Consider the following 57,345-nt stretch of genomic DNA (forward strand, 5'->3'; position numbering starts at 1 on the left):
CTTGGTGAGCCGTTACCTCACCAACTAGCTAATGCGCCGCAGGCCCATCCCCGAGTAACAGATTGCTCCGTCTTTCCCGATCTCCCCAGGAGGGAAGACCGCCTATCTGGTATTAGCATCCGTTTCCGGAGGTTATCCCAGTCTCGAGGGCAGGTTGCCTACGTGTTACTCACCCGTCCGCCGCTAACCTCACCCCGAAGGACAAAATCCGCTCGACTTGCATGTATTAGGCACGCCGCCAGCGTTCGTCCTGAGCCAGGATCAAACTCTCCATAAAGGTAGTTCGATGACTCATTTATAATGCTGACTTGCTTCACTCGTTGTTCAGTTTTCAAAGAACAAATGTCGTTCACCTTTCAAGCGGCGACCTTCATAATATATCACAAGCGCCCACTCGATTGCAACAACTTTTTTCGGAAAGCTTCATCGACATGGCATCGATTCCGTTTTTTCCCGGCCCTCTCGAAGCGGCGAGATTTAATTTAACACAAGCTCAAAGGCAGCGTCAAGCCTTTAAACGACATTTTTCTCATCTTTCTCGGACAGCCGATAAAAAACCCGAAAACAGCTTGCTGCAGCTGCTTTCGGGTTTTATAAAGATGCGCTCATCTCGGCAGCTTGTAGCGAAGATCAAGCGATTCTCCGCCCGTTTCTTTGGAGAGAACCGCCACCTCCCGCAAGTAGCCCCGCTGCACGTTCCGCTGAAGCAGGAGCGACAGGTCGATCGGCAAATCCGAAAGCGACTCGTCGTCAGACAGCTCCGCGATGCTCCAAGGCTCTTCTCTGGACTCCAGTACTTGAAAGATCAGCTGGCAGCTGGAGCGCATCTTGCTCATGATGGCGAATTCGCAAGCGAGCAAAACGAGCTTGATGCGCTGCTCCAGCGTCTCCGGACTTGTCGCAAGCTCTTCAAAAAGCTTATAGATGCCCGGGTGGAACCGACGCATCTGGCGCCACACCGCAGGCTCGGGATGCTGGCCGGACTCGATCAGCTCCAGGTGAGCGTAATGGTTGAGCGTCCGCACGATGTGGTTATGGGCATCGAGCACCATTCCGTCCTCCAAGCTCTGCTTGGCGAAGAGATAGGACCGGAGGAACTGGCTGTACTCGACAAGCAGCCTTCGCTGCTGGATCTCTTCGGAAAACACCATGACATCGGATCGAAGACGGTCGACGATTCCTTCCGGATCATGGATGATCTCTCCTCTCAGAATCCATTCCATGACGTCCTTGTGGCGGCTGCTCGCAATCCAATGAAGGAGAAGATCGCGGGTCACCCTCCGGATCATGACCTGCTGGCCATCCATGCGGCGGTGCTGAATGGAGGCGAGTCCGCAGGCTACATCGCTGATCACAAGAAGAAGCAGGTCCAGACCGTCGAGCTGCCGCTGAAACGGATACGGATCCCGGACGGCGACAAGCCCGATGACGCCTTCTTCATACTGAAACAAGCTCGCAACCTGTTTGTTTAACATCTCCACACATATCCCCCATATAGCGTCAACGGGACGTTTCCGCTATAATATTATTCTGCGGATTCAATTCGACAAATAAAGTCTGTTTCCTGCCTTAACCGCAAGAAATCGGGACGAAGTCCCATTTCCGTGAAGGGAATGTTGAAACGATGCTTCTGAAGTCCAGCAAAATCAATGAGTTCCGCTTATGGGGCCTCGTCCTCATCCTTGTCGGCATGGGCGTCATGATATTAGGTACGGCCGGCATCGTATTCTGGGGCCAGACCGGCAAGGTAGTCGCCGCGATCTTCATGGTCATCGGCATGATCGCGCTGGTGATCAGCGTCGGCATCTACTTCTGGGCGGGCATGCTGTCCACGAGCGCGGTCATGCTGATCTGCCCGGAATGCGGGCGCCAGACCAAGATCCTGGGCCGTACGGATCGCTGCATGTACTGCAAAACGATCCTGACGCTGGATGCGGAGCGCGCTACGGAAGGCTACGAGGCTCCCGAGACGCATGCCGCGCCGGAGGACAAGCCGGCCCCGCCCGCAAGCCAAGCCTGACCGCAGCAAAAACCGCCGGACCTCTCGCAGGTCCGGCGGTTTTTGCATTCTTTTGGAATCAGGAAGGACGAGACAGACTCTCATGAATGACGCCCCAGATGCTGTCCGTCTGGAAAGAACGCGCCCAAGTAGCAACGCCGGCCAAGCCGTACTTGTGCACGAGCTCCACCCTCGCCTCGATCGACCGCTCATCCTCGATCCAGATCCGGTTTCGGACGCCTTCCTTTTCGGCATACTCGATGTAGTTCTGTCCAGCCGCCTCATCAAACACGGGTGTCAGCTTGCGGTCCCGCATGATCTCGCGGATGCGATCCATGCCGACGGCCTTGGACGACACGTCTACGCTCCCATCCTCGCCCTTGGACTCGCTCCAGATCCGGGTATACAGCGGCATGCTGAGCACGAGCTTCGCCGGATCGACGCCGTCTTCCTCCAGCAGGCGCTTTATGGAAGCCTCTACCCAAGGAAGCGATGCGACCGAGCCGGCCTTTGGACTGCTCGCCCAGTGCTCGTCATACGCCATCAGCATCATATAGTCGACGCTGTCGATCAGCGCCTCGCGATCGAGGAACAGCGACCACATCTCGCTGCTCGACTTCGGGGTGACATCGATCGAGACGATCAGCCCCGCTTCGTGCAGCATCGGAGACAGCTCCCGCACGAACTGCACGAAGTTCTGCTTGTCTGAGGTGCGCACGTTCTCGAAGTCGATATTGATCCCCTGCAGCTTGTACATCTCCGCATAAGCGAGCAGCTGCCGGATCATCGTGAACCGGGTCTCGGCGCTCGAGAGCACCTTGGTCGTCAGATCCGGATCAAAGGCGTTGCTGAACAGCGCCCACACCTGCATCCCCCTCTGGCGAGCCCAGGCTCCGTAGGACGCATCGGCCTTGCTGCGGATCTGGCCGCTGCCGTCGCTGACCTCGAACCAGGTCGGACTGACGACGTTGACGCCCTCCATCGCCGGATAGCCGGACGGATCGGGATGCTTGCTGTAGACGGCTTCCCAGGTGAGATTGACCTTCTGGCCCGGCTTCCATGGAAGCGCAGGCTCCTCCTCCTGGAGCGGCGCGATCACGCGGTCTCCGGTGAAGCGAAGCTCTTTTTTGCGGACATAGCCCGAGTGGCCCTCCGGCCCTTGCACCTTGTACCAGTCTTCCTGCTCTCCCCATACGATCAGCGGCTGGCCCGGCGCGGCCCGATCCACATAGGGACGATGGATGGACGGCTCCGACCGCACGAAAATGTCCTCGTCATCCTTCGCGGAAACGGCCATCCTGAGCCGGTCCCCGGCTCTTTCCAACGTCATGACGCCGCTCGCGGAGGAGATCTCCGCCTGGATGCCGTACAACGTCTTGAGCGGAGACAGCGGCATGTAGACGCGTCCGTTCCGTTCCACCGGTGCTACGGCAAGCTGGAACGGCTTGTCGCCGAGCTTGGCTTGCAGCTCGTCCTTTTTCATGAAGAGCACCTTCGTATCGCTCGTGAGGATGATCGACTGCGTCTTCTCCTCGTACCAGACGGGCAGATCGCTGCCCAGCACCGACCTGATCGCCTCGAGCGGAAGCAGCGTCTGGCCTTGCTCGATCAGCGCGCCTTCCTTCAAGTACGTCCCTCCGTAGAACAGCGGATGGGCATGGCCGTATTCCGGCTTCATATCGTCACGGCTCGGCGTGAGCTTGCTGTAGGCCGCCCACGCGCCCGCTATCATTCCAATTATCAGGCAAAAGCCAAGCAGCCGCCGGAAGCCGCTTCTGCGGCGCTTGCCTCCGTAGGCTTGTCCCCTCTTCATGCTTCACGCTCCTTTGCTGTCATCCCCTAGACGAGTCTTGCCGACGGAAAGTTGTCTCTCTACTCTATGAGTCTATCGGCAAAAAAATGCAAAAAAAAGCCGGGAAGCGGCGCTTCTCCAGGCTCGATTACGAGTGCGGCACGGCAGCCCGACAGGACGTGCATACGCCGTAGATCTCCATGCGATGACCTTCGACGCGGAATCCGGTCTCCCGCGAAGCGGCGCGCTCGACTTCCATCAGCGGCGGATAGTCGAAGTCGACGATCTCGCCGCAGACCTTGCAGATGGCATGATAATGATCCGACAGATTCGCATCGAAACGGCTTGAGTCGTCTCCGTAAGTCAGCTCCCGCACGAGGCCCGCCTCCACGAACAGCCGGAGGTTGTTGTAGATCGTCGCGACGCTCATGCTCGGGAAATCGGGTGACAAAGCTTTATAGATCTCATCCGCGGTAGGATGAGTCATCGAGTTCATCAGAAACCCAAGTATCGCGTGACGCTGCGGGGTCATGCGGACGCCGCTGGATTTAAGCTGCTCTAGGGCTTGTTCTACGCTGGCTCCCATTCCCGATCACGCCTTCCTTATAGTCTTAATTACTTTGTAGTAGTTCTATTGTACGCGCGGATTTCCCGTTTTGTCAACGAAACCGGCGCTCACGCAGCTGGAACTATTCGGGCATGGACGGGTAGGCGTAGATGGAGATGTCGCTGTTCGCATCCACGCGAATCCGATGGAGGCCGAGTCCGATGATGCCTTCGACCCGCTTCTTCGTCACCTGGAGCGGCAGCTCCGAGCGGATCTCGCCGAACGTGACCGCGCCGTCCATGACAAAGGAGGATGACGTCGGCAGCGACAGCATGACCTCGCCGATCGAGCTGTCGATGTCCCAGCCCCCGCCGACGGACGAGCTGCGGATGCGGATCTCGCCGTTCAGCGTGTCGGCCTGAAGGCTGCCCGCCACTTCCTCGACCCGGATAAATCCGTTTTTCGTCTCGAGGATGGTCGACTCCCCCTCGATGTCGCCCACTTCAAGATTGCCGTTGCTCGTGTAGGCATTGATCGAGCCGCTGATGCGCGAAGCCTGGATGCTGCCGTCGCGGGCGGATAGGGCGGCATCGCCGAAGATCCGTTCCGCTGCGATATTGCCGCTGGTCGTGTCGGCCTCGACCTTGCCTCGAAGATCGCGCAGCTCGATGGAGCCGTTCCGGTTTTTGATCGTCCATCCTCCCTCGGCGGTCAGGCCGGACATCGACACGTTGCCGTTGCCGGCATGGAGCAGCACCTTGACCGCCTGAGGTCCGGGAGTCGGCGAAGCCGACGGGCTTGGCGGCAAGGACGCTTCGGGCGTCGCCGCGGCGGACGGAGGCTCGCTCGGCCCGGCTGCCGTCATGCCGGAAACCGGCTCCAGGGACGCGCTGCCGCCGGCCGAAGGCAATGGAGCAGCAGCGGCGATGGACGGGCCAGGGGATGAAAGCCCTGTCGGCAAGGACGGCAGCGGCAGCAGAGGGAGCGGTTCCGGCTCGTCGATACGGAACGAAGCCTCAAGATCGGCCGGCAACGTCACGATCAGGTTGTAGCGGGGCAGCCGGGAGCCGTTCGCTCCGTAAGGCATGCCTTGGGCGACGATTTCCAGCTTGTCTTCCGAGCTGACTTTCAGCTTCGACTTCTGGCGGACGTAATCCGCTTCCTGGGAATCCTCCGTATCCACCCATAGCTCGGCCTCAACGGTCACCAGACGGCTGTCCGGACTCGAGCGGACCGTCACATCGCCGTTCGGATTGTCGAGGATGACGCTCGTCACCTGCTCCTCGAGCGTCAGGACGATCGGCTCCTCCTCGTAGCGGAAGCCTTTTTCCTCCGACAGGTTTTCCAGGCTCGTCCGGCCGGCATACTGGTCGAGCCAGCGGAACGGCAGGCCCCCGTACTGGGTGACGGCATAGGCCGATCCGATTAGCAGCACCGCGGCCGCGGCCGCTCCAGCGCCGACGGACAGCCGGCGGCCGGGACGATGCTTTTCGAGCAGCTGGAACGCCAGCATCTCGATGCCGGCAAGCACGAACAGCATCGGCCACCAGTCGGAGAGCAGGCCGATGTCGTTGCGCTCGCGGACCTGATCCCACAGAAGGATCGCTCCGCAAGCCGCAAGCAGCAGGATGGAGCTGAGCCTTCCGAAACGGAACTGCTCCGGCCGCCTTCGCAGCGACAGCCAGGCCGCCAGAGCGAGCAGCACCGCTCCGGAGGCCATGTCGCCGATCCAGTCGAGCCGCGGCTGGACCGCCTCGGTCGGGCGAATCAGAAACAACAGCAGCAAGCCGCCCGCCACCAGCACGAGGCTATGCCGCAAGGAAAACGGACCAGCGTCGCTTCTCTTGCCCGCGGGCGCAAGCTTGATTCGGGAATGGATTTCGAGTGAATCGAAGACGCTATAGAAATACAAAGCCGGCAGGGCGTAGCCGAGATAGAGCAGCAGCAGCGCGCGGCTCCCGCTCGTCGAATCCGAAAAGCGGATCAGCGCCGCCAAATCAAGCAGCACGACGAGCAGCAGCAGCAGGCCGCGGCCGTACCAGCCCAAATACAGATGGCCGCCGCCCGGAAGCAAGGCGGCATAGAGGCCGGTCAGCCAACGATTTTTTCGGTTGCGGGCTTCGGCGCTCATTCGGCACTCACGGCATGCACGCCCTCCAGGCATTTGATTTTTTCCAACAGCGGAATCAGCTTATCCTGCTTCGGAAACGTAATATGCAGCAGGAGCATGACCCGCGGCCGCTCCAGCTCCCGGTCTCCGTACTCCTGCAGCGACAGCTTGCGCATGACGATGCCCTGCTCCGCGAGCAAGGCGCTCACGGCCTGCAGCAGCGCTTCCTTTTCGTCGGCCAGCACCTTCAGATGATGCTCGCGCTTGCCGCCGCTAAACTTTTTTTCGAGCTTGTTGAGCACGACGAGCACGAGCAGCACGAGCACGGTCGTCGCGACCGCCGGCAGCAGGAAGCCCGCGCCGACCGACAAGCCGATGGCGGATACGACCCAGAGCGAAGCCGCAGTCGTCAAGCCGGTGATCGACTTGCCCGTAAACAGGATTGTCCCGGCTCCCAGGAACCCGATCCCGGTAATGACCTGCGCGGCCAGGCGCGCGGGATCGAGCCGAACGTTCGTCTCGTTGACGAACTGAGCGAAGCCGTATATGGACAACAGCATCAAGAGGCAGGAGCCGAGACAGACGAGGATGTTGGTGCGGAAGCCGGCGGCGTGGTTGGACTGCTCCCGTTCGAACCCGACGAGGCCGCCGAGCAGCACCGCGATGAACAGCCTCAGCAGCAGCTCCCATTCGTTGATATACCACGGACTGTCCGAAGCGATCGAGTGTAGCGCGTTGTTCATGCCATTCCTCCCATGAATGCCGAATGTCCGTGCGCCGCGGGCATAACCGCCGACGCTTCTCATTGTATGCGCGGGCTCCAATTGTTTGCCGGGCATGGGGCATGTTGTATTTTACCCTGATTAGTGCGGATTGCCGCTTCTTTTTTAAATGAACAAAGCCGCCCTCCCGAATCGAGAGGACGGCTGCTGCCGGATATCCGGATGGATGCCGACGAATTCAGGCGTTGAGGACGTCGACGAGCAGCTTGTTGACGAGTCCGGGATTCGCCTTGCCTCGCGACTCCTTCATCACTTGGCCGACGAGGAAGCCGATCGCCTTTTCCTTGCCGGCTCGGTAATCCTCGACCGATTGCGGATTGGCGGCGACGATCTTCTCGACGATCGCCTTGATCGCGCCTTCGTCGCTGATCTGCACGAGTCCTTGCTCCTCGACGATCTGCTGCGGGCGCTTGCCGCTTTCGAGCATTTCCTTGAAGACGGTCTTGGCGATCTTGCCGCTGATCGTGCCCTTCTCCAGCAAGCCGATCATCTCGCCGAGGCCCTGGCCGGTGATGCGGACAGCCTCGATCTCCTTCCCGGTCTGGTTCAGGTAGCCGAGCAGGTCGCCCATGATCCAGTTGGAGACGGCCTTGGCGTCCTTGGTGTAGGACAAGCTCTCCTCGAAGAAGTCGGCCAGCTTTTTGGAAGCGGTGATGACGCCGGCATCGTAGGCGGGCAGGCCGTACTCCGCCGTATAGCGGGCTTGGCGAGCGTCCGGCAGCTCCGGGATGGAGGCGCGCACGCGCTCCTTCCACTCGCTGTCGATGTGCAGCCGCACGAGATCGGGGTCCGGGAAGTAGCGGTAGTCATGCGACTCTTCCTTGCCTCGCATCGAGAAGGTCTTGCCCTGGCTGTCGTCCCAGCGGCGCGTCTCCTGCACGACCGTACCGCCGGCGTCGAGGATATCGGCCTGGCGGAGCTGCTCGTACTCAAGGCCGCGCTGCACGCCGCGGAACGAGTTCATGTTTTTAAGCTCGGCGCGAATGCCGAACTTCTCCTGGCCCCAAGGGCGCAGGCTGATGTTGGCGTCGCAGCGGAGGCTGCCTTCCTCCATCTTGACGTCGGATACGTCGCAGTACTGCATGATGGCGCGGAGCTTCTCCAGGTAAGCCTTGGCTTCCTCCGGCGTGCGCAAATCCGGCTCGGACACGATCTCCACAAGCGGCGTGCCGACGCGGTTAAAGTCGACGAGCGAGGCATAGCCGCCCTCGACATGGGTCAGCTTGCCCGCGTCCTCCTCCAGATGAAGGCGGGTGATGCCGATGCGCTTCGTCTTGCCGTCGACCTCGATGTCGATCCAGCCGTTCTCGCCGATCGGCTGGTCGAACTGGGAAATCTGATACGCCTTGGGCGAATCGGGATAGAAATAGTTCTTGCGGTCGAACTTGCTGACGTCGGCGATCGTGCAGTTCAGCGCCATCGCGGCCTTCATCGCGTAGTCGACCGCCTGGCGGTTGAGCACCGGCAGCACGCCGGGATGCCCCAGGCAGATCGGACAGGTATGGGTATTCGGCGGGGCGCCGAAGGAAGTCGAGCAGCCGCAGAAGATCTTGCTGGCGGTATGAAGCTCGACATGCACTTCAAGCCCGATGACCGTCTCGTACGATTGGTAGTGAGTCATGGCTTAGCTCCTCCTGCTTGCTTGATGCTTGATGCGGCGCCCTACAGCTGCGGGCGCGCCTTGTGGTGGTCCGTATGCTGCTCATAGGCATGGGCGGCGCGCAGCACGGTCGATTCGTCGAACGGCTTGCCGATGAGCTGCAGGCCGACCGGGAGGCCGTCCGCGAAGCCGCATGGCACGCTGATGGCCGGAACGCCGGCGAGGCTGACCGGAATCGTCACGATGTCGTTGAGGTACATCGTCAACGGATCGCCGATCTGCTCGCCGATGCGGAACGCCGTCGTCGGCGCGGTCGGTCCGACGAGCAGGTCGTATTTTTCGAACGCCTGGTCGAAGTCGCGCTTGATGAGCGTGCGGACCTTTTGCGCCTTGAGGTAATAGGCGTCGTAATAGCCGGAGCTCAGCGCGTACGTGCCGAGCATGATGCGGCGCTTGACCTCCTGGCCGAAGCCTTGGCTGCGCGACTTGCGGTACAAGTCGATCAGGTTGTCCGGATCGTCCGCGCGCACGCCGTAGCGCACGCCGTCGAAGCGGGCCAGGTTGGAGGAAGCCTCGGAGGAGGCGAGCAGATAATAGGTCGCGACCGCATATTCGGTATGCGGCAGGGAAACTTCCTCCCAGGTCGCGCCGAGATCCTCAAGCACGCGCAGCGCGGCCAGCACCGCTTCCTTGACCTTCGGATCGATGCCCTCGCCCATGTACTCCTTCGGCACGCCGATGCGCATGCCCTTGATATCCCCGCTGAGCGAGCCGACATAGTCGGGGATGGAGACGTCGGCCGACGTAGAGTCCATGCGGTCGTGGCCGGCGATCGTCTGCAGCACATAAGCCGCGTCCTCGACGTTTTTGGTGATCGGCCCGATCGCGTCGAGCGAGGAGGCGAACGCCACCAGGCCGAAGCGGGAGACGAGGCCGTACGTCGGCTTGAGGCCGACGACGCCGCAGTAGGAGGCCGGCTGCCGGATCGAGCCGCCGGTGTCGGAGCCGAGCGCGAAGTAGACCTGGCCCGCCGCCACCGCCGCTGCGGAGCCGCCGCTCGAGCCGCCCGGCACATAGTCCGTATTCCACGGGTTGCGCACGGGACGGAAGCTGGAGTTCTCGTTGGAGCCGCCCATCGCGAACTCGTCCATGTTGAGCTTGCCGATCGTCACCGCTCCGGCATCCTGAAGCTTGCCGGAGACGGTCGCATCGTAGATCGGATCATAATTGGAAAGAAACTGGCTCGCGCATGTCGTGCGCAGCCCCTTGGTGACGATGTTGTCCTTGATGCCCGCAGGCAGCGCATGCAGCAGTCCCTTGGCCGCGCCGGCCTGATCGAGCTCGGCCGCGCGGACGCGCGCCGCCTCCTCGTTCAGCGTCAGGAACGCGCCGATCCGCTCGTCGGTCTCGGCGATCCGCGCATAGGCCGCCTCGGTCAGCTCGGCCGCGGACAGCTTGCCGGCGGCGAGCTCGTTATGTAGATCCTGTAGTCTTTGATCGAATAAAGCCAACCGATGTTCCTCCCTTCGCCGCTAGCGGCTATTCCAGTACGGCAGGCACCTTGAACTGCCCGTCCTCGTCGTCCGGCGCGTTGCGCAGCGCAGTCTCGTTGGAGACGGACTCGCGCACCACGTCCTCGCGCATCACGTTCGTGACCGGAAGCACATGGCTCGTCGGCTCGATGCCTTCCGTATCCAGCTCGTCCAGTTTTTCTGCGTACTTCAAAATGGCGCTGAGCTGGCTGGCGAACTGTTCCTTCTCTTCCCCGCTCAGCTCCAGCCGCGCCAGATTCGCGACATGCTCGACCGTCTTCGCGTCGATGCTCATCGTTCTTTTCCCCCTTGCCTAGCAAGATGACTGATGCCTGACACCATTCCCCGTATTATACCTTGAGTCCGACAACATTCTCAATGCGCAGCGCTAAACGAATGCGGCAACGCGCACGAAAAAACCGCCGGACCGAAGGTCCGGCGGCCGATGCCGCGTGGAAGGCGCTATCCGCTTTTCCGCACGAAGCTTGCCGGTCTGAATTCGACCAGCAGCAAGCCTGCAAAAGTTCATGAACCCGCTCGCTTGCCCGGATTGGGCTCGAAGCGATCTCCGATCACTTCAGCCCAGCCAGGTCGAGCTTGCCGCCTGGCGGGACGACCTGGCCTTTGAGCCCCAGCTCGCCGAGCCGCGCGACGAACGCATCCGCATCCTGGCGGATCGGCGGGAACGTGTCGTAATGGATCGGCACGACAAGCTTGGCTCCGTACCACTCGGCGGCTTGCAGCGCATCCTCCTGTCCCATCGTATAATGGCCTCCGATCGGGATGAACGCGACATCCGGCTGGTAGCGGCGGCCGATGAGCGCCATGTCGGAGAACAAGCAGGTGTCCCCCGCATGCAGGAACGTAAGGCCGCCGGCCTCGACGACGAATCCGGCCGGCATGCCGCCGTATACGATGCGCTGCTCGTCCTCGATCACGATGCCCGAGCTGTGGAACGCCTGTACCATCGTCGCCTTGGCGAAGCCGCCGAGATCAACCGTGCCGCCCATGTTCATTCCTAGCGTTTTGGCTCCCTGCCAGGACATGTACGCGGCGAGCTCCGGAATCGCGACGATCGGCGCGCCGGTCCGCTTGGAGATGGCGGCGGCGTCCTGAATGTGGTCCTGATGCGCATGGGTGAGCAGGATGTAATCCGCCTCCACCTCCTCCGCGCTTGTCCGGGCGAGCGGATTTCCGCTCAGAAAAGGATCGATCAGCAGGGACCTGCCGTCCTCCAGCGTGATGCCGATGCAAGATTGTCCATGAAAAACAACGTTCATGCTTCGCTGCACTTCCTTTCGGATTAGGCTCTATTCCTCTATCCCCCGACGGCGGGAGGGTCAATCAGATCCACGCCTTGAGATTGACCTGGCGGATGAAATCCTCCCGGGTCTGCACGTCCTTGGACGAGAGGTCCTCCTCCTCCTCCGGCACCTCCGCGTCGCCGCGGACGATGCGGTTGAACAGCTCCTCGTTGCGGGTGGCGAGCGCATAATCGATCAGCGCCTCGCGCTCCACGCGGTCGGCCTCCAGCTTCAAGAGCACCTTGTCGAGCTCGACATCCAATCCCGGAACGAGGAAGTTCCGGTTGTGAGCCGGAACGCGCACGACATAATCGAATACATTGTCCGCATTGCGGTCGTAAGCAATGATATATCCATACTCCCCGACAGGAAGATTCTGCTCATACTGATCGGAAACGATCACGACTTTTTCGCCGAGCTTGAACATTGGTCCATCGCCCTCCCTAGCCCCACTCTTTCAATTCTAGTAAAAGTTTACTAGAAGGGAGGGGGGATGGCAAATCAAGATCAAGGCAAAACGAGCTGCGCCGTGCCCTTCACATGCCAGACGATCGGCTCCATGACGGAAAACAGCCGGGGATGCTCGATGCGGACGATCAGGACGACGCCTGGCCGATCCAGCGTCACTTCGTAGTCGAAGCGGCTGTCGCGGTATACATACGGGAAGGAATGCTCCCGGCCGATGACTTCCCACGCCTCGACGACAACGGCCGCTTTCAGCCTGGATCCTGCAGCCGGCCGCCCTTCGCCGTCCAAGAACAGGTTTTCCTGCAAATAGATGGCGGCGGCAGCCTCGGCCCGAGCTTTGTCGATGTCGAACCGACCTTCCGCCAGCTCCTCCTCATCCAGCTGCTGGGCGGCGGCATGAGCCGCGCGGTTGACGGCATGCTTCGCTTCGAACAGCATCCGCACGGCACGCTCCTCGTCCGCTTGCGCCGCATGCGCGCTCAGCCAGAGCATGCTCATCAGCAGGACCAGCAGCAGCTTGTACATCGTCTTCCCTACCTTTCCGCCACGAAACCGTTACGGCACGAATTCGCTCATCTTCAGTCCGACCGCTCGTATCCGCTCGCCTGCGGAAGGCGCGGGAATGCCGATCAGGCGGTCGATCTCGAACAGCCGCTCGTACGGATAGCTCGCCTCCAGCCGCAGTCCCGTCCCTCTCGGCAACGGCTCGCTCGCGCGGTCGGCCGGCAAGCCGTTCGTGGAGCTGACCCGGAACTCGACCGCCTCGGGCCGCATGCCGACGGCGGCGAGCCGCCCCCGCGCCTGCTCAAGCATCTCCGCATCGATGTAGCCGCGGCTGCCGCTCGCTCCGATCTCGAGCAGGTAATCCACTTCCTTCTGCAGCATCGCTTCCCGCATGACGAGCACATGCTTATAGACCGGCGAGAACATCATCCAGCAGAACATCGCCGCGAACAGGACGAACACGAGAATCTGCTTCAAGGATCCGTGCTCCGAATGCTCTGGGACATGGCGCTTCCGAAGCTTTCCAAGCCGGCCTTCGTCCCCTGCGGTCCTTGCGCGACAGCGACATAAAGCAGCAGCACCGCGGCCAGCAGCAGCACCGATGCAAGAATTTCCTTCACGATTCCACCTTCCTTCGCTTTAAGGGAGCAGGTTGCCGATCATCGTGTTCGCGCCGTTGCCTTGGGTCTGAATCCGCGAACGGGTGCCGGTCGCATTGTCTGAAATAATCGTATTGAAGAGCACCAGCATGACGACGATCATCATGACGGTGACGAGAATGTTTCGCATGCTCTCACCTCCTTTTCTCGTGTTATTGCAGGGAGTCGAACAGCTTCTGGCTTTCTCTCACCCAAGGGTAGATGAAGACTTGAAACGTGTAGAGGATCGGCAGTCCGGCGAGGATGAACAGCACGTAAGAGCCGGATTCCTTGCGGGATTCCTTGACGATCTCCAGCTTTTCCTTGTAGTCGCGGATCCGCTCCCGCAGCAGCCCGTAGTAGGCATCGTCTTCGTGCAGCCGCAGGGAATCGACCGTCTCGGCAAAGCTGATCGCTTCCTCGGTGCCGACTCGCGTCTTGAACATGCGGATCGCCTCGCCCGCATCGTGATACCACTCGCCGAGCAGATTCTGGAGCTCGCCGCGGATCGACCTCGTATACGGAACGCAGCGCATGAGCTTGGCATGGATATGGAGCGACGAGCCTTGCAGGTACAGCAGCTGAGTGCTGACGGTATGGATCTCGCGGATGACTTTGGCGGAGCGTGCCTGCCGGATCGACTCCAGCGCGATCTTATCGACGAGCAGCGCGAACGTCAGCAAGATCAGCGCTCCCCATCCTGCCAGCGGTAGGACAAGAAGCGGCCTGACGCCAAGAGCCGGCAGGCCGGCGCCAAGCAGGGCGGCAAGCGCGCCCGCCGCGAAGACGATCCGGCGAGCAGCCGCATAGGCCGCGCCGTCCCATCGAATCCCGCAGCCGGCCAGAAGCCTCGATCGCTCCTCGACGACGCGGCTGGTCCGCTTCAGACCTACGATCCTAAGCTGACGATCCGCAAGCAGCCGCCCCTCCGGCCCGCGGCGCTGCAAATGCATCCATCGCGGTCTTTTGGTCGACAGCCGCCGCAGCAGCGCATAGATCAGGATCGTCAGCAGGACAGCCTGAGCCAGCCAAGCGATCGCGAACCCGGCGCCGTTCCAAGCCTCGATGAGCTTCATGTCGAGCCTCCTTTACATCTTCTTGCGGGATAGCCAAAGCCCCATGACGAAAGAAGCGAAAATGAGGGCCAAAGCGTTGAGCAGAATGTCTCTGCCGCCAGGGTCGAGCACGTAATAGCGGTAGGAGCTTTCGGGATTGTAGCGGAAGTTGATCCCGAGGAACAGGCCGAGGAACAGCACCGGAGTGAAGTTCGCGATCCGGATCTCCAGCAGCTTGTGCCGCTCCTGCTCGTTGGCCCGCCTGGCCCTCCGCATATCGGAAATCAGATCATGAAGATTGTCCGAGATGTCATGGCCTTCGCTGATCGCCACCCGCAGGATCTGGACAAAGTAGTCTCCCCACAAGTGGCCGAGGGAAGCGGAGAACAGGCGCAGGCTCGCCTCGTCGTCTCCTCTGACGCATAGATTCCGGTAGAGCTGCTCGAAGGAGGCTTTCAAATGGCCTTGAAGCCGGTTTTCCTCCACCATCCGGCGGAGAGCTCCGCGGATCTGCCGCTGCCCTGCGACAAGATAGCATTGATAAAACAGCTCGGCTGCCGGCAGGAACTCGAGCCGGGTCTGAAGCTGCCGCTTGAGCAGCATCATCTTCAGGAAGGAATAGGGCGCGAGCGCAAGCATCAGTCCGAGCATCAGCGCGCCTTTGAGGCTGAGGAACAGAATGGCCCCTCCGGCTCCTCCCGACACCAGCAGCAGCAGCGACAATAGCGCGAGCCCCTCCGGACGGATGCCGGACTGCAGCGCGTCCAGCGTGTCGCCCAGCTCCCGGTAAAGCCATCCGGAGCGCTCGAGCATGCGGCGGATCCGTTCGCGCAGCGACCGGCCGCGGCGATAATCGAGCCGGCTCGAGGCCAGGCGCGAATCGTCGCCGAAACGGAGCGCGGAAGCGATCAGCGGCATGAGCGCCAGGCACAGCGCGATCGCCGCCGCCAGGACGAGCCAAGACGATTCAGGCATGGGCGGACTCTCCTTCGAAGCCCGCCTCCTGCAGCGTCAGTCCGCAATCCGCGAGCCTCCGAGCCGCTTCGATGCCGGGCCGCGGCGCCAGCCTCCACCCCTCTCCGCGCCGATAGAGAGCCCATTCTTCCAGCGACGCCTCCCCGTCCCGCCAGCGGATCTCGCCCATGCGGACGATCCTGCGCTTGCCGTCGGCGATGCCCATCTCGATGCCGATCTGCGTGACATGCCTGGCGATCCGCTTGCACAGCCGCGCCGGATCCATTCCCCGCCCGTCGAGCATGCACATGTCGGTGATCGCCTCCGGCACGTCCTCCAGCCGGCTGGCATGCACCGTCGTCATGCTGCCGGCATGTCCGCGCGTACAGGCGCGGACATAGATGTTGGCGTCCTCGTCGCGGATCTCCGCATGCACGATCCGCTGCGGCGACTGCCGGAGCGCAAGCTTGAACGCTTGTGCCGGCCCGTGGCGCTCGTCCTCTTCGTCGGTCTCGTATTCGACGACGTTTTTATTCGGGAACTCCTTGCCGAGCATCATCTCCAGCCGGGACTCCAGCGTGACGATCCGTTCCTCGTCAGGCAGCTCGGCGATGAGCGCCTTCAGCAGATGCGTCTTGCCGGAGCCCGTCGGCCCGATCACGACCAGATTGTAGCGGACGGCCAGCACGGCATGCAGCATGCGCGACATCTGCGGGCAGAGAGTGCCGTAAGCCGGAGCGGCCAGCTCCTCCAGCCGGAACGCCTGCGCTTGGTAGAAGCGCATCGTCAGCGTCGGCAGCGAGGTGAAGCCGTACGCGGTCATCGTCACCCGGGTGCCGTCGCGCAGCATGACTTCCGCCCAGCGCTTGCGCGGGTTGATGCGGTCGTTGTTGTACAGCACCAGGTTCTGCTGGATCCGCTCCACCTCGCCGAGCGTCTGGAATTCGAAGGGAGACCGCTCCACCCGCCCTCCACGCATGAGATAGATCCGCGTGCCGACGACCTGGATCTCTTCGAGTCCCTCCCGTTCCTCGAGGATGCGCTCCAGCACGCCGAGTCCGATCACTTCCGCGAACAGCGCCTCCGCCAGCGACTTGTACGGGGAGCCCATGCCGGGAAGCTCATGAAGCCGCAGCTTCAGCAGCCGGTCGGCGACGAGCGCCATGATCTCCCGGCGCTCCTGACGATAGCCGAGGACGGCCCGGTTGAGCCGCTCTCCGTAAATCCGCCTCTCGTCGTCCGTCATGCCCCGCGGCGAGGCCAGAAAAGAGCGCATGTCCTCCGCCGCCTTGGCGAACGTATCGGGTGCGGCCGCATCCGCCGGATGCCCCGGGCCCGAAGCCTCGCTCGAAGCGGGCTGCCGGATGCCGGAACGCAGCTCCGCGGCGAGCGCCGCAGGCGAGAACCGCTCTCCGCTCATATTCTCAGTTCTCCGCGATGCGCCTTGAGCTTGCGGAACCAAGGCTGCTTGTCCTTGACCGGACGGCAGCGGATGCCGTGCCGTTCCGCCAGCTTGTCCGCAGCGAGGTCCATCGCGATCCGTCCTACGGCGTCCTGCTTCAGCCACGCCTGATACCGGCCTCGATCGAGCGACTCGTAAAAAGCTTGATTGGTCTTGAATTCGGCGATTACGGACAGTCGGGTTTCCTTTTCCATCTCTTTCATGCGATAACCTCCAGTGGTCGATGGGGATTGTATGGCGAGCAGATCGAATTGCTCCGGCAGGATGCCGAACAGAGGCGAGACTTGGCGGATCCAGCGATTGCAGTCCTCCTGAAAATGGGACAGCGCTCCGGTCGTGCACAGGATGCGGGAGCTCGCGGCCCTCATCGCGCCGATCGTCGCGGCATTATCCCAATAGCAGCCCGCATCCGCGACGACGGCCGGAAACGTCTGCCGGGCGATATCCAGCAGATGCTCCGTCTCTTCGAAGGAGTAGAACTCCGCCTGGTCGCGCATCTGATTGCCCGCCAGGACATGGACGAGCGGATGCCCGTCCGGCTGGATGCAGGCCCGTCGCAGCTGGGCGGAAGAGAGGGACGCGGAGGTCAGCTCGGGACGGATGCTGTCCAGCGTCGCTGGCGGACGATCCTGTCCGATGAAGCGGTGGATCTTGGCGCTCCGCAGGTTCAGGCAGAGGAAGCCGACCTCCTCCCCGCTCCTCTCCGCCAGTCTGCACGCAGCCGCGAAGGCGGCGGATGTCGTGCCGATATTCGGCGTCGTGCCGATGAAAGCGATCAACGGCGCGCTCATGGCGCCGCCCCCGTTCCAGCATCCGCGATATCGAGCGAGTCGGCGCTGTAGGCGATGACAAGCTTGACCTCCCCGCCTTTGCACAGCTCGTCGATCCGAAGCCACTGCTCCTCGGTCAAATTCAGGTTGACGAATTCGATCAAGCCGTTTGCGTCTCGGCGGGAGGCGTACATCTTTTGCCGGTTGCCCTCGGCAAGCGAGAGCAGATTCGGATTGTCCAGATCGTCGATCTCCTGATTGCCGCTCGTCTTGACCGACGCGACGACGACCGGGTCCGCAAACAGCCTCACGGACGCCGAGGCGGCGCCGGAGGCATACAGCACGACGCGGTCTCCGGCCCGGATGCCGCTCGACACGGAAAGCACGTACTCCCGCGGCAGCTGGAAGGTCGATTCGCTGCGCGCCGGCAGCAGCCGGTACGAGTCCAGCTTCCAGTCCCGCAGCGGCTCGCCCTGACCGAGCGGCACGACGGCCTCCTGTCCGGCGGCCAGCGACGGCTCCGACATCATGTCCTGCGCGAACGCGCCGGACGGTATCGTCTGCAGGCCGAGATCCTGCGCCTCGATGCGCTCGCCCGCCGCGATGAAGCGCTTCGGAACGAGCACCTGCACGGCATGCTGCCGCTCGATCGAGCGCAGCTGCACGAGGTAGAGCCCGTACACGAGGATCGCCGACAGCATCGCCGCGGCGATCCAGATGAATCTGTTCTTTCCTTTGCCCATAACGGCCCCTCCTGAGGAAAAATAAAAAACGCAAGCAGGAACCTCGGGGAGGTTCAACCGCTTGCGTTCTTCGCGAGCTTATGCGATGCCTGGCATCGCATTCCATATTTGACTGAATTCATAATATCAATCGGATAAAGGGCTGTAAAGCTTTTTTTGCGCCGAGGCTTCGTCAAGCCTCCGGGCGGCGGCCTCATGGCACGGAAGCGCCGCGGCCGTGCCCGGACTAGAAGTCGATCAAGCCGACGCTGATCTGCAGCGCGTCGTCGACATGACGCATCATCTCGTCGTCGAGATGGGTGATCTTGTCGGTCAGCCGCTGCTTGTCGATCGTCCGGATCTGCTCCAGCAGGATGACCGAGTCCCGGTCGAAGCCATGCTCCTTGGCGTCGATCTCGACATGAGTCGGCAGCTTGGCCTTTTGAATCTGGGCCGTGATGGCGGCGACGATGACGGTCGGGCTGAAGCGGTTGCCGATGTCGTTCTGAAGCACGAGCACGGGGCGCACGCCGCCTTGCTCGGAGCCGACGACGGGGGAAAGATCAGCGAAAAACACATCTCCGCGTTTTACGATCAATCGCTACACCCCGCTAACGAGACGGCCGAGCGCGCGGTCAGCGTCTTCCTCCGCTTGAAAAGCTTCCGAGGCCATGTTCAGGTTGATCTTAGCCATTTCCAGATAACCTCTCTGCATCAACTCGCGGATTTGACGCTTCTTGCGCTCCACCAGATAGAGCTTCATCGCCTGGCGGATGAACTCGCTGCGGTTGGAATTCTCCTTGGCGACAATGCCGTCCACTTCTTCCAGCAGATGATCCGGAATGCTGATCATGATTCGTTTGGTATTCTGTACATTGGCCACCAACTCGCACCTCCAAAACTTGTCAAAGCCCATTACCATTATGTCTCCGATGCAAATAGGCTATACTCCACCATACCTATGAGATGCCTGTATCCCGTAGAACAGGCGAGGCGGATGCCCCCTATGGGGGCAATTCGCCGCATGGCGACGATATTCCTGCTTGCCTTCCGCAAAAAATGACATCACCCGTGCGAAAGCGGATTTTCGACCTCGACGATCTCTCCGCCTCGCACATACACTCTCGGAATCCTCGAAGCGATCATGCAGGTGACCTCGTAGTTGATGGTGCCGAGCTGCGCGGCCAGCTCCTCGGCGGTAATCTCCGCCTCTCCCTGGCGTCCGATCAGCACGGCTTCCTCGCCGGCCTCGACCGGCGACCCCGTCGCCGCCTCGGCGCCATTCAGCGCGACCATGCACTGATCCATGCAGATCGTGCCGGCCACCGGAACGCGCTGGCCCCGCACGAGCGCCTGGGCCTTGCCCGACAGCAGGCGGCTGAAGCCGTCCGCGTAGCCGATCGGGATCGTGCCGATGCGCTCGCCGCGCTCCGCGAAGTAGCGGGTGCCGTAGCTGATGCCCCAGCGCTCGGTCAGCTCCTTGACATGCACGAGCTCCGATCGGAGCGACAGCACCGGCTGCAGCGCGAGCCGATTGCGGTCCACCTCGTCCGACGGATAAAGCCCGTACATGCCGATGCCGAGCCGCAGCATGCCTCCGCCGAGCTCCGGCGTATCCATGCCTGCGGCCGTATTGGCGCTGTGCAGGATCTCGATCGGCAGGCCGCGCCTGCGGACCTCGTCCGCAACGGCCGCGAACCGCCCGTATTGCAGCTCGGTATAGCTTTTGTCCGCCTCGTCCGACTTGGCGAAGTGCGTGAACAGCCCCTCCACATGCAGCTGAGGCACGCGCAGCGCCTCCTCGAGGAAGCGCATCGCGTCGCCGGAGCCGTCGGCCAGCCGGCCGAGCCGGCCCATGCCGGTATCGAGCTTCACATGGACCTTGAGCCGGGGACCGTCCAGCGGCAGCGAGCGGGCCGCCTCGAGCGCGTCGTCCCGGTACAGCGCGATCGTAATGTCCAGCGAGCGGGCGAGGTCCAGCGCATGCGCCGGCACGTAGCCAAGGACGAGGATCGGCGTCTTGATGCCGGCCGCGCGGATGCGGAGCGCCTCGTCGAGGAAGGCGACGCCAAGATAGTCGGCCCCGCAGGCTTCCGCCTCCCGCGAGACCGGAACGAGTCCGTGTCCGTAAGCGTTGGCCTTGACCGAAGCGAGCAGCTTCATTCCTTCCGGCGCCGAGCTCCGGAATGCCCGGATGTTGCTTCGAAGGGCATCGAGGGAAATTTCGGCGCGGGTCGGACGGTAATAAGTATCCACCTGATTCATCCCTTTTCGCTTGAAAAACCCAATGCCTCTAATGGTACCCTCGATGCCCGGCAGTGTCAATGAACGAAGCCCTCCGCCCGGCTGGCACCTGTTGGCAGCGGCAAGGTCGGCAAAGCGCCGCGGCCATCCGCGGCCTGCGGCGCTTCTCTTGCCTTATTTGGTCATGTCGTCGACGACCGACTGCGCGACTTTGACCAGCTCGTTTTCCGGCAGATTGTCGGAAGTGAGGCGGAAATACGTGCCCTGATACGTCCAGGCCAGCGTCATCGGCTGCCCCTCGCTCAGCTGGCCGACCGTATAGCCGAGATCGACGATGCGGCCGGTGCCCGCCGCCGACGCGTAATCGTCCGGCTGCGTCTCGATCAGCGTGTAGCTGTACGTGCCGTCATAACGAAGCAGGACGCCCGGATTGCCGCCGAATTCGATATCGCTGCTGTCCTTGAACGCGATGCCCTCCGGACCGAGGTAGGACGGCTCCATCGGGATGAAGCTCGAGCTCGACGGATCGGCGGCGACTCCGCCTTCGGCGGCATTGCCGTCCGTGCCGGCTCCATCCGTGCCGGCTCCTGCCGCTCCGTCCGTCTCCGTGCCCTTGGATGCGCCCGGCTCGCCTTCCGGCACCGCGGTCGTCGGCTGCGAGCCGGCTGCCGGGGAGCTTTGCAGGTTCGCCTTCGTATCGAACACGCTCTTCTCCAGCTTCTCGTTGAACTTGAACGAATCGAACTTCACGTCTACGAGCACGGCGCTGTTGGAGTCGCTCACCTCGACTTGCTTCGGCGCGTAGTCGTCCTTGCTCAGCCAGATTTTCTGACGGGCCAGCGAGGCGTTCTGATAATTGGCCATGACATCGAACACATAGCTGTCCTTGTCGCTGGCGAACTGGCGGGAATTGTCCTTCAGGATGCTCTCCACCAGCGTCTGGTACAAGTACACCTGGCCCTGCTCCTCCGGCCAGTTGCTCTGGAAGCGGAACACTTTATTGAGGCTCGGCGTCAGGACGAACACGCCTTCGTCGTTGCGCAGGACGATCTGCGTCAGATCCTTCTTCTCGTTCGTCAGCGCGATCCGGTAGTAATTCGGCTTCTGGAACTTCACGTCGACCTTGTACTGAAGCGGCTGGGTCGCCGTATGGAGCGTCATCGTTCCCGTTCCCTGATACGTTTCCGTCTTCTCCTGCAGCTTGCCGAGCTCCTTCACCACGGAGCCCGCATCCTTTTTGCCGCATCCGGCCAGCACCAGAATGAAGCAGGCCATCAGAGCCGCGATCAAGCTTATGCGACGCATCTTCTCATCCCCTCTGCTCGTTGAGTTTTCCTAAGCTGATACATGTCTATGAGGGGACTTGGCCTTTTATGCGGACGAGATTGACGAGCCGGCGGCAGGAGAGGCTTTTCTTCCCTATAAGATGAAGCGCGATTCGAGCTCGAAAAGGGGCCTGGCAACAACGCCCCGTCCCTCGGCAGGCCGCTAGGCCGAAAGTCCCGCTCGGCGAAGCGAAGCCTTTCTGCGGCGATCCGCTGAAGGGCGTCTTCGCGCCAGGCGCCGGCAAGCCGCGCCGCTGCGCCTTCCGCATCGCTTCCGCCGATTTCAAGCGACGGAGAAAAAGAGGATTTTCCCCTATTCCATCCAAAAATACTCCCCCTCCCGAGAGGAATGTCCCCCATCCAGCGAACCAATCTTGCCTTGGCTGGAAGCTTCCTGGAGCCTACACTTTAAGTAAGCGAGATGGCGAATCTTGCAGCATGCACACAACGAATTCAAGGGGGATTTTCGCAATGTTGAAGAAGAAATCCACAACAGCTCTGGCCGCTCTGTCCATGGCAGCCGTGCTGGCCCTCACCGCTTGCGGAAGCAACGGCAACAACGGAAACAGCGGCGCGAGCAACGGCGGCGCAAGCGCAAGCCCGGCTCCGACGACAAGCACGGCGCCGACCGAAGCGCCTGCAAAAGACGTTTCCCTCCGCGTATTCTCCACGTTCGGCGGAACGGACGCGGCGCGCGAAGCGTTCCAGAAGCTTCTCGACGACTTCTCCGCGAAGTATCCGAACGTGAAGATCGACAACGACGTCATGTCCGCCAACGACGACGGCTTCCGCACGAAAGTCAACTCCGACATGAACAGCGGCAACGAGCCGGATCTTCTGTTCTACTTCGTCGGCGCCGATGCCAAAGGCTTCGTCGATGCCGGCAAGGTCGTACCGCTCAACAGCCTGCTCGACGAGGACGCCGAATGGAAAAACGGCTTCATCCCGTCCGCGCTGGAATCGGTCAAGCAACCCGACGGCAACATCTATGCCGCTCCGCTGACCGGCTTCTACGAAGGCCTGTTCGTGAACAAGGCGATCTTCGAGAAATACAACCTGGAGCTGCCGACCGACTGGGATAAGCTGACGAAGGCCGTCAAGACGCTGTCCGAAAACAAGATCATCCCGCTCGCGGCTCCGTTCGACCAGTCCCACTATGTCATCGAGCACTCCGTCCTCGCGGCATCCGGCTCCGAAGGCCAAAAAGCCGGCCTGCTGAACGGCATCAGCCCGGAATGGGAGCTCGGCATCGGCAAGCTGAAGGAGCTGGGCGACCTGGGCGCGTTCCCGAAAGACGCGGCGACGATCGACCTGACGATGGCGGCAAACTACTACTCGCAAGGTCTGGCCGCGATGGTGCTGGAAGGCTCGTGGGCGATCGGCGGCATGGCCGACGCAGTCAAATCGACGTCGACCGTGCTTCCTTTCCCGGCGATTCCGGGCGGCAAAGGCACCGGCAAGGACGTTGTCGGCGGCTTCGGCAGCGGCTTCTACCTCTCCAAAGCGACGTACGACAACGCCGACAAGAAAGACGCGGCCGTGCAGCTGCTTAAATTCCTGACGAGCAAGGATGCGATCAAAGCGGTCGCAACGGCGAACGGCGGCACTCCAGCCGCAGATGTGCAGATCGACGGCCTGCCGCAAGTCGCGCTTGACGGCTTCAAGATGGTCGCGGACTCCACGTCGGTCAACTCCCCGATCGACAGCTACCTGTCGCCGGAGACGTTCACGACGATCCGTCAAAACATCCAAGGCGTCGTCAAAGGCGAGAAGACGGCGAAACAGGCGCTTGAAGCAGCCGAGAAGATCGAAAAGGCGAACAAGCAATAATCGGCTTCCTATCGCAGCCCCTCTATAACCAACCCTCGCCGCCCTTCGCACCGCATGGGCGGCGAGCTTTTTTCCGGCCTCGGCTCCATCCACTACGAGTTAAAAAGGTGATTGTATGAAGGGTGACAAGAAGTATATCGTCGCGTTCCTCGCGCCGGCTCTGCTCCTCATTTCCACGTTCGTCTACTATCCGTTCCTGAAAAGCCTTTACCTCAGCTTCTACCGGACGTCCGGCTTCTTCGACAAGAAATTCGTCGGACTGGACAACTACAAGCGCATGTTCACCGACGACCTGCTCGGAGCGGCGACGCTCCATACGCTCGAGATCATGCTGTACACGATCGTCTTCCAGGTCGGCATCGCGCTCGTGCTGGCCGTCATGGTCGACAACATTTCCAAGGGCAAGCAGTTTTTCCGCACCGTCTTCTTCTTCCCGATCGTCATTTCCGGCGCGGCGATCTCCCTGCTGTTCGTCCTCATCTACAACTATCAGTTCGGCATGCTGAACAACGCCATCGCGGGCCTAGGGCTCGAGAAGGTGCTTTGGCTCAGCGAGACCGGCTCGCTGAAGGCGGTGGCCGTTCCGACCGTCTGGCACTATGTCGGCTTCTACTTCATCCTGTTCCTGACGGCGATGTCCAAAATACCTGCCGACTTCTACGAAGCGGCCAAGCTTGAAGGCATCTCCGGCATCAAAAAGACGACGATGCTGACGATCCCGCTCATCCTGAGCGACATCAAGGTCGTGCTCATCCTCGCGATCACAGGCACGCTCAAAGTATTCGACTTCGTCTGGATCCTCTCCCGCGGCCAGAACGGAACCGAGGTGCTCGGCACGTACATGTACAAAAAAGCGCTCGTGGACCAGAACTTCGGCTACGGCTCGACGATCGCCATCTACATCGTCGTGTTCGGCCTGATCCTCTCGATCATCACGAACCGACTGCTTAAAAGAGAAGAGATCACCTATTAACCTTTTATGGGGTGGAAGCAGATGCAGCAAGTCAATGGAGTGAATACCGTACCTGTAGAAAGACATCGATCCGGCAAGCGCATCCCTTTGGGCACGCTGTTCATGTACGTGTGCCTGACGCTGTGGGCGCTCACGACGATCTATCCGATGTTCTGGATCATCAACAACTCATTCAAGCTGTCGACCGACGTCATGAACGACTCGTTCTCCATCGCCCTCTCGCCGGTGCTGACCAACTATGAGACGGCGTTCGACCGGATCAACATCGGCAAGGCCTACGCTAACAGCCTCATCATGTCCGGCGCGACTGTCCTGCTCGTGCTCGTATGCGGCGGCCTGGCGGCCTACGTGCTGTCCCGCTTCAAGTTCCGCGGCCGCAACGCGCTGAGCTCGCTGCTCGTCGCGACGCTGCTCATTCCGGCGTTCGCCACCGTCGTTCCCGTGTACGAGCTGCTCATTGAGTGGGGCCTCGTCAACAAATACTGGGGCCTGATCCTTCCGCATACCGCAGGCAACCTGACCTTCGCGATCCTGGTCATGACCGCTTATATGGCGACCATTCCAAAAGAGCTGGAGGAAGCGGCCTTCATCGACGGCTGCAACCGGTTCAACATGTTCACCCGCATTTTCATGCCGATTGCCCGGCCCGTCTTCGCATCGGCCAGCATCTTCGTCTTCCTCTGGTCGTACAACGATCTGTTCTCGGCCCTGATCTTCGTCAACAAGGAAAACGTTCGGCCCATCGTGGCGCTGCTCAACGAAATCAGCTCCCAGTACGGAACCGACTTCGGCCTCATGGCCAGCGCTGTCTCCCTGACCGTCGTGCCTGTCCTCATCGTCTATCTGTTCATTCAGAAGTACATCGAGAAGGGCATGACCGAAGGTGCTGTAAAGGGCTGATAACCACGATAGCATCATCCTCGCCGTCCGCTCCGCTGAGCGCGGGTGCGGATGCAGCAGCAAAAAGGCTCCAGATTGCCCGATCGGGCATCTGGAGCCTTTTTTGCGCTGCGCCGGAACGCGGACGCCGTGGCCGTCCGTCTGGAGCGCCGTCTCAGGACGCGGCCGCGAGAGCAGACGGCTCAGTCCGCCTGCCCGTCCTGCGGCGGCTCCGGCTCCGGCTGCGGGCTGCGGCGCTGCAAGCGGCCGGACTTGCGCAGCGACTCGCGGAGCAGGAACTCGATCTGCGCATTGACGCTTCGGAATTCGTCGGCGGCCCACGCCTCGACCGCCTGGTAGATGTCGGGGTCCATCCGGAGCGGAAAGGACTTTCTTTCCTTAGGCATCGCGGATGCTCCTAATTGTACAGCGTTCCTGCATTGATGACCGGCGTCGTGCCGCGCTCGGACACGATCGCCACCATCAGATTGTTGATCATCGCCGCCCGCCGCTCCTCATCGAGCACGACCCCGCGTGCTTCCAGCTGCTTGAGCGCCGACTCTACCATGCCGACCGCTCCGTCTACGATCTTCTGCCGGGCGGAGACGATCGCCTCCGCCTGCTGGCGCTGCAGCATCGCGCCGGCGATCTCCGGCGCGTAGGCCAGATGGGACAGCCTCGTCTCCAGCACCTCGACTCCGGCTACCGTCAGCCGCTCCTGCAGCTCCGCCAGCAGCCGCGAGCTCACCTCGTCCGCATTGCCGCGCAGCGATACGGCGCTCGCGTCCTCATACGTGTCGTAAGGATACTGCGCCGCCAGATGCCGGATCGCCGTCTCGCTCTGAATTTCCACGAACGTCTCGTAGTCGTCGACCTCGAAGCTGGCCCGGGCCGTATCCGTCACGCGGAAGACGACGACCGCGGCAATCTCGACCGGGTTGCCGGAGGCGTCGTTCACCTTGAGCTTCTGGCTGTTGAAGTTGCGCACCTTCAGCGAGACCTGGGACTTGGCGCTGAACGGCATGACGAGCCAAAGGCCGCTGTCGGTCACCGTTCCTTTGTAGCGTCCGAAAAAGGTGATGACCTTCGCCTGGTTCGGCTGCACGATCGTCAATGCGCTGAACAGGATCAGCGAGGCGAGGAGAAGCAGCGAGCCGAGGACGTAGCCCGCCGCTCCCAGCGCGAATTCATCGCTGGAGATGAAGAGCAGCACCGCCCCCACAAACGCGGCTGTCCCGAGGAGGAGAGCCCCAAAACCATTCATATGCCATGCCTTGCGTTCTTGCATCGTCATTCCCCCTGAATCACTATGATGTAATAATGATATCACTTTTTCCTTTTCTATGGAAGCTGAAACGAAAAAAAGGCTGTCTCCGGGTCAATCGCCTTGACCTTCGGAGGCAGCCCCGCGTCGAAGACGCTGCAGCCCGTATTGAATGGAAGCTTTCATCCTCGTGGCCGGCTGTCATTCAACCCGGCTTGGCGTCAGGAACGGCGCGTGGCGCGTCCAGCCCCGCCTGCCGACCACTCAAGCGCTCGGAGCAGGCGCTGGCGCCGGCGCCGGAGCGGTCGGCGCGGCGGGCCGCTCCGGAAGCTTCAGCTTGCCTTCGCGATGGAGCTGCCGCAGCTTCTCTTTGAGCTGCTGCTCGTCCATCCCTTTCGTATCGATGCCTTGGGCGGCGGCGAACGCCTTCAGCCGCTCCAGCTTTTTCGCGTGAAGCTGCTGCTTGAACAGCGCCCATTTTTCCGGCTGCTTCGTTTTCTGCTCCCGGATTTCCTGAAGCAGCTGCTCGTCGGTTTTGCCTTGCGTCTTCAGGCCGAAAAAGGCGACCGCCTCGCGGATCATCATCTTCTGATGGGCTTTGCGATAGCGCTGATGGCCGGGCTGCCCTTTTGGATGGCGCAGCTCCCCGTGCGGAGACTCGATGCGGTCTGGCGCCGCCGCCGGCGCCTTGGACGGCTCCGGCTGGATCGCTGCGGCTGCGGAAGCTGCCGGCGCGGACGCCGTAATGGCTGCGGCGAGCAGAAGGGCCGCCGTCTTGCTGAGGAAATGGTTCATTCATCCGTTCCTTCTTTCGGGATGGATTCTGGTTCTTTTTTACCGTGTCCTGCCGTCAGCTCTTTTATTCCAAAAAGATGCAAAAAAAGACCTTTCTCCGTAGAGAAAGGTCGTTGGACTTCAACGTCAGCCTTCAACCGAATGACGGTTCAACAAGCTTTGGAACTGCTCGTCGTTGAGGTCGCGCTCCAGCACGTCCGCGATCTCGATGTCCTCGCAGTCCGGCTTCGTGAACGACTTGCCTTTCATGTAATACCCGTTCGACTTGGCGGCGGCGTAGTAGCCGCACAGCTTCTCAGCCGTCTTGACCGCCTGCTCCTCCGAATCGAAGCTCGCCAGGTTGTTGCCGAAGCTGAGCGGATTTTTGGAGCTTTGAATATTGACCCGATAGGGAGCGACCGCGTCCGACTCTTCGTGTTTGACCAGAATCTCGATGTCAGAGCATGTATTCCGATATTTGATGGACATCATCAACACCGCCTGTTGGTACCTCAGCATGTGAGGCAGATTCGGCCAGTGCCGTTAGCGCTGCCGTACTAGCTATTAAACCGCTTGCTTCAGCTGTTAAACAACAGACGCCCTACATTTTCTCGCGCCGGTTGTCGCTGCGCAGCAAATCGCCCATCCAGCCCTTGGCGCGCATCCAGACATAAACGGCGAGCGTAGAGCCTCCGATGACGCCCAAAGCGATCCAATAGCCGGCCTTCCACTCGAGCTCGGGCATATTCTTGAAGTTCATGCCCCAGATCGCGCCGATCGCCATCATCGGCGTGCACAGGATCGTGAAGACGGTGAGCGTCTTCATGATCTCGTTGCCGCGATAGTTGGACAGGTTCTCCTCCAGCAGCAGCAGCGATTCCAGCTCCCGGCTGTATTCGTCCTGGAGCATGATCATGCGCTCGAGCCGGGACTGCAGCGCCTTGTGGATACGGCTCTCCTCCATCTGCTCGGGAAAAGCCTCCTCCAGCGCGTAGCGGATCTCGCGGATCGGCCGGGTCAGTCCGGACCAGTGCAGCAGCCGGGCGCGGAGCTCGACGATCCGGTGGAACATGTAGCCGCCGTTGCGCTCCTGCAGGCTGTCCTCCAGCTCGCGCAGCTTCGCCTCGAACCGGTCCATGCCCTCGAAAAACGGCTCCATGATGCCGGCAAGCAGGTGGATGAAGCCGTCCAGCGGCGTGTCGGCGTCCTCCGCATGCTCGAAAAACGAGGCGGCTTTTTCGCAGCCTGCGACGATCGCCTCCTCGTCGAAGCCGATCGTATAGAGCTCCTTGTCCCGAAGCAGAAAATGGAAAAACGAGCTGCTGCTTCCCTCCTCGTCCGCCCGGCCGCTGACAAGCGTGCCGAAGACGGCATTGCGCTCGCCCTGCAGCGAGATCGCCGACAAGTAGTTGACCTCCCGGCTCGAGCTGTTTCTCGCCCATCGAGCGAGCACCGGCTGCTCGCCAAGCGCTTCGGACGCCTGCTCGCAGCTGTCGAACTTCATCCAGCGCCAATGTTGCTCCTCCTGATCCGACCCGCTCACGCTGATCCCCCGCTTTCTTCGACTATTCCCTCTTACCCTGTTCGGCTTGCCTCGCAACCCCAAAACGCCTCCGGAGGCGAGCTCCGAGGCGTTTTTGTTTTTGGATGGCCGAACGAGATCAGCCGATGATGATTCTTCCTTCCGGATAACGGAAGCTTTCCTTTTTGGGCTTGGAGCGGAAAGCGAACGCCAGCGTCAGCAGGCCGAGCCGGCCCATGAACATGAGGGCGATGATGACGCCTTTGCCGGCATCCGTCAGCTCCACCGTCGCTCCGAGGCTGAAGCCGACCGTCCCGAACGCCGATACCGCCTCGAACAGCAGGACGAGGAACGGCCCGTTCTCGACCGTCGTCAGGATCATCGTCGCGACGACGATGACGATCACCCCCATGAGCGTGACCGTAATGGCCCGGTACAGCTCCCGCGCCCCGATCCGATGGCGGAAGATGACCGCGTCCTCCCGGCCGCGGATGATCGCGACGATGCCGGCGAGCAGCACGACGAACGTCGTGATCTTGATGCCCCCGCCGGTCGAGCCCGGGGCGGCGCCGATGAACATGAGAATGACCATCATGAGCTGCGTCGCTTGGCGCAGATCGGCGATCGGCACCGTGTTGAGCCCCGCGGAGCGCAGGCTGAACGACTGGAACGCCGACGCCCACAGCTTGCCGTCGAGGCCGAGCGGCCCGAACGTCCGCGGATTCGTATACTCGAAGATGAAGAACAGCACGGCTCCGCCGACCGTCAGCACGGCCGTCGCCCACAGCACCACCTTCGTATGGAGCGATACCTTGCGCTTCTCCGGCCAGCGGATCAGGTCGGCCATGACGATGAAGCCGATGCTGCCGAAAAAGATCAGCGTCATGGAAATCAGATTGACTGCCGGATCGTCGACGAACTGGCTCCATCCGCCCAGCAGCTCGAAGCCGGCATTGTTGAAGATGGACACGGAATGGAAGATGCCGTTGTAGACCGCCTCGCCGAAGCTCATCCGATCCATCCAGACCCAGGCAAGCATGATCGCGCCGAGCCCCTCGATCGCGGCGGAGAACAGGAAGATGCGGATGACGAGCTGCACGATGCCGCTCATCTCATGCTGGTTGAGCGATTCCTTGAGCACGAGCCTGTCCTTCAGCGAGATCTTGCGGCCGAGAGCGAGCGCGAACCAGGTCGCCGCGGTCATGAAGCCGATGCCGCCGAGCTGGAACAGCACGAGCAGCACGATCTGGCCGAAGCGGGAGTAGACCGCGCCCGTATCGAGGATCGTGAGGCCGGTGACGCAGGTCGCCGAGGTCGCCGTGAACAGCGCGTCCAGCAGCTTGATCCGCTCGCCGTCGGCCGAGGCGGCCGGCAGGCTGAGCAGCGCCGTTCCGATCAGGATAAGCAGCACGAAGCCGGTTGTCAGCACCCGGGGAGGGGACGAGTAGGCTTTTTTGAGAATGCGAATGAACAGCACCGGATGAAGCTCCTCTCTAATGGTTCCGAAAGCGGCGGATGCGCTTGTCCTCCCTACTATAGCCGAAGCGCAAAAGGCAGTCCACTAATGCGTGGACTGCCTTTTGGCGGCGGACTCGCCGAGCAGGTAACGGTTGATCGTCGTCTCCAGAAGATCCGGACGGATCGGCTTGCTGATGTAGTCCGTCATGCCGGCCTCCAGGCATTTCTGCCTGTCGCCGGGCAGCACGTTGGCCGTCATCGCGATGATCGTCGGGTGGGCCGAGCCGGACTGCCCGACGATCCGCCGCGTCGCCTCGAGTCCGTCCATGATCGGCATCTTCATGTCCATGAAGATGAGGTCATAGGAGCGGGCGAGCGCCATGTCGACGGCGAGCTCGCCGTTCTCCGCCACATCCGCCTCGACGCCGAAGCGGTCGAGCAGCTTGAGGATGAGCTTCTGGTTCACCTCGTTGTCCTCGGCGACCAGCACGCGAGGCGCTTCCTGCCTGCGGATGCGCGCCAGCCGCTCGGGCGGTGTCGGCGCGAAGGGCAGCACTCCGCCGCTGAGCGAGCGGTCCGGCAGCAGCGTCTCCATCTCCGGCAGGGCGGCGGCGCCGATCTCCGCGAAGGTGTCGCTCAGCATCGCCGAAAACGAGAACGGCTGGGAGGCTTCCCAGCGGGGAAAAGGCTCGGCTCCAGGCTCGAGCCTCGCCGGCGAGGGCAGCTCCGTCAGCCCGGAGCCCGGATTCTCCTCGAGCCGCTCCAGACGGACGGTGAAGGTGAACACCGCGCCGCAGGGCTCGTTGGGAGCGCAGGCGATCGAGCCGTCCATCAGCTCCACCAGGTTTTTGCAGATGGCGAGGCCGAGGCCTGTGCCGCCGTACTTGCGGGTCATCGACGAATCGAGCTGGGAGAACGGCTGGAACAGCTCCGCCAGCTTTTCCGCCGGAATGCCCACTCCCGTATCCCGCACCTGGAACTCGACCGTCAAGTCCCGGATCGACCCCGCGAACGGCTCGGAGCCCGGCCGCGCGGCGACCTCGATCCGGCCTTCCGGCGTGAACTTGACCGCGTTGCTGACCAGATTCATGAGAATCTGGCGCAGCTTGGTCACGTCCCCGTAGACGTATTCCGGCAAGCTCTCGTCGACGGTGCAGAGCAGCTCGAGGCTGTTCTCCCGCGCCTTGCCGATGAACAGGTCCAGCGATTCGTCGAGGCAGCTCTTGAGGCTGAACGGAATCCGCTCCAGCTCCAGCTTGCCGGCCTCGATCTTCGCATAGTCGAGGATGTCGTTGATGACGCCGAGCAGGGAGTCTCCGCTCTTGAGGATGATTTCGGTGAAGTCGCGCTGCTCTTCGTCCAGGTCGGTTTCCGTCAGCAGATTGGTCATGCCGAGAATGCCGTTCATCGGCGTGCGGATCTCATGGCTGACCATCGCCAGGAAGTCGGTCTTGGCGCGGTCGGCGATCTCCGCCGCCTCCTTGGCGGCGAGCAGCTCGCGCTCGGTCTTCTTGCGCTCGGTGATGTCGCTGACCGTGCAGGCATAGATGAGCTCGTCGTCGACATGCGTGCTGCCGAGCTTGATCTCGGCATGGAAGCGGCTGCCGTCCTTGCGCTGCGGCATCACCTCGATCAGCCGCCCGGAGGTGAGGCCCTCGGCCGTCTGCTCCGTCATGCCCTCAAGCTGCTTGAGGCACAGCTCGGGCACGAGCTCATGGATATGCCTGCCGATGACCTCTCGCTCCGAATAGCTGAACATCGGCAGGATCGACGGGTTGACGGTCAGAATGATGCCGCCTCCGTCGAACGTGATCATCGTGTCCATCGACGTGCTGCTGATGACGCTTTTGATCGCCTCCGCCTTGGTCAGCTGATACGCCGTGCGCATCAGCTCCTTGTTCATCCGCTCGAGCTCCTGCGTCTGCTGCTGGAGCAGGATCTTCTGCTGCTGGAGCTTCTTGTTGCTGACGTACATGCCGACGAAGCCTTCGATCTTCGAGCGGAAAATCTGCGGCACGAACGGCTTGAGCATGTAGTCGATGGCTCCGACGGCATAGCCGGTGAACAAATGCTGCGACTCCTTGCTCGTCGCGGAGACGAAGATGATCGGAATCTCCTTCGTCTTCTCCCTCGACTTGATCATGCGCGCCGTCTCAAAGCCGTCCATGCCGGGCATCTGGACGTCCATCACGATGACCGCGAAGTCGTCCTTGAGCAGCGCGCGCAGCGCCTCCTCTCCCGACAGGCACTTCACGAGATTGTAGTCGAGATCGGCCAATACCGCTTCGATCGCAAGCAGGTTCTCCGGATAGTCGTCGACAAGCAGAATATTGATCGGTCCGTCGTAAGAGATCATGGTTCCCCCCCTCTCTGAACGTGCGGCTACTTGATCTTGCGATAGATGCGGTTCACGAGGTCCAGCTCGTCGAACTTGTCGGCATGCCGCGTGAAGTTGATCGACTCCTTCGTGCCGAGCAGCAGCACGCCGAACATGCTGAGGCTGTCGTACAGCAGCCCGTGCACATGATTTTGCAGCTCCTTGTTGAAGTAGATCATCACGTTGCGGCAGAGGATGACGTGGAACTCGTTGAACGAACCGTCCGTTACCAGATTATGCTGGGCGAAGACGATATTTTTCTTCAGGAAGCTTTGGAAAATGACGGACTCGTACCGGGCCATGTAATAGTCCGAGAACGATTCCTTGCCGCCGCCGTCCTGATAGTTGCGCGTATATTGCTGCATCCGCTCGATCGGGAAGACGCCCTGGCGGGCGACGTCGAGCACGGTGGCGCTCATGTCCGTTGCATAGATGCGGGTTTTCTCGAGCAGTCCTTCCTCGTGGAGCAGGATCGCCATGGAATAGACTTCTTCGCCTGTCGAGCAGCCGGCATGCCAGATGCGGATGAACGGATAGGTTTTGAGCAGCGGCACGACATTTTCGCGGAACGAGCGGAACACTTCCGGATCCCGGAACATCTCCGTGACATGGATCGTCAGATCGGACAGCAGCCTTTCCATGCAGCTGCGGTCATGGACCATCTTGTCGGTCAGGGAGGTCACCGTCGCCAGCCTCTCGGCATGGACGCGATGCCAGATCCTGCGCCGGATCGAGGCATAGGCATAATTGCGGAAATCGTACCCGTACAGCCGGTACATCGCCTCCAGCAGCAGCTCGATCTCGACTTGTTCCCTCTCGTCCGCCTCGCTTGGACGAAGCTTGCTGTTATTTATACAACCACACCCTCATTAATGAAAGCAGCTGGTCGACATTCACCGGCTTGGCGATGTAGTCGCTGGCCCCTGCCTCAATGCATTTGTCCCGATCGCCCTTCATCGCCTTGGCGGTGACGGCGATGATCGGCAGCTTGTCGAAGCGGCTGTCCGCCCGCAGCAGCCTCATCGCCTCGTAGCCGTCCATTTCCGGCATCATGATATCCATCAGCACCAGATCGAGATCCGGGTTCTTCTCGATCTGCTCGATCGCCTCGCGGCCGTTCTCGGCATAGATGATGTTCATCTTGTAGCCTTCGAGCACGTTGGAGAGCGCGAACACGTTGCGGATGTCGTCGTCGACGATCAGCACGTTGCGGTCTTCGAAAATCGTCTCGACGCTGTGCAGCTTGCGCAGCACGCTTCGCTTGTCTTCCGGCAGATCGGCCTCGACGCGGTGCAGGAACAGCGTCGTCTCGTCGAGCAGGCGCTCCGGAGACTTCACGTCCTTGACGATGATCGTCTCGGCATATTTCTTGAGCATCATCTCTTCGCGCTTGTCGAGCTCCCGGCCCGTGTAGATGATGATCGGCAGATCGTGGAGCTCCTCGTTGCGCCGGATCTGGTCCAGCAGCTCGAAGCCGCTGATGTCCGGCAGCCCGAGGTCGAGCACCATGCAGTCGTAGCGATGCTCGGTCAGCTCGCGGAGCGCTTCCTTGCCCGAGGAGACGCCGGTGATGACGAGGTCGTCGTGGCCGATCAGCTCCTCGATCGCGAGCCGCTGCGCCTGATCGTCCTCGACGATGAGCAGCCGCTTCAGGTTGCGCTCCAGGAACAGTCCGATCTGCGTGAACAGATTGTCGAGATGCTCCTTGGTGACCGGCTTTTTGAGATAGGCGATCGCGCCGAGCGACAGCCCCTGCTGCACCTCGTCGATGACCGAGATGAGATGCACCGGGATATGCCGCGTATCGGCATCGTTCTTGAGATGATGGAGGACCGACCAGCCGTCCATGACCGGCATCTGGATATCGAGCAGGATCGCGTCCGGAACATACGTCCTCGCCAGCGACAAGCCCTTGTCTCCCTGTCCGGCCGTAATCGCCTTGAAGCCGCGCGAGCGGGCGATGTCGACGAGCACCTTGGCGAAAGCCACATCGTCCTCGACGATGAGCACGACCTTGTCGCCCTCCTGCAGGTTTTCCAGATCGTCTTCGACCTCCTGCAGCACGCGGACCGGCTCGTCGGCCTGACGGCGCGGCGCCGGCATTGCCGGCCTGCCCGGCGACAGGGCGGCGGCCGCTTCGCTCATGCCCCCGAAGCTTGCTCCCGCATCGAACTCGGCTGGTTCCGTCAGGCTTTTGACGATATGGAACTCCGGCAAGGTGAGGACAAAGGAGCTGCCTTCTCCCGGCTTGCTCGTCAGCCTCACGTCGCCGCCGAGCAGCTTGGCGAGATCGCGGCTGATCGCGAGGCCGAGGCCCGTGCCGCCGTACTTGCGGCTCGTCGTGCCGTCGACCTGCTGGAACGCCTCGAAAATGATCGCTTGCTTGTCTTCCGGAATGCCGATGCCGGTATCGCGCACCTCGAAGGAGATCCATTCGCCCTCGGCCTGCTCCGGAAGCTCCGGCCCGGATGCCTTGCGGATATGCAGGGCGACCGAGCCCTGGCTCGTGAACTTGAACGCGTTGGAGAGCAGATTGCGAAGGATCTGCTTGACCCGATGGCTGTCGGTGAACAGCTCGGTCGGCACGTCCTCGTCGATTTTCGTCTCGAACACGAGATCCTTCTGCGCGCTCAGCGGCTGGAAGCTGCGCAGCGCATACTGCTCCAGGTCGCGGATCGGCACATGCTCGGTGACGACGTCCATCTTGCCCGCGCCGATCTTGGACAGGTCGAGAATCTCGTCGATCAGCTTCAGCAGATCCGAGCCGGAGCCGTGGATCGTCGTCGCGAATTCGATCTGCTTCTTCGTCAGGTTGCCTTCCTTGTTGTCCGACAGCATCTGCGACAGGATCAGCAGGCTGTTGAGCGGAGTCCGAAGCTCATGCGACATGTTGGCCAGGAATTCCGACTTGTACTTGGACGCGAGGCCGAGCTGCACGGTCTGCTTTTCGAGCGCGTCGCGCGTCTGCTCGATCTGCTGGCTGCGCTTCTGCGTCTCCTTCATCTGAAGCTCCAGCATATGCGTCTTCTGGAGAAGCTCCTCGTTCGTCTGCTCGAGCTCCTCCTGCTGCGACTGCAGCTTCTCCTCGGAAGACTTGAGCGCTCTCGTCTGCTCCTCGAGCCGTTCGTTGGAGCTGCGCAGCTCCTCCTGCTGGCTGATGAGCTCCTCCGACTGCGACTGCAGCTCCTCGCTCATCGTCTGCGACTCGCGCAGCAGCTCCTCGATGCGGATGCGCCCGAACAGATTGTGCAGCACCATGCCGACCGATTCGCCGATCTGCTTCAGCAGATCCAGATGGATCGAGGTGAACGTCTGCAGCGTGCCGAGCTCGATGACGCCGATGACCTTGTTCTGATAATGAAGCGGCAGAATATGCAGCTCGCGCACGGCCGACTCGCCGATGCCGGAGGACACCTTGAGGTAATCGCTCGGCACCTCGGTCAGATGCACGGCCCGGCCGTCGGCGGCCGCCTGGCCCGTCAAGCCCTCGTTCAGACGGATGACCGAACGCATCCGGCCGCCCTCCATGCCGGCATAGCTGCCGCGCAGCGTCAGCGTCTGGGCGTCTCCCATATGGTCGCGCACATAGAACGCCGCATATGTCGCTCCGGTCAGCGGCGCGATCAGCTCCGCCAGCTTGCCCGACAGGCGGTCCAGGTCGGTGATGCCCTGCGCCTCCACGGTGACGTTGGCCAGATTCGTCTTGAGCCAGGTCTGCTCCTGCATATTCTGGTTGTAGATTCTCTCCGCCTCGGTCTTTTCATCCAGATCGTCGGCGAGCGCGATGAAGGCGTCCGTCACTTCCTTGAACTCGCCCTCCTGCTTCTCCGCCAGCCGGCGGGACTCCGCCGTCGAGCCGCCTTGGGCGAAGCCGGCGATCATCGCCGACAGGCCGCGGAAGCCGCGATTGAGCGACTTCGTGTTCCAGGCCATGATGAACGCTCCGGCCAGCACGCCTGCCACCGTCAGGGCGACCATGATGTTCGTCGTCGCCTCGTTGTCCGCGCGCGTCTGCTCCACGAGCTGGGTCAGGGCGTTGCGATGGTAGCTCGACAGCTTTTCGATATCGGCGACGAGCGATTCCTGGAATTCCAGTCCTTGCGCTTCGCGCAGCGCGACCGCCTCGGCGCCCTTGCCGGAGCTCACGAGCGAGAGCGCCTGGTCCACATAGCCGAAGAAGTTGGCGGCTGAGCCTGTGATATCCTCCATCATGGAGATCTCGGACGCATTGGCCGACAGCGATTTGAGCCTTTCGATGCCTTCCAGGACGTTCTGGCGCATCGCCTCGATGTTCGCGCGATTGTTTTCGACCGTCTGGGCCGTCGGAACGGTCAGCACGTTGACCATGAATTTAGCCACATTGTTCGCATTGCCCCGCATGTCCGTCGCCACGTAGACCTTTGTATAGCGGTCGTCGTAAATCTCGTTGAGCTGGTCGCTCATGCTGAACAGGTTCCGCACGCCAGCGATGCTGAGGATGATGATGATCGCCAGCAGCAGGGAGAAGCCGATCTGAACTTTCGTCCGGATTTTCATGTAGGTGCTCACCGATTCCCCTCTTTATAGGACTATCATTCTATGAATATCGTTATACGACTATTGATCTTGACGAAAAGCGGTCCTTCCCATCTATTTTACAGGAGCCGCGAAGCGATCGTCACCCCGAATCCGCAACAAAAATATGGCTATTTGCCCAGGTACGCACGAAGCGGCCGCAACCTCCAGAGGCAGCGACCGAGTCGATTCAACATCCTATGAAATTGAAATACCCGCTTCCGAGCCTATTGAAACAGAGGAATCGACATTTATTTTATTGCTGCGGAGAGGACCAGAAAAAGTCGATCGAGACAAGCTCTCCGCTGAGAGGCTCGAGGAACAGCTTGGCGGCGAAGCCGCGCTCGTCGACATAACCGACGCCGTCGTCAGCCGTGAACATCGGCTCGCCGAACGCCTCCGTCCATCCCTCGAGCGAAATCGGCAGGCTGCCGCTCTCGAGCTCGATCCGCCCCTCTCCGGCCGGTACGCTCACATACTCCACGCTGCCGCCGGTGAAGCCGACCTCCATGCCGGGATAGGTCCACGCCGTCTGTTCGGGCAGCAGCTCGTCGCGCTGCGCCGACTGCGGGATGCCGAGCTCGGTCACGACCTGCTCCTTGGCGTCGGAGAGGCCCACTCCATTCACTTCGCTGAAATCCAGCGCCGGCTCCGCCGACATAGCGGCCTCGTCCTGCAAAAAGGCCGAGTACGCCGGCGAAGCTGCGCGGACCGCAGCCTCATTCGAATCATCCGCCACCGCCGGTCCGACGGCGACCGCCGGAGAAGGCGCATAAGCGGGGCGCATGAGCACGCCGATCGTAACCCCCGTCATCAGCAGGCAAGCAGCGGCAACCAGAGTGACGATCCGTTTCATGCGCCTTCCTCCTCGTAAGTGGAATCTTCCGTTTCTTGCTTGATTCCTTCATTTACCACGAGATTCGGGCGGCGAAACAGCTCAAGGCGCACGAAAAAAGCCGGCGGAACGGCGAATCAGAGCCGCTCCAGCTCCGCCAGCTCCCGCAGCAGCTCCTCGCGGGAAAAATGCTCTCCGATAAAGACGATCGCATCGGGCGCGGCGGAGGCCGTCGGCACGAAATCGGCTTCGCGGAACGCATACTGGAACAGATACCGGCTCGGCGTGTCGGCGAAGGTGACGATGCCTTTGGCCCGGTAGACGGCATCGGGCAGCCGTCTCAGCAGCTGCTCGAACGCGACGCTGTCGAACGGCCGTTCCGGGTAGTAGGAGACGGCCAGCAAATGCTCATGCCGTTCTCCGTGCGCGCAGGCGTGCCCCGCAGCATGCGTCTCTCCGCAGCCGCAGCCAGACGTTCCGTCCGGCGCTTGCCGGCGCTCGCGGATCTCCTCGCCGGCGATCGCCCTGCCGCTGGCGTCCAGGCCGTCGAGCCAGCCGTCCGGGACGGCGGCGCGCACCGTCACGGCCAGCTTCGCGCGGCCGTTCAGCTCGCGGAGCAGCTGCTCCAGCTCGACCCGCTCCTCCGGGTGCAGCTTGTCGGCCTTGTTGAGCACCAGATGCGTCGCGCAGCGGATGCCGTCCGTCAGCAGCCGGTACGTCCGCCGGCTTCCTTTGCGCAGCTGCAGCAGTCCCGGCCCGTCTACGACGGCGATCGCGGCAGCCAGATGGAGCGGGCGATGCAGCGAGGCTTCCATGACGTTTTCGACCAGCTCCAGCGGATTGGCCGCTCCGGTCGCCTCGACGAGGATCACATCCGGCCTGCGGTCGGCCAGCTGCAGCAGCTCCGCGGTCAGATCCGCCTTCATCGAGCAGCAGATGCAGCCGCTCAGCAGCTCGCTTACGGGCATGCCGCCCGCTGGCAGCTCGTCGAACGCGACGTCTCCGAGCTCGTTCAGGATGACGGCGGCCAGCTTGCCCTCCTCGCGGAACCGCTCTGCCAGCCGGGCGAGCAGCGTCGTCTTGCCGCTCCCCAAAAAGCCGCCCAGCAGGACGACCGGTATCGACGGAGCGGCCGCGGACGGAATCATTTCGTTCATGCTTGCATCTTCCTCCCCAAAACCGAAATTCCCATCCTATCAGTATACCTGCGGGTCGGCAGTCCGTACACCGGAAGCCGCGAGGCCATTTTTTTCTGTCAGATAAAGGGAATCGATCTGCGGATGGGGAATATTTACATCGGGATAACCGATCTTCGAGATCGGAATATTTAATCCTCTTAAACAAGCGAGTGGAAGGGGGGATTTCGGGGATCCGGCTGTCGCTGGCATCGGGAGACGCGGAAAAGCCCCGGAAAGCGCTAGGCGCTCCGGGGCGGGCAAGGCGACGGTCAGTGGGTTTTGGCGATGACGAGAATCTTGCCTTGATCGAGCACTTCCTCGTAGCGCTCCGCCTCCAGGTCCGTCAAGCCGACGGACTCCAGCTTCGAGCGCAGCTCGTCGCCGCGGGAGCGGAACATATTGGCCATGGAGTCGAATACGCCCTCCTCGGACATGCCGATCTTGTTCGCATCGGAATTTTCGACCAGCCGATCCGTCTGATCCTTGTCATGCGCCAGTACATAGATCTCATCCCGACCATATCCGCGACGGTTCAGTTCCCGTACGGCCGACATCGCGTCCGTGCCGTTCTCGACAACTTGAATGCTTGGTTTCATTGAAAATCCCTCCAGTTTGGTGTAGTCGGTCTTATCGGGAAGCCGCCAGCGCGGCGGCCTGTCCTCAGCCTAGGCATCTCTACCCTTGCCTTGCGGCTCATGAAACATTCAGGACCTTCTCCGCCGCGGCCAGTCCAGCCGAAGCGCCGCTTCGTCGCTCCTCGGGCCGCTTGGCCCGCTTGTTTTCATTCGGTTTCAAAGTGTTCCGTGCCGTTTAGTTATAACCTAGACATGATATTCCGAGCGAAAAAATGGAGGGTACCGCCTAATGATCCAATCGAATGCTTGCCTTGCTATGCTTCTTGCCGGAGGCGAAGGAAAACGCCTCGCCCCTCTGACGAATCGACTCGCCAAGCCTGCGGTGCACTTCGGAGGCCGCTACCGCATCATCGACTTCCCGCTGAGCAACTGCGTCAATTCCGGCATCAACCGGATCGGCGTGCTGAGCCAATATATGAAGCAGTCGATCACGCAGCATATCGCGGACGGACGGGCTTGGGACAACGCCCGCATCGACCTGCTTTCCTCTAAGGATGAAAAGAACGGCTACGTCGGGACGGCCGACGCCATTTATCAACATATCGACTTCATCGAGAAGGAAAATCCGGAGCATGTGCTGATCGTCTCCGGCGACCATATCTATCAGATGGACTATACGGAAATGCTCACGTTCCACCGCCAGCGCGGCGCGGCTGCGACGATCGCGGTGAAGGAGGTGCCGTGGAGCGAGGCATCGCGCTTCGGCATCATGAATACGAACGAGCGGCTGCAGGTGACCGAGTTCGCCGAGAAGCCGGCCGAGCCCAAGAGCAACCTCGCTTCCATGGGCGTCTATATTTTCCGCTGGGCCGACCTGAAGCAAGCTTTGGTGAAGGATGCCGAGTCGAGCCGCTCCTCCCATGACTTCGGCAAGGACATCATTCCGCAGCTGCTCTCCGAGGGCAGCAGCGTCGTCGCGTTTCCTTTCCAAGGCTATTGGAAGGATGTCGGCACGCCGGACAGCCTGTGGGAAGCCCATATGGATCTGCTGAACGGCGTCATCGACCTGAACCGTCCGGAATGGCCGATGTACACGCCGTCCCTCGACCTGAGCCCGGCCGTCTACGTCGAAGGACGCGGCGAGGTGTCCAACTCGATCGTGCAGCGCGGCTGCCGCATCCAAGGCTCGGTCGAAGGCTCCATCCTGTTCCATAGCGTGCAGGTCGGAGAAGGCAGCACGATTACGGACAGCATCATCATGCCCGGAGCCCGGATCGGCCGAGACGTGCATGTGCACCGCGCGATCGTCGGCGAGGGCGCTTATGTCGCCGACGGCTCGACGATCGAGGGCACGGGCGAGAAGCTTACCGTGCTCGGAGCCGGAGAGTTCCGCTACAGCCGCTCCCCGCTTCGTCGCCTGCGTCCTGCCGCAGCGATGGAGGAGATCCGCACCGGCTCTTGAGGAGCCGGTTCAGGCTTGAGGGTTCAGGCGGAAGCGGGCCTGCGGAGATTGACTCCGAGATTGGGGAGGGCCTGTCCGAGCCGGAAGCCGCTCCGGGCACGGACCCTCTTTCCGATTCCGCTGATGCCCAGATTCCTTTGATCTCCCTTCCCGAAAAGGATGGAATCCGGCCATCAAGGGAACCGCTCCCGCTTCTCCAAGAGGGTTCCGTTCCCGCCGCTCTCTGTTCTGCCATTTCCAAGGCAGCTCGAACGATCCAAGCTGTCCATCCGCATAAAAGCAAAAGGGACGAACCGGAGCCAGACTCCGTTTCGTCCCTTTTTGCGTTTTTAGCCCGGCTGCGGCGGCGATCCCGCTCCGCCTTGCCGATGCGGAGGCCGAAGGGCGCTCGCGGCTGAGGCTGCGGCTGCGATCATGGGGCGTCGAACACGCCCATGCTCAAATACCGCTCGCCGCTGTCCGGCGCCATGCAGAGCACCCGCTTGCCCGGACCAAGCCGGGCCGCCTCCCGCAGCGCCGCCCAGACGGCCGCTCCGCCGGACGGGCCGATCAACAGCCCCTCCTCGCGCGCCAGCCGCCGGCATGTCTCCAGCGCCTGCTCGTCCTGCACCTGCACGATCTCGTCGTAGACGGACGTGTTGAGGATGGCAGGCACGAAGCCCGGGCTCGTGCCGACGAGCTTATGCGGTCCTGGCTCGCCGCCCGACAGCACCGGCGAGCCTGCGGGCTCGACGACGACGATGCGGAGACCGGGCAGCCGGCGCCTCAGCTCCTCCCCGGTGCCGGTGATCGTGCCGCCCGTGCCGGCCGTCGCGACAAAGGCGTCCAGCCGGCCGTCCATCTGCTCCCAGATTTCCGCGGCCGTCGTCAAGCGATGCGCGTCGGGGTTGGCGGGGTTTTCGAACTGCTGCGGGATGAAGCTTCCCGGGATGCCGGCGGCCAGCTCCTCCGCCTTGCGGATCGTGCCCGGCATCCGCTCGGCTGCCGGCGTCAGCACGACCTCCGCCCCATAGGCGCGGAGGATGCCGATCCGCTCCTTGGTCGCGTTGTCCGGCATGACGAGAATCGCGCGGTAGCCGCGCGCGGCCGCGTTCATCGCCAGTCCGATGCCGGTGTTGCCGCTTGTCGGCTCGATGATCGTGCCGCCGGGCAGCAGCCGTCCGGATTTTTCGGCTTCAAGGATGAGATTGGCGGCGGCGCGGTCCTTCACGCTCCCGCTCGGATTGAAGCTCTCCAGCTTGACGCAGACTTCGGCCAGCTCCGGGCCGGCCAGGCGGTTCAGCCGCACGGCGGGCGTGTCCCCGATCAGCTCCGTGACGGAGCGGACGATTCTAGGCGGCATGGTCTGCCCCTCCTCTTCCTTTTGCGATATGACCCATCGTAAAGGAAGAGGAGGCCGGAATCAACCGGCCTCCCCGAACCGCCTCTGCGGCTGTCGCTATAGGGCATGCCGTTGCTGACCTTGCGGCTGCCCATGCGGCATGTCGTTGCTGACCTTGCGGCCTGCTTCATGCAGCATCGCCCCGGAGCCCTGGCGCCCTTGCAGCTGCCGCTATGCGGCATGCCCGTCCGTCCTTGCTTCAGCGCTTCTTCCACTGCTCCAGCTGCTGCTCCGCCAGATCGCCCAAGTTCAGTCCTGCGGCGCGGGAGACTTTGTCTTTGGAGCCTCTCTTCTCCAGCTGGATGCGGAATTTCTCCAGCGCCTTGGCCGCCTGCTCGGCGCGGCCGGCTTCGTCATGCCGCCAAGCCTGCTCCCACGACGCTTCAAGCTGCTTCACGATCGGCCCCGACAGCTCGCCTGCTCCGGCATAGTGCTGCAGCTGCCGGCCGAGCTGCGCCAGCAGGCCCGGCTGCCGGATCGACGCCGACTTGACCGCAGACCAATCCATGTCCGAGCCGAAATAGTAGCTCGGATACGACGGCTGGTTGTAGGTCGTGTTCTGACGCGCGACTTCGGCCCGGTACTGCGGGTCGAGCATCGGCGTCACGAGCTTGCGGCTCGCAAGCTCCGTGCTGAGGTAGATCCGGATGGCGGAGCTGTCCGCCGTGCGGACGAGCAGCTCCTCGCGCCAATCGCCGAAGACATCGGCGACGAGGCCCGGATTGCCCTTCGTGCCGTTGTTCGTCTTCGTCCCCTCAGCCGTCAGCAGCGTGCCGCGGCGCCAGTCCTGGATCGTCGGCGTGACGTCGATCGCACCGTCGACGATCTGCGTCGTGCCGTCCGCCGCCCAGCGGATGCTCATGTTCGTGCCGGGAGCCTTGCTGCCGATCTGCGTGCCTTTCGCGTTCCACAGCGCCCCCGCCGGAGCGAGCGGCACGCCGGCCCAGGCCTCGTACCCCGGCTGGGACGGATCGACGTCGCCGACCATGCCGCGGCCGGTATCCTTGCCGGTGTAGCCGCCCCACAGCACGCTCCCCGTCGCCGCGTCCCGCATCGCATAGCCGTAAGGCGCGTACGCCCCGCCTTCGTGGACCGTGAAGATCTCGAGGCCAGGCCGCTGCGGATCCAGATCGCCGACATGCATCGCGTCGCCATGGCCGAGACGAGCCGTCTCGCCCGGCTGGGCGCTCTCCGCAGGCATGAGCGCCTTGGAGCTGTACAGCAGCGAGCCGTCGTCGTCGATCGTCGCCGAGCCGTAGACGATCTCCTGCCTGCCGTCGCCGTCCACGTCGGCCGCGCTCATCGAGTGGAAGCCCTGCGTCGTCAGCGAGCCGAACTCCGGATCCGTGCCGTCGCGGCCGTGAGGACCGTCGTTGAACGGATTCGTCATCGGCGTCCAGCCGCTGTCCACGTACCAGTATTCTCGCAGCCGCTTGCCGTCCCAGCCGTAGGAAACGAGCGTCGAGCGGGTGTAGTAGCCGCGGGCGAACACGGCGTACGGCTTGCTGCCGTCCAAATAAGCGACGCCGGCCAGGAAGCGGTCGACGCGGTTGCCGGGCTCGATCCGGGCCATCGCGTAATCGCCCCAGCGCAGGCCGTCGTCTTCCCGGCCCGGCTTGTACGGAATCGTCTGCAGCTCCGCTCCCGTCCGCCCGTCGAATACGCTCAAGTATTCCGGACCGTCGACGATGAAGCCCTCGAACGCCCGCAAATTGTTGCGCGCGCTGCGCGCCGGCGCGTACACGTCCATGAAGTAATCGGCCAGCTCTCTCGCGTCCTCCAAAGAGAGCGGGTAGCTGAACTTCGGCTCGATGCCGAAAGCCTCCTCCAGCGTCGCCGGCCAGCTGCCGTCCTTGACCTCCGGCTGCTGATGCCACTCGCGGAACAGCTTCACGACATGATCGTAGTAGCCTTGCTTGCTCAAGCGATAGTCGTCCTGATGGCTGTATCCGGCCGAGACGTCCGCCTTCGGCATCGTCACGTAGGCTTCCTTGCGCACGCTGCCGTCCGGCGCATATGTCGTGACCTTCGTGCCCGGAGCGGTCTTGAACATGATCTCCGACTTGCCGTCGCCGTCGAAATCGTAGACGAGGAACTGCGTATAATGCGCTCCGGCCCGGATGTTGACGCCGAGATCATAGCGGTAGAGCAGCGTGCCGTCGAGGCGATAGCAGTCGATGTAGACGTTGCCCGTATAGCCGATCTGCGACACATCCTTGGAGTTCGACGGGTCCCATTTGACGAAAAACTCGTACTGCCCGTCCCCGTCGACATCGCCGACGCTCATGTCGTTCGCGCTGTACGTGTACGCCTCGCCGACCGGAGTGACGCCGTCCGCCGGCTTGCGCAGCTTGAGGTCCAGATAGGCGTTCGTCCATGGTCGGACGGACGCGCTTTCGTTCCTCTCCTTGCCGCCGCGTACGGCGACGACCCTATACGCCGAGCTGCCCGAGCCGCCGCGGTCCACGTAGTTCGTGCTGTCCTTCACCTCCGCCAGCTTGCGCCCATCCCGGTAAACCTGGAACGTCGTGCCGGCATCTTTGCCCGCGCGGGCCGCCCCTTCCTCTCCCGCGAGCAGGCGCCAGCTCAGGAACACCCCCTCCGACGTCGCCGCAGCGACAAGCCCGCGGTCCAGATACTCCATCTGGTAGCTCGCTTTTGCGGGCGAATGCGATTTACCGGCAGTCGCGCTCGCGGACGCCGCAGCCGATGGCTGCGCGGATGCCCCTGCGCCAGAAGCCGCGCCCGTCGCCAGCATCGTCGCCGCCAGGCCGATCGCGGCCGCTCGCCTTCCGGGTTTGAATCGTTTCGTCATATCCAAGCTCCCCTCGCCGTATGAATGGTTGCGCTTTCAATTGACGTGTTGCTCCAGCTTGACCGCTGACCTCCTTCCCGTGTCTAGTCCCTATTGTAAAATCGTTATCCATTCGTTTCCATGCATACGGGAGAGGTTTTTGATCATAAATCAGTGGTTGTGCTAAAAGCGATCCGGCTTGCGCGGATGCGAAACGCGCCAGCAGAGCCAGCAACATAGAGCCGAATTAAAAAAAAGACGGGACCTCGAAAGGTCCCGTCTTCTTCTCTTGCTGGATCAGGCTAGTTGGCCCGGCACTTACATCATGCCGCCCATGCCGCCCATTCCGCCCATGTCTGGCATGGCCGGCTTATCCTTCTCCGGCTTGTCGACGACGACCGCTTCGGTCGTCAGGACGACAGCCGCTACGGAAGCGGCGTTCTGCAGCGCGGAACGCGTCACCTTCGTCGGATCGACGATGCCGGCTTCGAACATGTTGACCCAGTCGCCGGTAGCGGCGTTGTAGCCGATGCCGACCGGTTCCTTTTTGAGGCGCTCGACGATGACGGAGCCCTCTACGCCTGCGTTGGTCGCAATCGTGCGGACCGGCTCTTCCAGAGCGCGCAGGATGATGTTGACGCCGGTCTTCTCTTCGCCGGTCACGTCCAGAGCCGCAACGGCGCTGTATACGTTCACGAGAGCCGTGCCGCCGCCGGATACGATGCCTTCTTCAACGGCAGCGCGCGTGGAGTTCAGAGCGTCTTCGATGCGCAGCTTGCGCTCTTTGAGCTCGGTTTCCGTCGCAGCGCCGACCTTGATGACGGCTACGCCGCCGGACAGCTTCGCCAGACGCTCTTGCAGCTTCTCGCGGTCGAAGTCGGACGTCGTTTCTTCCAGCTGGGCGCGGATCTGCTTCACGCGGACTTCGATGTCCGTCTTGTCGCCGGCGCCGTCCACGATGATCGTGTTCTCTTTGGTCACGCGGATCTGGCGAGCGGAGCCGAGCTGCTCGACCGTCGTGGACTTGAGGTCCAGGCCAAGCTCCTCGGTGATCACTTGGCCGCCCGTCAGAGCGGCGATGTCGCCGAGCATCGCTTTGCGGCGGTCGCCGAAGCCAGGAGCCTTGACGGCGACGCAAGTGAACGTGCCGCGCAGACGGTTGACGATCAGCGTCGCTTGGGCTTCGCCTTCCACGTCTTCCGCGATGATCAGCAGCTGCTTGCCGGATTGGACGACCTTCTCGAGCACCGGCAGGATCTCCTGGATGTTGGAGATCTTCTTGTCGGTGATGAGGATGTAAGGGTTGTCGAGCACCGCTTCCATCTTGTCCGTATCGGTGATCATGTACGGGGAGACGTAGCCGCGGTCGAACTGCATGCCTTCTACGACTTCAAGCTCGGTGTAGAAGCCTTTGGACTCCTCGACCGTGATGACGCCGTCGTTGCCGACCTTCTGCATCGCTTCGGCGATCAGCTGGCCGACTTCCTCGTCGCCGGAGGAGATCGCAGCGACTTGAGCGATCGACTGCTGGCCCTCGATCGGCTTGGAGATGTTTTTCAGCTCCTCGACCGCAGCGCGGACCGCTTTTTCGATGCCTTTGCGCAGGACGATCGGGTTCGCGCCCGCCGTCACGTTTTTCAGGCCTTCGCGGATGATCGCCTGGGCGAGCACCGTCGCGGTCGTCGTGCCGTCGCCGGCGACGTCGTTCGTCTTGGTCGCGACTTCTTTGACGAGCTGAGCGCCCGCGTTTTCGAACGGATCTTCGAGCTCGATCTCTTTTGCGATGGATACGCCGTCATTGGTGATGAGCGGGCTGCCGAATTTCTTCTCGAGCACGACGTTGCGGCCTTTCGGTCCGAGCGTCACCTTTACTGCATTCGCCAGAGCATCCACCCCGCGCAGCATGCCGCGGCGAGCGTCTTCGCTGAACTTGATTTCTTTCGCCATCGTTCGTTACCTCCCGAGTGATGATTGGATTGTGGTCCTAAGTATGAAAGCCGAGCCTCTATAGCGCCGGCAAGCCGATGCAGCTTAGCCGAAGATCGCGTGGATGTCGCTTTCTTTCATAATCAAATACTCTTTGCCTTCGTACTTGATCTCCGTGCCTGCATACTTGGAGAAAAGAACGCGGTCGCCGACCTTCACTTCCAGCTCGACGCGAACGCCGTCCTTCAGAGCTCCGCTGCCTACAGCTACGACTTTGCCTTCTTGCGGCTTCTCTTTTGCCGTGTCAGGCAGCACGATGCCGCTCGCAGTCGTCTCTTCCTTGGCGATCGGTTCAACCAATACGCGTTCACCCAAAGGTCTGATCATGAAAAAATAGCCTCCTTGATCGAAATTTGTCATTTTATTAGCACTCGTTGGAGTCTAGTGCTAATAACAGTTTTTATCATACTCAAACTGCCGAACAATTTCAAGGGGGCACCCCCATCTTTGTCTTCAAAAAAGAGGTCTTGAGTTCAAAAAAAAAAGAAGCCGCGCTGGCGCGGCTTCTTGCAGGGGTCAGAAACGGTCTTCCGGTCGATCCTCCAGCTGCTCGAGCTTGTGGGAGACGAGGTGAAGGGCTGCTCCGGACGTATAGATGAACACGCTGCCGATGAGGAATCCGATGCCGACCATCAGCGTCATGTTCGTATCGCTAAAGTGGGTGATGTTCCAAAGGGAGGTCACGACTCCGATCAGCAAGCAGGTCCACGCCATCATATTCATGAATTGGAAGAGACGATCGACCGCATTCTTCGTTTGCTGTACCGGTTTCACGGACATCATTTTAGCCATGCTTGTCACATCCCGTTCAAGATTGTAAGTGTTTTCTTGCATCCACTATACCATAGTCGAGCATCGATGTTCAAACTTTTTTCACATTTCCATCATATCTATGTCACGAATTCCGGATTATGCGCCTTCTTTTCCCTTACCCTGGTCTTGACTCCGTCAATCTCAAGCCTTATTCTGCCCGCTTTATGTCTTTTTCATGAAAAAAGCCCCGTCCTCCGGAAAACCGGAAAACGGGGCTGCAAAGCTCAGGGCTGCGCCAGGCTCGATCGGAGCTATTCGCTCAGCGCCGCCGAATCGTAGCGGCTGTCGAACTCGGCATCCTTGCGCAGCTGCTTGCGATGGATGCGGTCGCACATGTAGATGCTCACCTCGTACAGCAGGATGAGCGGGATCGCGACGAGCAAGTCGGACACGACATCCGGCGGCGTCACGACGACGCCGATGACGACCATCCCGAAGTAGGCGACGCGGCGCATCTTGCGCAGGCCGGCCGGCGTCAGGATGCGGATCGCCGTCAGGAACATGAACAGCACCGGCATCTCGAACAGCAGCGAGATCGGCACGACGATGTTCACGAGAAACGTCAGGTACTGCACGATGCCGTACGTCTCCTCAAGGCCGAGGCTGCGGGAGATCTCCGACGTGAAATGGAACGCCATCGGAAAGACGACGAAATAGGAGAAGCTGATCCCGATCAGCAGCATGAGCAGCGCGAACGGCACGTAGCGCAGCGCGGCGGTCTGCTCATGCTTGCGCAGCGCCGGCTTGACGAACGCCCACAGCTGGTAGAACGCGAGCGGGACGACGGGGACGAGCGCGATGATGAAGGCGAACTTCATGTAGATGCCGATGCCGTCCCACAGCGAGAACGTATGGAATCCTCCGATCTCGCGGGCCTGCTCGGTCGTCGTGAGATACCCGTACATCGGCTTGGCGAGAAAAAGGCCGAGCACGAGTCCCGCGATCAGCACGAGCACCACGACGAACAGGCGCTTGCGCAGCTCGCCGAGATGCTCCATCAGGGACATGAGCCCCTCCTCGCTCATCCGCTTGCGCAGCGGCGAGGATCCGTCCGGGGGACGGCTGGCCATACGAGGTCCTCCTTATGCAGCCATGCCGGCAAGCCCGCGCCGCGAGCGTCCCGACCTGGCAGGGATTCAATGAAAAAGCGGAAGCCTCGGGCTTCCGCGCGGTCATGCGCCGATGCGAGCCGGCTACTCCGGCAGCCGGCGGGCTTCGGCACGGCTCGCTTCGGGCTGCGCGCCCTCGCTGCCGGATACTTCGATCCGGGAGGACGAAGCCGGGCGCTTCGCCTGGTCGTCGTCCTCGGCCATCAGCTCGCGCGTGCCGGCCTTGAATTCCTTGAGCGTGCGGCCGAAGGCGCGGCCGAGCTCCGGCAGCTTGTTCGGTCCGAACAGCAGCAGCGCGATGACCGCCAGCAGCAGAAATCCAGTAGCTCCAATACCACCCATTGTCGGTTCCTCCTTGAGAACGGGCCCGGGCAGGCCGTTCCGCTGTTGAATGCGCGGAGGGCGTCAGCAGCCGTACAGGCCGCCGTATCCCATCGCGGTGATGTCTTCCCTGCGAATCTCCTCTCCCGCCAGCAGGCGCGGAAGGAGCACGTCGAACGAAGTATGGGGATCATGCATGACGCAGCCGGGCAAGCCTAGCACCGGCGTCCCGCCGAGATAGCCCATGAGCAGCATCGAGCCGGGCAGCATCGGCGTCCCGTAGCGGACGATGTCGGTGCCGGCGGCGCGGATCGCGCCTGGAGTCCGGTCGTCGGGATCGACGGACATGCCGCCTGTAAGCAGTATCATATCATATTCCTTGTCTTTGTACTCAACGATCTTGTCGACGATCCGCTGCCGGTCGTCCGGGACGAGCGCCTGCTCGGCCACGGACGAGCCGAGCCGCTCCAGCTTGGCGCGCACGGCGGGACCGAACCGGTCCTCGATGCGGCCGCTGTACACCTCGCCTCCGGTCGTGATGAGGCCGACGCGCATCGGCCGCAGCGGCTTGACCTCGATCGGCGCGCGGCCGTGCCGCTCGCGGAACCGCGCCGCCAGCTCCTCGACGCGGGATACGAGAGCTTCCTCCACGACGAGCGGAATGACGCGGGTCGCGGCCACCTGGCCGCCCGCCTCCACGAGGCGGTCGCCGACGACGGTCGCCAGGGCGATGTCGCCGAGGGCGTTGATCTCGTTCACATACTCCGGATCGATCTTGACCAGCCCCTGGATCGAAGACTTGAGCGCCACCTTGCCCTCATGAGGACGGCCCGGCTCGATCCGTTCCCCGCGATGGGCTTCCGCCATGCGAAGCGCGGCCTCGTCCTCATGGAGCTCGCCCTCGGCCAGCTCCATGACATAGAGATGAGCCTTGCCGATGTCGAGCAGCGCCGGGATGTCGGCCTCGGTCACGACATGGCCTTTGACGAACGCCCGCCCCTTGAACGAGCCGGGCACGATGCGCGTCAGGTCATGCGCGAGCCGCAGGCCGAGCGCCTGCTCGACAGGAACCTCGCGCAGCCTCGTGCGGATGCTCATGCGCCGTGCTCCCCTTCCCGCCCGGAGACGATGGCGAGCGCATGAGGCAGCTGGTCGATGACCGCCATCAGGCACTCATGCACGCCCTTGGGGTTGCCGGGAAGATTGATGATAAGGGTGCGGCCGCGGATGCCGCTCACGCCGCGCGAGAGCATGGCGCGCCGGGTGCGCGACATCGTGCTGCTGCGCATCGTCTCGGAGATGCCCGGCACCTCGCGCTCGATCACCTTGAGCGTCGCCTCCGGCGTGATGTCGCGCGGACCGAGGCCGGTGCCGCCCGTCGTCAGCACGAGGTCGGCCTCGTAATAGCCGGTCATCTCGATCAGCGCGGCCATGATCTCGTCCTGCTCGTCCGGCACGATGCGGTAATCGACGATGTTCCCGCCCAGCTCCTCCTCGACGAGCTCGCGGATGACCTGCGCGCTCGTATCCTCCCGCTCGCCCCGCGAGCCCTTGTCGCTCGCCGTAAGAATCGCTACCTTCCATCGCATCTTCCGTTCCTCCCGTCGCTATGCCCGATCTGTCCGGCTGTAATCGCCGTTTTTGCCGCCCGTCTTGGAGACGAGCTCGGTCGGTCCGATGACCATGTCTTTTTGCATCGCCTTGCACATGTCGTAAACGGTGAGCGCCGCGGCCGATACGGCCGTCAGCGCCTCCATCTCGACGCCGGTCGGCCCCTTGGTGCGGACGGCCGCCTCGATCGTGAGCACGTCCCGTCCGTTGTCGCCGAACGAGATGTCGACGCCGCTCAGCGGCAGCGGATGGCACATCGGAATCCACGCCGACGTATTCTTGGCGGCCATGATGCCGGCCACCTGGGCGACCGCGAGCACGTCTCCCTTGGCGATGCCGCCCGCCTTGATGCGCGCTAGCGTCTCCTCGGCCATCGCGATCGACGTGCGGGCGACGGCTGTGCGGGCCGTCGTCTCCTTGTCCGAGACGTCGACCATCCGCGCGCGCCCCTGCCCGTTGAAATGGCTGAGCGGCTCCTGCGGCGATGCGGTTGAACGGTCTGTCATGATCGGCCTCCCTCCGGCGGATGCGTGTTCGTCCAGACGAGCCCCTGCTCCGTGACCAGCCCGTCGAGCGCGGCGTCATGCGGCTCCATCGGCACCTGCGGCACGAGCTGCGCGGCGAAGCCGAGCCCGATCCAGCGCCCGCCCGCCGCATCGCGCGCCTCGGCGCGGAAGCGGTCGTAGTAGCCGCCGCCATAGCCGATCCGGCCGCCGCAGCGGTCGAAGCCTGCGCCCGGCACGAACACCGCCTCCGGCGCCTCGTCCGGCGCCGCGGCAGCTCGGCCGGGATCGGGCTCGAGGATGCCGTAAGCGCCTGGAGCGAGCTCGTCGCGCGAGCGCACCGCATGCAGCGCCAGGCGCTTCGCGCCGACGTCGGCGCGAGGCAGCAGCAGCCGCAGGCCGCGAGACCAGCAGAACTTCAGCAGCTCCGACGTGTCCAGCTCCGAGCGGAACGAGACGAACGCCATGACGCTGCGGATGCCGGAAGACTCGATCCACTCGGCCGCATGGCGGCAGGCGAGGCACGAAGCCTCCGCCCTCTCCGCCGCGGACAAGCCGTCGCGCAGGGCGAGCAGCCGCCGGCGCAGCTCCCTCTTGGTCTCGGCGGACTTCGCCGATCCGGATTCCATCATCGGACCCACCATTCCTGCCATAATTGTCTATAGTGTACCACCGAGCGGTTTGTTTCGCCAATAAGGGTCGATTATAGCGGCGGATTGCGGTATTCTACATTTATATATAGAAGCATTCTGCGGAAAGGAACATGCCCGGCCATGCTGCTGCAAGTCAACGACCTAACGAAAAGCTACGGCATCACCACCATATTGTCCGGCATCACGTTCCAGATCCAGGAGCGCGAGCGCGTCGGGCTTGTCGGCGTCAACGGCGCCGGCAAGTCGACGCTGCTGCAGATCCTCGCGGGCCAGATGTCCAGCGACAGCGGCGTCATCCACCGCGCCAAGGAGACGCGCGTCGGCTATCTCGCCCAGAACAGCGGGCTGCAGTCCGAGCGCAGCATCATCGAGGAGATGAGGGCGGTGTTCGGCCCGCTGCTCGAAGCCGAGCAGGAGCTGCGCCAGCTCGAGCGCGACATCGCCGATCCGGCGCTGCACGAGGACGACAAGCGCTACCAGGACACGCTCGAGCGCTACGCGCGCCGCTCCGACTGGTTCCGCGACCAAGGCGGCTTCGAGATCGAGACCCGCATCAAGAGCGTGCTGCACGGCATGGGCTTCGGCCAGACCGATCCCGCCACGCCGATCCGCTCCCTGAGCGGCGGGCAGAAGACGCGGCTCGCGCTCGCCCGCATCCTGCTGCAGGCGCCGGATCTGCTCATGCTCGACGAGCCGACCAACCATCTGGACATCGCGACGCTGACCTGGCTCGAGGATTATTTGCGCGGCTACTCCGGCGCGATCCTCGTCGTCTCCCATGACCGCTACTTCCTCGACGCGACCGTAGGCACGATCATCGAGATCGAGCGCCATCAGGCCAAGCGCTATACCGGCAACTACAGCCGCTTCGTCGAGCTCAAGGAAGCCGAGTTCGAATCGGCGATGAAGCAGTTCGAGAAGCAGCAGGACGAGATCGCCCGCATGGAGGAGTTCGTGCGCCGCAACCTCGTGCGCGCCTCTACGACCAAGCGCGCGCAGAGCCGGCGCAAGGCGCTCGACCGGATGGAGCGGCTCGACCGTCCCCAAGGCGATCTGAAGCGCGCGCATTTCCGCTTCGAGACGGAGCGGACGACCGGGCGCGACGTGCTCGACGCGCGCGAGCTGTCGGTCGGCTACGAGGACCGCGCCGAGCCGGTGTTCCGGGACGTGTCGCTGCGCATGGAGCGGGGCGAGACGGCCGCGCTCGTCGGGCCGAACGGCATCGGCAAGTCGACGCTGCTCAAGGCGCTCATCGGCAAGCAGCGGCCGCTGTCCGGCACGATCCGCTGGGGCACGCATGTCAAGATCGGCTACTACGATCAGGAGCAGACCGAGCTGAGCGGGACGAACACCGTGCTGGAGGAAGTATGGAGCGCCTACCCGCATGTCGAGGAAGCGCGCATCCGCACCGTGCTCGGCAACTTCCTGTTCAGCGGCGACGACGTCAAGAAGCGCGTCGGCTCGCTGAGCGGCGGCGAAAAGGCGCGGGTCGCGCTCGCCAAGCTGATGCTGCTGCAGGCCAACGTGCTCATCCTCGACGAGCCGACCAACCATCTGGACCTGTACAGCAAGGAAGTGCTGGAGACGGCGCTGCTCGATTACGAGGGCACGCTGCTGTTCATTTCCCATGACCGCTACTTCCTTAACAAGATCGCCGAGCGCATGATCGAGCTGACGCCGACCGGCACGATCGACTACCTGGGCAACTACGACGACATGATCGAGAAGAAAAAAGAGCTGGAGGAGCTGCGGCTGGAAGCCGGAGCAAAGCAAAGCGCGGCCTCGGCGGCCGCGGCCGCAGCCGACAAGCCGGTCGGCGCCGGCTCGTACGAGGCGGACAAGCAGGCGAAGCGCGACGAGCGCGCGCGCCAGCGGCGGCTGGAGCAGCTCGAGGCGGACATCGCCCGCCTGGAGGGGGAGAGCGGCGAGCTCGAGGAGCGGCTGGCCGACCCGGACGTATACCAGGACTATGTGCAGGTCCAGTCGATCCAGGAGGAGCTCGCATCGGTCAAGGCCAAGCTGGAAGCGGCCTACGCCGAATGGGAAGAGCTGCTGGCCTGACGGCATGGGCTGACGGCCGCCGAATGGGAGGAGCTGCCGGGCTGGCGAGCTGGCGATGACAGACGGACGAGAGGCGTTGCCGACGGACGGGACTGCGTGCCGAGTCAAGGAACGGCGCACCAATAGCCGCAAGCGTCCATTTCAGGATGCTTGCGGCTTTCCTCGTTCTGCTGCTGACATTTGCTGAGGCGCAGCCTGTTCAAGATTGCGGCGCTTTGTCTTTATTGAACCCATGCTCTTGACCAGATCCTGGTCTTCGTGGTATGATGTTAGTTATTGATTACCCGCCTATTCCCCTTCTTTCAGGAATCGCATGTTTTTCCCCGATTCCGCCGTTACTTGAATCCCTTGATTAGCCTGCCAGCTGTTGCTAGAAGTTCTGATTCACACTGGCGCGGTCTTCGGAGCCGCAAGGACGGAAGAGAGGTAGGGCTTCCGTTGTATTGGATGGCCTTTCGCCGGAACGTTGCCCGGCGCCTGAAGGCATCGCAACACCGAGCAGGTCGAGTTTCATCTGTAGGTTATGGAAAAGAAGCAGGAATAATCCCGCTCGAGCCCGGCCGGGCAGCGCTTATGGCGCTCCGCCAGCCGCATGTGCTACGTTGCTCGAGCGTGGGTCGTCATAAGGCCGATTCGGCGCCTCAAGCCGCTTGGCCGCTTGTCACTCCGCCCTGCGGGCGAGGCAAGCGCAACATCAGAAGGCTCTCCGCCGCAGCTGCATGCAGCCGGCAGAGGGCCTTCGTCCATTTTCCGCGCGATGACTTCGATGCGGGTCAGCTGCGTCAGCGCCCTTGCGTCGTGGTCTGGGCGTTGTTTTGGAGGATTCCTCCCGACTATCAACAGGCTTGTCCACAGCTCGTGAATAATCGTCGGACAATTCACTCGATGGACGGGGATAAAACGGTACGTATGATGGAGATTTAAGGCGATCGCCTTCCCTCATGGATGGACTCTGGATTTTATCCACAGAATCCACAATACCCACACCCAATTCACAGATTCAGCGCGAAGCGCTCTGACGGCCGATAATAGGACCTCCGTTTGGATGAATCTTCCGAAACGGTATGGTAAAATAGGGGCTCCGCCGATAGGACGGCGCAACTATTCCGCCCTTCTGCTCGTCCCATTTTCAGCAGCGATGAATCCCTGACGGAAGCCGCAACACCGCAAGAGAGGTGAAAGTTATGATGAATACCGATTCCCGCATCGTCTCCTCTGTCCCTGCCGACCCTCCGGTGCCGCGCCGCGCCTCGAAGCGCTCGCCGTGGCCGTTTCTGATCGCCTGGATCGTCATCATCGCCGCCGGCGTCGCCGGCGCCTGGTTCTATACGCAGCGCCTGCAGCAAGAGCTCGCCGTCCAGATCCAGCAGCAGACCGATCGTCAGATCGCCGAGATGCAGTCGGGCTACGACGCCCGCCTCCAGCAGCTTGAGAGCGGCTATGCGAGCCAGCTCGCCGAGCTGCAAGGCAAGGTGGACAGCCTGAACGAGCTGCTCGCGTTCAACCGCGACAACGCCAGCAGCAAGACCGACAACAGCAACAAGCTGTACACGCAGCTCAGCCAGGTGCAGAAGCAGCTGGACGAGCTCAAGAAGAATCTGGACGTGCTGAAATGACAAGCGTGCAGCGGCTCAATCGCTGGATGCTGCTGACGACCGCGCCTTTTCTCGGCGCGCTGCTGCTGCTGCTCGCGGTCCAGGTCGAGGTGAAGCTGCCTGACGCTGCCGGTCCGGCGGTTGTCCCGCAGCAGCCGGCAGCGGATCCGGCGCCGGCCGCCCGCATCGGCGGCTCGCTCGACGAAGCGGCCGTCGTCGCCGCCCAAACCGCGGACGCCATCAAGCGCGGCTCGGAGCTCTACACGCAGACCGCGCGCCGCATGAGCGCGATCGCCAGTACGGCCGCCGTGCAGAGCAGCCGTCCGCTCCTGATCTACGACCGCCGCATCACGCTGCCGCTCGGCAGCCCGTCGCGGACGATCCAGTCGGATCGGCTGACGGCGCAGCTGTTCCCGATCAAGGCTCAGAATTTCACCGCCTATGCCTTGAAGATCCGGCTCAAGGACAAGGATGCGATGAAGCTCGTCATCGGCGGGGACAAGCCCGGCAAGGCCGAGACGACGCTCGCGGCCGCGAAGCGCTACGGCGCCGCCGTCGGCATCAATGCCGGAGGCTTCGCCGACGACGGCAACGGGCGGCGCTATCCGCTCAGCACGACCGTGCTGGGCGGGAAGTACGTGAACGGCTTCGAGCCGTCGTACAAGGATCTGTTTTTCGTCGGCTTGAACGAACAAGGCAAGCTGATCGGCGGGAAGTACGCGACGCGCGAGCAGCTCGACCGGGAACAGCCGCGCTTCGGCGTCTCGTTCGTGCCGATCCTGATGAAGGACGGCATCGCCCAGCCGATTCCGGCCAAGTGGCAGCTCAGTCCGGGCCGCGCTCCGCGCACCGTCGTCGCGAGCTACAAGGATGACCAGCTGCTGTTCCTCGTCGCCGACGGCTACAACGAGTCGGGAAGCTCCGGCGCCACGCTGCGCGAGATGCAGATCCTGCTGTCCCGGTTCAAGGCCGTGGACGGATACAACCTCGACGGCGGCGGCTCGTCGACGCTCGTCTTCGACGGCCGCG

54 protein-coding genes, 1 rRNA gene and 1 pseudogene (1 of these 56 only partly in view) are annotated in these 57,345 nt (G+C 62.3%); 8 read left to right on the top strand and 48 right to left on the bottom strand.

All coding sequences use genetic code 11. The features are described 5' to 3' along the window. Both H582_RS0123885 and H582_RS0123890 read right to left on the bottom strand, forming a co-directional pair. A 16S ribosomal RNA gene (locus H582_RS0123885) occupies positions 1-277 on the bottom strand; the annotation flags it as partial. 328 nt (positions 278-605) lie between these two features. After that, on the bottom strand, positions 606-1,475 hold the full coding sequence (locus H582_RS0123890; RefSeq protein WP_043111990.1) for a nucleotidyltransferase-like protein: 870 nt from the start codon (positions 1,473-1,475) through the stop codon (positions 606-608). Between the two features lie 149 nt (positions 1,476-1,624). On the opposite strand from H582_RS0123890, the gene H582_RS0123895 reads away from it, so the two are divergent. Next, the gene (locus tag H582_RS0123895; RefSeq protein WP_028600553.1) at positions 1,625-2,020 is read left to right on the top strand and encodes a YgzB family protein; all 396 of its coding nucleotides are present in this window, start codon (positions 1,625-1,627) and stop codon (positions 2,018-2,020) included. Positions 2,021-2,078: 58 nt separating this feature from the next. Here the strand turns inward: H582_RS0123895 and H582_RS0123900 are convergent, their stop codons facing one another. The 22 genes from H582_RS0123900 to H582_RS0124005 form a co-directional block, all read right to left on the bottom strand. Further along, positions 2,079-3,812, bottom strand: coding sequence for a glycosyl hydrolase family 18 protein (locus H582_RS0123900; RefSeq protein WP_028600554.1), 1,734 nt, complete (start codon positions 3,810-3,812; stop codon positions 2,079-2,081). Between the two features lie 127 nt (positions 3,813-3,939). Beyond that, the gene (gene perR / locus H582_RS0123905) at positions 3,940-4,377 is read right to left on the bottom strand and encodes a peroxide-responsive transcriptional repressor PerR (protein WP_028600555.1); all 438 of its coding nucleotides are present in this window, start codon (positions 4,375-4,377) and stop codon (positions 3,940-3,942) included. A 103-nt stretch (positions 4,378-4,480) separates the two neighbouring features. Then, on the bottom strand, positions 4,481-6,469 hold the full coding sequence (locus H582_RS0123910; protein ID WP_028600556.1) for a DUF4097 family beta strand repeat-containing protein: 1,989 nt from the start codon (positions 6,467-6,469) through the stop codon (positions 4,481-4,483). Next, positions 6,466-7,191, bottom strand: a complete 726-nt coding sequence (locus H582_RS0123915; protein WP_043111992.1) for an MgtC/SapB family protein — start codon at positions 7,189-7,191, stop codon at positions 6,466-6,468. Before H582_RS0123915 ends, H582_RS0123910 begins: the two co-directional genes overlap by 4 nt. Before the next feature lie 217 nt (positions 7,192-7,408). Continuing rightward, positions 7,409-8,851 carry an Asp-tRNA(Asn)/Glu-tRNA(Gln) amidotransferase subunit GatB gene (gatB, locus tag H582_RS0123920; RefSeq protein WP_028600558.1) on the bottom strand — a complete coding sequence of 481 codons (1,443 nt, stop codon included), beginning with the start codon at positions 8,849-8,851 and terminating at the stop codon, positions 7,409-7,411. A 41-nt stretch (positions 8,852-8,892) separates the two neighbouring features. Continuing rightward, on the bottom strand, positions 8,893-10,341 hold the full coding sequence (gene gatA, locus H582_RS0123925; protein WP_028600559.1) for an Asp-tRNA(Asn)/Glu-tRNA(Gln) amidotransferase subunit GatA: 1,449 nt from the start codon (positions 10,339-10,341) through the stop codon (positions 8,893-8,895). Positions 10,342-10,369: 28 nt separating this feature from the next. Beyond that, entirely contained in the window at positions 10,370-10,657 is a 288-nt protein-coding gene (gene gatC / locus H582_RS0123930) for an Asp-tRNA(Asn)/Glu-tRNA(Gln) amidotransferase subunit GatC (protein WP_028600560.1), read from the bottom strand. Between the two features lie 277 nt (positions 10,658-10,934). Then, complete coding sequence (locus tag H582_RS0123935) at positions 10,935-11,642, bottom strand: metal-dependent hydrolase (RefSeq protein ID WP_028600561.1); 708 nt, start codon at positions 11,640-11,642, stop codon at positions 10,935-10,937. A gap of 64 nt (positions 11,643-11,706) precedes the next feature. Next, complete coding sequence (locus H582_RS0123940) at positions 11,707-12,093, bottom strand: hypothetical protein (RefSeq protein ID WP_028600562.1); 387 nt, start codon at positions 12,091-12,093, stop codon at positions 11,707-11,709. Positions 12,094-12,173: 80 nt separating this feature from the next. Continuing rightward, positions 12,174-12,659: a hypothetical protein gene (locus H582_RS0123945; protein WP_028600563.1), complete on the bottom strand. Its 486-nt coding sequence runs from the start codon at positions 12,657-12,659 to the stop codon at positions 12,174-12,176. Positions 12,660-12,689: 30 nt separating this feature from the next. Next, positions 12,690-13,115, bottom strand: coding sequence for a hypothetical protein (locus H582_RS0123950; protein WP_028600564.1), 426 nt, complete (start codon positions 13,113-13,115; stop codon positions 12,690-12,692). Next, the gene (locus H582_RS32285) at positions 13,112-13,258 is read right to left on the bottom strand and encodes a hypothetical protein (protein ID WP_156876722.1); all 147 of its coding nucleotides are present in this window, start codon (positions 13,256-13,258) and stop codon (positions 13,112-13,114) included. The genes H582_RS0123950 and H582_RS32285 overlap by 4 nt, the downstream gene beginning before the upstream one ends. A 19-nt stretch (positions 13,259-13,277) precedes the next feature. Further along, positions 13,278-13,427 carry a hypothetical protein gene (locus H582_RS32520; RefSeq protein ID WP_164820143.1) on the bottom strand — a complete coding sequence of 50 codons (150 nt, stop codon included), beginning with the start codon at positions 13,425-13,427 and terminating at the stop codon, positions 13,278-13,280. 22 nt (positions 13,428-13,449) lie between these two features. After that, entirely contained in the window at positions 13,450-14,352 is a 903-nt protein-coding gene (locus H582_RS0123965) for a hypothetical protein (RefSeq protein ID WP_052333618.1), read from the bottom strand. A 12-nt stretch (positions 14,353-14,364) separates the two neighbouring features. Further along, entirely contained in the window at positions 14,365-15,306 is a 942-nt protein-coding gene (locus H582_RS0123970; RefSeq protein WP_028600566.1) for a magnesium transporter CorA family protein, read from the bottom strand. Further along, a complete protein-coding gene (locus tag H582_RS29400) occupies positions 15,299-16,705 on the bottom strand; it encodes an ATPase, T2SS/T4P/T4SS family (protein ID WP_052333619.1) in 1,407 nt (468 codons plus the stop codon). Before H582_RS29400 ends, H582_RS0123970 begins: the two co-directional genes overlap by 8 nt. Further along, entirely contained in the window at positions 16,702-17,538 is an 837-nt protein-coding gene (locus H582_RS0123980) for a CpaE/TadZ family protein (RefSeq protein WP_028600567.1), read from the bottom strand. Before H582_RS0123980 ends, H582_RS29400 begins: the two co-directional genes overlap by 4 nt. Next, entirely contained in the window at positions 17,535-18,260 is a 726-nt protein-coding gene (locus H582_RS0123985; protein ID WP_028600568.1) for an SAF domain-containing protein, read from the bottom strand. Before H582_RS0123985 ends, H582_RS0123980 begins: the two co-directional genes overlap by 4 nt. Before the next feature lie 226 nt (positions 18,261-18,486). Further along, on the bottom strand, positions 18,487-18,837 hold the full coding sequence (locus H582_RS0123990) for a type II toxin-antitoxin system PemK/MazF family toxin (RefSeq protein ID WP_028600569.1): 351 nt from the start codon (positions 18,835-18,837) through the stop codon (positions 18,487-18,489). A gap of 3 nt (positions 18,838-18,840) precedes the next feature. Further along, complete coding sequence (locus H582_RS0123995) at positions 18,841-19,122, bottom strand: CopG family ribbon-helix-helix protein (RefSeq protein WP_028600570.1); 282 nt, start codon at positions 19,120-19,122, stop codon at positions 18,841-18,843. Positions 19,123-19,304: 182 nt separating this feature from the next. Next, a complete protein-coding gene (gene alr / locus H582_RS0124000; protein WP_028600571.1) occupies positions 19,305-20,495 on the bottom strand; it encodes an alanine racemase in 1,191 nt (396 codons plus the stop codon). 162 nt (positions 20,496-20,657) lie between these two features. Next, entirely contained in the window at positions 20,658-21,788 is a 1,131-nt protein-coding gene (locus H582_RS0124005; RefSeq protein ID WP_028600572.1) for a LolA family protein, read from the bottom strand. 491 nt (positions 21,789-22,279) lie between these two features. On the opposite strand from H582_RS0124005, the gene H582_RS0124010 reads away from it, so the two are divergent. The 3 genes from H582_RS0124010 (at position 22,280) to H582_RS0124020 (ending at position 25,511) form a co-directional block, all read left to right on the top strand. Further along, complete coding sequence (locus tag H582_RS0124010; RefSeq protein WP_028600573.1) at positions 22,280-23,638, top strand: ABC transporter substrate-binding protein; 1,359 nt, start codon at positions 22,280-22,282, stop codon at positions 23,636-23,638. Between the two features lie 115 nt (positions 23,639-23,753). Next, positions 23,754-24,611 (top strand): carbohydrate ABC transporter permease, encoded by an 858-nt coding sequence (locus H582_RS0124015; protein WP_028600574.1) that lies wholly within the window; start codon positions 23,754-23,756, stop codon positions 24,609-24,611. A 21-nt stretch (positions 24,612-24,632) separates the two neighbouring features. Continuing rightward, positions 24,633-25,511: a carbohydrate ABC transporter permease gene (locus H582_RS0124020; protein ID WP_052333620.1), complete on the top strand. Its 879-nt coding sequence runs from the start codon at positions 24,633-24,635 to the stop codon at positions 25,509-25,511. 182 nt (positions 25,512-25,693) lie between these two features. Here H582_RS0124020 and H582_RS0124025 read toward each other — a convergent pair whose 3' ends face one another. From H582_RS0124025 to H582_RS0124080, 13 genes and pseudogenes are all read right to left on the bottom strand, one after another. Next, the gene (locus H582_RS0124025; RefSeq protein WP_028600576.1) at positions 25,694-25,897 is read right to left on the bottom strand and encodes a type II toxin-antitoxin system antitoxin; all 204 of its coding nucleotides are present in this window, start codon (positions 25,895-25,897) and stop codon (positions 25,694-25,696) included. A gap of 11 nt (positions 25,898-25,908) precedes the next feature. Further along, entirely contained in the window at positions 25,909-26,778 is an 870-nt protein-coding gene (locus tag H582_RS0124030) for an SPFH domain-containing protein (protein WP_028600577.1), read from the bottom strand. Positions 26,779-27,018: 240 nt separating this feature from the next. Further along, positions 27,019-27,549, bottom strand: a complete 531-nt coding sequence (locus tag H582_RS0124035; protein WP_028600578.1) for a hypothetical protein — start codon at positions 27,547-27,549, stop codon at positions 27,019-27,021. 126 nt (positions 27,550-27,675) lie between these two features. Then, the gene (locus tag H582_RS29405; RefSeq protein WP_127464457.1) at positions 27,676-28,020 is read right to left on the bottom strand and encodes a hypothetical protein; all 345 of its coding nucleotides are present in this window, start codon (positions 28,018-28,020) and stop codon (positions 27,676-27,678) included. Positions 28,021-28,129: 109 nt separating this feature from the next. Continuing rightward, the gene (locus H582_RS0124045; RefSeq protein WP_127464458.1) at positions 28,130-29,071 is read right to left on the bottom strand and encodes a magnesium transporter CorA family protein; all 942 of its coding nucleotides are present in this window, start codon (positions 29,069-29,071) and stop codon (positions 28,130-28,132) included. A 118-nt stretch (positions 29,072-29,189) separates the two neighbouring features. Beyond that, complete coding sequence (locus tag H582_RS0124050; protein WP_373864118.1) at positions 29,190-30,527, bottom strand: TrkH family potassium uptake protein; 1,338 nt, start codon at positions 30,525-30,527, stop codon at positions 29,190-29,192. An 84-nt stretch (positions 30,528-30,611) separates the two neighbouring features. Next, positions 30,612-32,411 carry an ATP-binding protein gene (locus tag H582_RS30550; RefSeq protein WP_307719983.1) on the bottom strand — a complete coding sequence of 600 codons (1,800 nt, stop codon included), beginning with the start codon at positions 32,409-32,411 and terminating at the stop codon, positions 30,612-30,614. Beyond that, positions 32,394-32,864, bottom strand: a pseudogene (locus H582_RS33285) (response regulator); the annotation flags it as partial. The pseudogene H582_RS33285 and the gene H582_RS30550, both read right to left, overlap by 18 nt. A gap of 26 nt (positions 32,865-32,890) precedes the next feature. Beyond that, on the bottom strand, positions 32,891-33,739 hold the full coding sequence (locus tag H582_RS0124060; RefSeq protein WP_028600581.1) for a CheR family methyltransferase: 849 nt from the start codon (positions 33,737-33,739) through the stop codon (positions 32,891-32,893). Beyond that, complete coding sequence (locus H582_RS0124065; RefSeq protein ID WP_028600582.1) at positions 33,732-37,421, bottom strand: response regulator; 3,690 nt, start codon at positions 37,419-37,421, stop codon at positions 33,732-33,734. The genes H582_RS0124060 and H582_RS0124065 overlap by 8 nt, the downstream gene beginning before the upstream one ends. A gap of 274 nt (positions 37,422-37,695) precedes the next feature. Beyond that, a complete protein-coding gene (locus H582_RS0124070; protein ID WP_028600583.1) occupies positions 37,696-38,295 on the bottom strand; it encodes a hypothetical protein in 600 nt (199 codons plus the stop codon). A gap of 116 nt (positions 38,296-38,411) precedes the next feature. Beyond that, positions 38,412-39,431: a CobW family GTP-binding protein gene (locus H582_RS0124075; protein WP_028600584.1), complete on the bottom strand. Its 1,020-nt coding sequence runs from the start codon at positions 39,429-39,431 to the stop codon at positions 38,412-38,414. 290 nt (positions 39,432-39,721) lie between these two features. Then, positions 39,722-40,048 carry a YflT domain-containing protein gene (locus H582_RS0124080; protein WP_028600585.1) on the bottom strand — a complete coding sequence of 109 codons (327 nt, stop codon included), beginning with the start codon at positions 40,046-40,048 and terminating at the stop codon, positions 39,722-39,724. A 268-nt stretch (positions 40,049-40,316) separates the two neighbouring features. Between H582_RS0124080 and H582_RS0124085 the strand changes: the two genes are divergently transcribed. Continuing rightward, a complete protein-coding gene (locus H582_RS0124085; RefSeq protein WP_240479076.1) occupies positions 40,317-41,489 on the top strand; it encodes a glucose-1-phosphate adenylyltransferase in 1,173 nt (390 codons plus the stop codon). Positions 41,490-41,901: 412 nt separating this feature from the next. Here the strand turns inward: H582_RS0124085 and cysK are convergent, their stop codons facing one another. The 11 genes from cysK to H582_RS29420 all read right to left on the bottom strand — a co-directional run bounded on the left by cysK (position 41,902) and on the right by H582_RS29420 (position 52,639). Then, positions 41,902-42,831, bottom strand: coding sequence for a cysteine synthase A (cysK, locus tag H582_RS0124090; protein WP_028600587.1), 930 nt, complete (start codon positions 42,829-42,831; stop codon positions 41,902-41,904). 238 nt (positions 42,832-43,069) lie between these two features. After that, positions 43,070-45,685, bottom strand: a complete 2,616-nt coding sequence (locus tag H582_RS29415) for a rhamnogalacturonan lyase (protein ID WP_052333623.1) — start codon at positions 45,683-45,685, stop codon at positions 43,070-43,072. Positions 45,686-45,982: 297 nt separating this feature from the next. Continuing rightward, complete coding sequence (gene groL / locus H582_RS0124100) at positions 45,983-47,611, bottom strand: chaperonin GroEL (RefSeq protein WP_028600588.1); 1,629 nt, start codon at positions 47,609-47,611, stop codon at positions 45,983-45,985. 84 nt (positions 47,612-47,695) lie between these two features. Further along, the gene (groES, locus tag H582_RS0124105; protein WP_028600589.1) at positions 47,696-47,977 is read right to left on the bottom strand and encodes a co-chaperone GroES; all 282 of its coding nucleotides are present in this window, start codon (positions 47,975-47,977) and stop codon (positions 47,696-47,698) included. 189 nt (positions 47,978-48,166) lie between these two features. Continuing rightward, positions 48,167-48,442, bottom strand: coding sequence for a hypothetical protein (locus H582_RS0124110; protein ID WP_043111998.1), 276 nt, complete (start codon positions 48,440-48,442; stop codon positions 48,167-48,169). A 272-nt stretch (positions 48,443-48,714) separates the two neighbouring features. Further along, a complete protein-coding gene (gene tatC / locus H582_RS0124115) occupies positions 48,715-49,533 on the bottom strand; it encodes a twin-arginine translocase subunit TatC (RefSeq protein WP_228551332.1) in 819 nt (272 codons plus the stop codon). A gap of 123 nt (positions 49,534-49,656) precedes the next feature. Further along, positions 49,657-49,914, bottom strand: coding sequence for a twin-arginine translocase TatA/TatE family subunit (locus H582_RS0124120; RefSeq protein WP_028600592.1), 258 nt, complete (start codon positions 49,912-49,914; stop codon positions 49,657-49,659). Positions 49,915-49,977: 63 nt separating this feature from the next. Then, a complete protein-coding gene (locus H582_RS0124125) occupies positions 49,978-50,991 on the bottom strand; it encodes a molybdopterin-binding protein (protein ID WP_028600593.1) in 1,014 nt (337 codons plus the stop codon). After that, positions 50,988-51,482, bottom strand: a complete 495-nt coding sequence (locus tag H582_RS0124130; RefSeq protein WP_028600594.1) for a MogA/MoaB family molybdenum cofactor biosynthesis protein — start codon at positions 51,480-51,482, stop codon at positions 50,988-50,990. The genes H582_RS0124125 and H582_RS0124130 overlap by 4 nt, the downstream gene beginning before the upstream one ends. Positions 51,483-51,500: 18 nt before the next feature. Then, on the bottom strand, positions 51,501-52,010 hold the full coding sequence (gene moaC / locus H582_RS0124135) for a cyclic pyranopterin monophosphate synthase MoaC (RefSeq protein ID WP_028600595.1): 510 nt from the start codon (positions 52,008-52,010) through the stop codon (positions 51,501-51,503). Beyond that, a complete protein-coding gene (locus H582_RS29420; RefSeq protein WP_052333624.1) occupies positions 52,007-52,639 on the bottom strand; it encodes a 5-formyltetrahydrofolate cyclo-ligase in 633 nt (210 codons plus the stop codon). The genes moaC and H582_RS29420 overlap by 4 nt, the downstream gene beginning before the upstream one ends. Before the next feature lie 141 nt (positions 52,640-52,780). Here H582_RS29420 and H582_RS0124145 point away from each other — a divergent pair, with 141 nt between their 5' ends. The 3 genes from H582_RS0124145 to H582_RS0124155 all read left to right on the top strand — a co-directional run. Continuing rightward, positions 52,781-54,721, top strand: a complete 1,941-nt coding sequence (locus H582_RS0124145; RefSeq protein ID WP_028600596.1) for an ABC-F family ATP-binding cassette domain-containing protein — start codon at positions 52,781-52,783, stop codon at positions 54,719-54,721. A 1,184-nt stretch (positions 54,722-55,905) separates the two neighbouring features. After that, on the top strand, positions 55,906-56,337 hold the full coding sequence (locus tag H582_RS0124150; protein ID WP_084137582.1) for a hypothetical protein: 432 nt from the start codon (positions 55,906-55,908) through the stop codon (positions 56,335-56,337). Further along, positions 56,334-57,345: the 5' portion of a phosphodiester glycosidase family protein gene (locus H582_RS0124155; protein WP_028600598.1), read on the top strand. 65 nt of this gene lie beyond the right edge of the window; 1,012 of the gene's 1,077 nt are visible here — the first part of the coding sequence; the start codon lies at positions 56,334-56,336; its stop codon lies beyond the right edge, outside the window. Before H582_RS0124150 ends, H582_RS0124155 begins: the two co-directional genes overlap by 4 nt.

It is taken from the genome of Paenibacillus pasadenensis DSM 19293 (genome assembly GCF_000422485.1).
In the GTDB taxonomy this organism is placed as follows: domain Bacteria; phylum Bacillota; class Bacilli; order Paenibacillales; family Paenibacillaceae; genus Paenibacillus_O; species Paenibacillus_O pasadenensis.

Bases quoted from the DNA above. Each gene is read 5' to 3' on its own strand.
- H582_RS0124080 (WP_028600585.1), bottom strand. From the start codon at position 40,048: ATGAAACCAAGCATTCAAGTTGTCGAGAACGGCACGGACGCGATGTCG.
- gatB (WP_028600558.1), bottom strand. From the start codon at position 8,851: ATGACTCACTACCAATCGTACGAGACGGTCATCGGGCTTGAAGTGCAT.
- H582_RS0123980 (WP_028600567.1), bottom strand. From the start codon at position 17,538: ATGAGCGCGCCGTTGATCGCTTTCATCGGCACGACGCCGAATATCGGC.
- H582_RS0123895 (WP_028600553.1), top strand. From the start codon at position 1,625: ATGCTTCTGAAGTCCAGCAAAATCAATGAGTTCCGCTTATGGGGCCTC.
- H582_RS0124035 (WP_028600578.1), bottom strand. From the start codon at position 27,549: ATGAACCATTTCCTCAGCAAGACGGCGGCCCTTCTGCTCGCCGCAGCC.
- H582_RS0124150 (WP_084137582.1), top strand. From the start codon at position 55,906: ATGATGAATACCGATTCCCGCATCGTCTCCTCTGTCCCTGCCGACCCT.
- H582_RS0123940 (WP_028600562.1), bottom strand. From the start codon at position 12,093: ATGTTCAAGCTCGGCGAAAAAGTCGTGATCGTTTCCGATCAGTATGAG.
- H582_RS0124030 (WP_028600577.1), bottom strand. From the start codon at position 26,778: ATGCAAGAACGCAAGGCATGGCATATGAATGGTTTTGGGGCTCTCCTC.
- H582_RS0123890 (WP_043111990.1), bottom strand. From the start codon at position 1,475: ATGTTAAACAAACAGGTTGCGAGCTTGTTTCAGTATGAAGAAGGCGTC.
- H582_RS29400 (WP_052333619.1), bottom strand. From the start codon at position 16,705: ATGAGCGGAGAGCGGTTCTCGCCTGCGGCGCTCGCCGCGGAGCTGCGT.
- groES (WP_028600589.1), bottom strand. From the start codon at position 47,977: ATGATCAGACCTTTGGGTGAACGCGTATTGGTTGAACCGATCGCCAAG.
- H582_RS0124110 (WP_043111998.1), bottom strand. From the start codon at position 48,442: ATGGCTAAAATGATGTCCGTGAAACCGGTACAGCAAACGAAGAATGCG.
- H582_RS0124130 (WP_028600594.1), bottom strand. From the start codon at position 51,482: ATGCGATGGAAGGTAGCGATTCTTACGGCGAGCGACAAGGGCTCGCGG.
- H582_RS0124020 (WP_052333620.1), top strand. From the start codon at position 24,633: ATGCAGCAAGTCAATGGAGTGAATACCGTACCTGTAGAAAGACATCGA.
- cysK (WP_028600587.1), bottom strand. From the start codon at position 42,831: ATGCCGCCTAGAATCGTCCGCTCCGTCACGGAGCTGATCGGGGACACG.
- H582_RS0124010 (WP_028600573.1), top strand. From the start codon at position 22,280: ATGTTGAAGAAGAAATCCACAACAGCTCTGGCCGCTCTGTCCATGGCA.
- H582_RS0124025 (WP_028600576.1), bottom strand. From the start codon at position 25,897: ATGCCTAAGGAAAGAAAGTCCTTTCCGCTCCGGATGGACCCCGACATC.
- H582_RS0123915 (WP_043111992.1), bottom strand. From the start codon at position 7,191: ATGAACAACGCGCTACACTCGATCGCTTCGGACAGTCCGTGGTATATC.
- H582_RS0123965 (WP_052333618.1), bottom strand. From the start codon at position 14,352: ATGAAGCTCATCGAGGCTTGGAACGGCGCCGGGTTCGCGATCGCTTGG.
- H582_RS0124005 (WP_028600572.1), bottom strand. From the start codon at position 21,788: ATGCGTCGCATAAGCTTGATCGCGGCTCTGATGGCCTGCTTCATTCTG.
- H582_RS0123985 (WP_028600568.1), bottom strand. From the start codon at position 18,260: ATGGGCAAAGGAAAGAACAGATTCATCTGGATCGCCGCGGCGATGCTG.
- H582_RS29415 (WP_052333623.1), bottom strand. From the start codon at position 45,685: ATGACGAAACGATTCAAACCCGGAAGGCGAGCGGCCGCGATCGGCCTG.
- gatC (WP_028600560.1), bottom strand. From the start codon at position 10,657: ATGAGCATCGACGCGAAGACGGTCGAGCATGTCGCGAATCTGGCGCGG.
- H582_RS0123900 (WP_028600554.1), bottom strand. From the start codon at position 3,812: ATGAAGAGGGGACAAGCCTACGGAGGCAAGCGCCGCAGAAGCGGCTTC.
- perR (WP_028600555.1), bottom strand. From the start codon at position 4,377: ATGGGAGCCAGCGTAGAACAAGCCCTAGAGCAGCTTAAATCCAGCGGC.
- H582_RS0123945 (WP_028600563.1), bottom strand. From the start codon at position 12,659: ATGTACAAGCTGCTGCTGGTCCTGCTGATGAGCATGCTCTGGCTGAGC.
- H582_RS0124120 (WP_028600592.1), bottom strand. From the start codon at position 49,914: ATGGGTGGTATTGGAGCTACTGGATTTCTGCTGCTGGCGGTCATCGCG.
- H582_RS32520 (WP_164820143.1), bottom strand. From the start codon at position 13,427: ATGCGAAACATTCTCGTCACCGTCATGATGATCGTCGTCATGCTGGTG.
- H582_RS0124075 (WP_028600584.1), bottom strand. From the start codon at position 39,431: ATGAACGAAATGATTCCGTCCGCGGCCGCTCCGTCGATACCGGTCGTC.
- H582_RS0123910 (WP_028600556.1), bottom strand. From the start codon at position 6,469: ATGAGCGCCGAAGCCCGCAACCGAAAAAATCGTTGGCTGACCGGCCTC.
- H582_RS0124145 (WP_028600596.1), top strand. From the start codon at position 52,781: ATGCTGCTGCAAGTCAACGACCTAACGAAAAGCTACGGCATCACCACC.
- tatC (WP_228551332.1), bottom strand. From the start codon at position 49,533: ATGGCCAGCCGTCCCCCGGACGGATCCTCGCCGCTGCGCAAGCGGATG.
- groL (WP_028600588.1), bottom strand. From the start codon at position 47,611: ATGGCGAAAGAAATCAAGTTCAGCGAAGACGCTCGCCGCGGCATGCTG.
- H582_RS0124070 (WP_028600583.1), bottom strand. From the start codon at position 38,295: ATGAAACGGATCGTCACTCTGGTTGCCGCTGCTTGCCTGCTGATGACG.
- H582_RS29405 (WP_127464457.1), bottom strand. From the start codon at position 28,020: ATGATGTCCATCAAATATCGGAATACATGCTCTGACATCGAGATTCTG.
- moaC (WP_028600595.1), bottom strand. From the start codon at position 52,010: ATGACAGACCGTTCAACCGCATCGCCGCAGGAGCCGCTCAGCCATTTC.
- H582_RS0124125 (WP_028600593.1), bottom strand. From the start codon at position 50,991: ATGAGCATCCGCACGAGGCTGCGCGAGGTTCCTGTCGAGCAGGCGCTC.
- H582_RS29420 (WP_052333624.1), bottom strand. From the start codon at position 52,639: ATGATGGAATCCGGATCGGCGAAGTCCGCCGAGACCAAGAGGGAGCTG.
- H582_RS30550 (WP_307719983.1), bottom strand. From the start codon at position 32,411: ATGAACAAGGAGCTGATGCGCACGGCGTATCAGCTGACCAAGGCGGAG.
- H582_RS0124065 (WP_028600582.1), bottom strand. From the start codon at position 37,421: ATGAAAATCCGGACGAAAGTTCAGATCGGCTTCTCCCTGCTGCTGGCG.
- H582_RS0124015 (WP_028600574.1), top strand. From the start codon at position 23,754: ATGAAGGGTGACAAGAAGTATATCGTCGCGTTCCTCGCGCCGGCTCTG.
- H582_RS0124085 (WP_240479076.1), top strand. From the start codon at position 40,317: ATGATCCAATCGAATGCTTGCCTTGCTATGCTTCTTGCCGGAGGCGAA.
- H582_RS0123935 (WP_028600561.1), bottom strand. From the start codon at position 11,642: ATGAACGTTGTTTTTCATGGACAATCTTGCATCGGCATCACGCTGGAG.
- H582_RS0123970 (WP_028600566.1), bottom strand. From the start codon at position 15,306: ATGCCTGAATCGTCTTGGCTCGTCCTGGCGGCGGCGATCGCGCTGTGC.